Here is a 56543-nt window from a genome sequence, read left to right on the forward strand (position 1 = left end):
TTGGTGACAAGGTCACAATATACCAGCCATAAAGCACTAAAATTTGTAAACCTTGTACAGCTTTCAAAAAGTTCTGATAGCGCCTGTTTTTATGATATTTTACAGCACTATACATGACATAAATGATTCCTAAAAACATCATTCCATACCAAAATGGAGTTAATTGAGGGGCCTCCGTTTTATGACTTGTAAAAAATTCTTGTAGATTCATCTCCTACTCATCCATCCTATTACTTAATTCTTTAATAACACTCAGCTTTCTTGTTGTGGCGACAATACCTAACTTCTTTTCAAGAAAATTATTATTTAACTTCTTTTTTCTGGCAGCTCTTGGTAAATACATATAAAGGCAAGCTTCTCCAACTGCAAATATTTCGTCTGTAAAGTTCATTGCTTGTAGTTCTGCCAATTGCTCCGTTGGAATGTGATTGTTTGTAAAAACGAGATGAATCCGTGACGAATCCAACTCCTCAGAAAAGGGATTTCCTAAAATAGCCCTTTCTAAATCGGACTTTTCTTTTACGATAATGGATAAATTTGCACCAATGTTTTCCAATATCACCTGATGCATGTGTTGGGCTAATTCTTCAGCTGGTAGGCTTGTTTCGCAAATCACATTGCCTGATTGAATATAACTTGAAACATTATCTAAACCAGATTGTTCCAACATTTGAACCAACTCACTCATCTTAGGGATCCGATTTGGTCCTGTTGGCATCACGCCACGAAGGAGGGCAAGATACTGTACTTGACGGTTACTCTTCATTCTCCAATTTCTCCACTAGACTGGCTAAGTTCATAGAATTACTTCCTTTTATCAGCAATTGGTCCGTTGGTTTGAGCGCTTCTTTAACAGCCTTGACTAAGTCAGAAAATTGATCTTTTTCAGCATTTTTTACAAAATAATGGGCTTTCCCAGGCGGGAAAATTTCCTTAGCATAGGCAAATAGAGCAGCCATGTCCTCTCCATAAAGGAAAATTTCTGAGAGAATTTCTGGATTTAGGCTGGTTATCATGGCACCGTGCATTTGTTTAGAATCAGCCCCCAATTCTTTCATATCAGCTAAAACTGCCAGTTTCCGACCTTTTTCATTAAACGGAATCGTTGAAAATGTCTCCAAAATCAATCGCATAGCGGTTGGATTGGCATTGTAAACATCTGAGAGGATATCCGCACCATTTTTAGCTTTCTTCCATTCGGTTCGATTTCGTGTTAATTCAAGCGTGGCAAATGCTTTTTGGATCTTATCTTGTGTTACTCCTTCTTTCAACGCCACATAAGATGCAATCATGGCATTTGTTGCATTGTACTTCCCAGTTACTGGAAGGTCAATAGCGTTATCTAAGAAATTGGTTTCAAAAGTCAAACTATCTTTTCGTTCTTCTAATTTCGTTAGGAAAATATCTTCGTCTGGACCAAAACGGACTACACTTTGCTGGCTCGGTAGAAAATCATTGATAATCTTGTCCGCTGGAATGATTAAAAGACTCCCGTCTTTCATGCCGTTGGCAATTTGCATTTTTCCTTTTGCAATTTCATGACGACTTTTAAAGAATTCTAAATGCGCTTCGCCAATCAGCGTCACAATACCTACTTTTGGCTGAGCAATCGTGGACAGAAGGTGAATATCCCCCATGTGATCTTGTCCCATTTCCAAAACCAATTTTTCGGTGTCATCTGGCATGTGTAAAACCGTATAAGGAAGACCAATTTCATTATTGTAGTTTCCTTGCGTTTTATAAGTCTTGTAAGTTGTTGACAAGAGGTGAGCCAGCATATCTTTGGTCGTCGTCTTACCGTTAGAACCTGTGACCGCAAAGACATCTACCTTCATTTTTTCCAGATAATACTGTGCCAAACGCTGCAACGCTGCCAATACATCATCAACTAAAATAGAAGGATAGTCGTCCAATTCTTTTTCTGACAAGGTTGCCACAGCACCATTTTCAAATGCTGTCGCAATAAAGTCATGCCCGTCACGTGCTCCTTTAAGAGGCAAAAATAAATCCCCTTCTTCAATCAATCGGCTGTCAAATTCTACATTTCTAAATGTACAATTCGGAAATTGATGAACATCATTTTTGGCTTTCAATACAGAAGCTACTTCATAGAACGTTAATTGCATTTTTCTCACCTATATGTCTTAAATTTCTCTAACTCTCTCATTATACCACAGAATAACCTACTTTTACACATACTAGCTAAAGACATACTAAAACAATAGAAAAAAGAACCTTTCGGTTCTTTCAATCTTGTCTCACAATAAATGTTTTTCATGTTTTGTAAACGTTTCTTGGGCTAAAAGGACTAATTTCTCAATCAAATCCGTATAAGAAATGCCCATATTTTCCCAAAGCAGCGGATACATCGACCATTGAGTGAAACCTGGCATCGTATTTAGCTCATTAAGGAGAATCTCGCCCTTATCAGTATAAAAGAAATCGCAACGAGATAAACCAACACCGCCGATAGCATGAAATGCTTTTTCAGCATATTGACGCATAGTGGCAATGACATCTTCTGATAGTTTTGCAGGAATATCCATGGTGATTTTGTTGTCAATGTACTTGGCTTCGTAGTCATAAAAAGCAACATCTTTCACTACCTCACCTGGCAGACTGCTTTTGGCTCCTTTATTTCCAAGCAAACCGACTTCAATTTCACGCGCATTGACACCTTGCTCAATTAAGACACGGCTATCATATTTGAAAGCCAGCTCAAGAGCAGAGCGCAATTCATCTTGATTTTCAGACTTAGAAATGCCGACGCTAGAACCCATATTGGACGGTTTGGTAAAAACTGGATAGGTCAGATTGGTCTCTACTTCTGCAATCTTTTCGTCTATGTTTTCCCCTTCAATCACTGCTACATAGGGAACTTGCGGAATGCCAGCAGAAGCTAATACACGTTTAGTCGTGATTTTATCCATAGCCACACTCGACGAAAGAATATTGCAGCCAACATAAGGCATTTTCAACACTTCAAGAAATCCTTGAATAGACCCATCTTCTCCCATTGGACCATGAAGAACTGGGAACACAACTGCCCCTTCTTCGTAAACGTCACTCGGCTTAATTTTTTGACTCTCAATGACGGTATCATTGGTCATCAATTTTTCATCAGCAGCCGGTTTCTTTGAAAATTCTTGCGTCTTGATGAAATCACCTGCTTGTGTGATGAAATAAGTCTTCACAAAAAATTTATCATAGTCAATCGCACGCATGACACTCTCCGCTGATAAGACAGAGACCTTTCTTTCCGCACTGCGACCACCGTAAAGGAGAATAATTTGTTGTTTTGCCATTTTTATACCTAACCTTCTTATCTTAAAAGAAATCTACAAATTTAATCGCTTTTTAGTATATCATATTTTAGATTGTTTTTGAATAGAAAAAGAGCTTCCATTTTCTGTTAAAGGAAAGCTCTATTTTCTTTTTTACAATTCTGTGCGATTCTCAATAGCCCGAAGCAGCGTCACTTCGTCTGCATATTCAATATCAGAACCAACTGCTAATCCACGAGCCAGGCGCGTGACCTTGATACCAGCTGGTTTTAACACCCGCGAGATATACATGGAAGTCGCTTCACCATCTGCTGTCGCATTGGTTGCCACAATTACCTCTGTTACCTCACTATCCATCAACCGTGTAATGAGACTTTTCAGATTGATGTCATCAGGCCCAACACCATTCATAGGAGAAATCAATCCCTGCAAAACATGGTACAAGCCATGGTATTCTTGAATATTTTCCATAGCAGAAACATCTCGGCTATCTTCTACAACCAAAATAGTAGATTGATCACGTGTCTCATCGGTGCAGATAGCACAAGGATCATCATCTGTTAGATTACCACAAATAGAACAATAGGTCAGCTCACGTTTTGCTGCAAGCAAATTTTTAGCAAATTCATTGACATCATCATCACTCATACCAATCGTATAAAACGCCAAACGCGTTGCTGTTTTTATACCAATTCCTGGTAATTTAGAAAAGCTATCAATCAATTTTGCAATCGGTGTTGGATAAAGCATAGTATCCTTTCTAATTCATTGGATGTTGTTGTTGATACAAGTTAATAATATCACGAGTTATACTATGGCTAACGGTTGACGATAAGTTTGTATTATGCGGGAACACAACTGCCACTGCAATCTGCGGGTTGTTACTTGGCGCATAAGCCACTACATTCGTATTAATGGCTTCCCTTCCACCCGCAAAGGTTTCTGCTGTCCCTGTTTTGGCGCTAATCGGCACTGCTTCACCTTGTGACAAAGTACGCCCTGTAGTAAATCCGCTTGTACCATGAACTACTTGATAAAAACCTTGTCGAATCAAATCCATATTCTCTTTTGAAATATCAACTTTATTCAGCTCTTTGGTTGACTTGGATTCAATCAGCTTTCCAAGCCCGCCCGTCTCATTATTGTCATAAATTCCTTCTACTAAGTGTGGTGCAATACGAGTACCGCCATTAGCCACCGTTGCAGCATATTGCGCCAACTGCATTGGAGTATAGTTATCAAACTGCCCAAAAGCATTGGTTAAGTAGTTCGCAAACGTATATTTCTTAGGTGTGTAACCTTCTGATTCACTTGGTAAATCAATTCCTGTAGATGCTCCCAAACCATATTGAGCAAAAGCTTTACGCAATTTGTCCATAGAGGAATCCAAATTCGTCAAATCAATCGCCATATTGGGCGTATAAGGCGTTCCCATCATATTTAAAGCTAGTTGAACCATATAAGTATTGGATGAATATTCTAGTGCCTCTAAAGCCGTAATTTGACGAGCTCCATATTGTGTGAACCAAGAAGTGATGGCAGAGGAGCCTCCAAAAGAAATTGGTTGATCCGTCATGACTTGATTTCCTGTGATGGCTCCAGATTCCCAGCCAGCTGTTAAAGTAGCTCCTTTCACCACAGAACCCGGTACAAAGTTGTTCATAATCGTTCCAAGAGAGTCTGTTGTTAGTTCTCCTGTATTGGTATCGTGCTTCAGACCAGCCATAGCTAAAATAGCACCTGTTTTAGGATTCATCGCAACAGCATATACGCCTTCAGAATATGTCGCATTTCCGCTCGCTAATTCCGCACTAAAATACTTTCTCAAAATGTCTTCTACACCGTTCTGAAAAGCTAAATCTGTTGTTAATTTTAAATTATTTCCCTTACTACCATTGGAAATATTTTTCACGCTTTCCATATTTCCATTTTTATCAAGATTGATTTCTTTGACTGCGCGTTTTCCTTGAAGTGTAGACTCATATTGTTTTTCCAAATAACTCGTCCCAACACGATCATTAAGGGAATATCCTTTTTTCAAATAAGTATCCACTTCTTCTGCGGGTAGCCCTGCCTTTTCACTTGAAACACTTCCGATAATAGAAGCCAAAGAAGTATCCAACACTTTCCTGTCCCAGCTGGTGGTAATACTGATACCAGACAGTTCTTTCGAGCTAGAGGCGATTGTCGCAATCTGATCAGCTGATAAATTATCCGTACGAATATTTCCCGTTTCAAAATTAGAAATAGCATTCATCTGACTGAACAAATAAATAGCTTTTTTATCTTCATCTGAGTAGTTTAACTTTGCTACATCAACACTCTTAACGGCATTATTATAAATCTTAGACTCTGCCAAACGATTTCCATCTGTACCATATTTTTTATTTTTAGGCAGGTGATTAACGACCTTCTTATAAACCTCGCTGTCTGCCAAATAATAATCTACTTGTTGACGCTCAGTAACATCTGCGTTGGAAATAAAAACCAATGGAAGCAATTTTTGAGCAATTTCTTTAATCTCTGCAGCCGTCATTTTGTTGCTACGTGTGAAAGAGACAACTTGCTTAGTTGTATTCTCAACCAACGGTTTCCCACTCGCATCATAAATCTGACCCCGAACCGAACTGGTTGTCACTTTAGTCTTGCTAGCTGTCGCTAATTTTTTTGTATAAAAATCTCTATGGACAACCTGCATATAGCCCAAACGCACAATTAAACTCATAAACAGTAAAATCACAATTCCAAATAATAAATTCAAGCGTCGTGGAATGGAATGGCTATTAAATGTTCTTTTTTTCTTAGACATGGTATCTCTCATTCTAGTCAAAATGCTATCTTTTATTGTACCATAAATCCACCTAAATGAAGTCGTGGAAAATGGAAAACACTGAGAAAAAACACAAACTAGAAAGAAAAAACTCGCAACACCTTAAAAAGCCCTGCTTGCGCAGAGCTTACAATATTTTATTGGGCTTATTTCCCAAGATAGTATTCGTTTACAAGATTCAATTTATCATCAAATTCAAATACAAGCGGTGGGAAATTAGGAATTTCCACATTCATGATTTCATCATCTGATAATTGTTTGATATGTTTTACAAGGGCACGGATAGAATTACCATGTGCACCTACGAATACATTTTTACCGTCTTTCAAAGCTGGAGCGATTTTATCTTCCCAGAATGGAAGAGCGCGTTCCAAGGTTACTTTCAAGTTTTCTGCATCTGGAATAACAGAGTCATCAAGGTTTGCATAGCGACGGTCAGTATGTGCTGAATATTGATCATCTTTTGCCATAGCAGGTGGCAATACATCATAAGAACGACGCCAAATATGAACTTGTTCGTCACCCCATTTTTCAGCTGCTTCAGCTTTGTTTTGACCTGTCAAACCACCATAGTGACGTTCATTCAAGCGCCATGATTTTTCAACTGGTACCCAAAGTTGATCTGCCGCTTCAAGAGCAAGATTTGTTGTTTTAATAGCACGTGTCAAAACAGATGTGTATGCTTGGTCAAACTCAATACCAGCTTCTTTAATCAATTTACCAGCATCAATAGCTTGTTGCGTTCCCTTTTCAGACAAATCAACATCAGCCCAACCTGTAAAGAGGTTTGCTTTGTTCCATTCAGACTCACCGTGGCGAGCAAAAACTAATTTTACCATTAGAAATTCTCCTTTGATTTTTGAAAACTGTCTCACAGTCACTACTATATTTTACAAAATTTTTTCAAAAAAATCCAGTATCAATGGGAGAATATTTGATTTTTGATAATTTACTTTATTCAAGCGTATACATCAATTCCTTAACTATTTTTCGAGCACTCAGGACAAATTCCGTACATCAAGACTTGTGTCTTTGTAATTTTATAACCTGTTTGTTCTTCAGCTTCGCGCTTCAAATCAGGTATATCTACATCTTCAAAGTCTGCAATTCGACCACATTTTTCACAGACAACATTCAGATGTTCGTGCCCCATAAAATCAAAATAAGTCGTTTTATCATGGCTAATCTTAATTTCTTCTACAAAGCCCTCTTCCACCAAAACTTTGAGATTATTATAAACTGTTGCTAAACTCATATTAGGAAAGTCAGGAAGTAAATCATGATAAATTGCTTCCGCACTTGGGTGTTCATGTGTCCGAATCATATAGGCAATGACTGCCTTTCTAGTCTCTGTAATACGGACTCCCTTTGTTTTCAATCGTTGAATAACGTTTTCATAATCACCTTGATCCGTGAGTTCTAAATAAGGATGTGACTTCATTTCCTACCTGCTCATGATTTTTTCCTTTATTATATCACGAAAATAGAAAAATGCGTATTTAGAATGATTGCAAATAAATGCAAATGATAAAGTTAGTCTCCTTATCTGCCCTTTTACAAGAAAAAAACCTATTGCTCAACGCCGAAACGTTGATACAATAGGCTTTTTAAAATTGCATTATTTAACAGCGTCTTTAAGAGCTTTACCTGCTTTAAATGCTGGTACTTTAGAAGCTGCAATTGTGATTTCTGCACCAGTTTGTGGGTTGCGACCTTTACGAGCTGCACGTTCACGAACTTCAAAGTTACCAAAACCAATCAATTGAACTTTTTCACCAGCTGCAAGGTATTCAGTCACTGCTGCAAATACAGCGTCAACTGCTGCTGCTGAATCTTTCTTAGTCAATTCTGTAGCTTCTGCTACTTTTGCAATCAAATCTTGTTTGTTAGCCATTTAACAAATCCTCCAAAAAATTTTATGAGTTAGCAGTTACTAACTCTAACAAGTATTATCATATCTAAAAATTACTATTAGGTCAAGCACAAAACGAACTTTTTTCTATCTTTCCAAAAATATCCAACTTATTCATAGCGAACAAGAACTGCCCAAGCATTTTCCCCAGTATGTGTTTGGATAATAGAACCCGTTTCTAAAACAGGAATCGGAGCTGTCACAAATTGTTGCAACACCTGTTTCATCTCATTTGCCAACTCAGCAGTCCCTGCATACGAGATTCCAATCTCAGCCACTTTTTTATCTTTTAAGCCTTCAGCTAAATCATTGACCCATTTTTTAAAGGTTTTTACACCACGCCCCTTAACAATCGGTTGTAATTCGTGGTTTTTCATTTGCATAACCACTCGGATATTAAGCAGCGAACTGAGAAGACCAGTCACACGACTAATACGACCGCCTTTTACAAGATTTTCAAGCGTTGAAACACCAATATACAATTCTGTTTTTTCGCGCACTTCTTCGATTTTTGCTAAAATAGCATCAAAGTCTGCACCTTCTTTTGCTAGTTTTGCAGCTTCAACCACTTGAAACTTCAATGCTTGATCCGTAAAGGAGCTATCAATCACTGTTACATCCACATTTGCCAAGGTTGCACCTTGACGTGCAGCTTCGACCGTTCCAGATAAAGCATGCGACATATGAATAGATATGATTTTATCGGCAGTTTCTCCGAGTGTTTCAAAGATTTCTGCAAAAACACCAACTGGTGGTTGACTGGTCTTCGGTAGATTTTTACTTGACTGCATCAGATGAAGAAATTCTCCTTCTTTTAAGTCAGCGTCTGAATAAACAACACCGTCTACCATTACAGACAAAGGGACGATTGTAATCTCTAAATCCTCTACAACTTGCGGTTCAATCGTAATAGATGAATCCGTTACAATTTTGATTTTTGTCATGGTTTTCCTACTTTTATAAATTTTATCTATTTAATTTATTATATCAAAAAAATAACTTTTTGTGGAATAATTTTTCTGGATAAAATATGTAAAAGATGTGTAAGAACCTCTTACTTTTCTAAATAGGCATAATTATTAAATTTTCAGAAAATAATTGACAGTCTTTTATTTTTTTGTTAGCCTAGTGATGTATCTTGCTGAAGCAATTGCTTTTAAGAAAGGGTTGATAAATGAAACAGACAAAATTTTTAGGAATTCTTTGTCTTGCTCTGGTTATGATTTCAATTACAGTTGGTTCTAGCCACTTTTCGTGGTGGCAACTGCTATATGGAGATAAGCAGACCGGTCTGCTATTTTGGGAGTCACGCTTGCCAAGGACAATTAGTATTCTCCTAGCAGGCTCTAGTATGAGCATTGCCGGGCTTCTTATGCAGACTGTTACACAAAATCATTTTGCTGCTCCTAGTACAGTTGGAACGGTCGAGGCTGCGAAATTTGGTATGTTGCTCAGTTTATTTTTCTTTCCGTCAGCCACATTAGCGCAAAAAATGCTATTTGCTTTTGTATCTGCTATTTTTTTTACAATTATTTTTATTAGATTTATCAGAAAATTCTCATTTAAAGAAAAATGGTTGTTACCGCTTGTCGGAATTATTTATAGTGGGGTGATTAGCGCAGCTGGAGAAATCATTGCTTATCGTTTTGATCTTGTCCAAAGCATGACTTCATGGACACAAGGCTCTTTTTCCATGATTCAGAAACATCAATATGAATGGTTGTTTTTAAGTTTAATCATCTTGATTGCGGTATGGAAACTATCAGCCACGTTTACCATTATGAATCTAGGGGAAGACGCCAGTCATAATCTAGGCATTTCCTTTTACCAAATGGAGGGAATGACGTTGTTTCTCATTGCATTGACAACAAGTGTGACGATGATTACAGTCGGCTCTCTTCCATTTATCGGAGTCATTGTTCCAAACATCATTCGGAAATTTTATGGTGACCATATCACGCGCATTAAGGGACTGACCGCATTAACTGGTGCCTGTCTCATCTTAGCCTGTGATATTGTAGCGCGTCTAGTCATTCGTCCCTACGAAGTCTCCGTCAGCTTGATTTTAGGAATTTTGGGTAGTTTGGCTTTCGTGTATCTTTTGTGGCGAGGTGCTGCTCATGAATAAAATGAAGAGTCAAACAAGAAATCTCTTACTTCTATTGCTTTTGTTAGCCAGCTTGAGTGGCTTGTTATATCTCATGCCGATGGACTATCCTTTAACAGGTTTTATTATGAAATTGCGCTTGCAAAAGTTACTAGCCTATCTCTTAGTCGCCATAGCTGGAAGTCTTGCTACAATCAGCTTTCAAACAATCACAGAAAATCGTTTTTTAACACCAAGCATTCTTGGAATGGAATCTCTCTATGTCTTTATGCAGACGATTTATCTTTTCTTTGCTAGCAAATTCATCGGCAATACTGGTCATCCTTTGCTTGAGTTTATCTTAGTCTTACTCATACAGTGTGGCTTCTTTTTCTGCCTGCAACCTGCATTAAAAAAGTTACTTCAGCAAGGATTTGTATTTATTTTATTGATTTGCATGGCACTAGGGACGCTCTTTAGAAGCGCCAGTACATTCTTGCAGGTACTAATGGATCCTAATGAATATGATAAACTGCAAACAAAACTATTTCCTTCCTTTCAACGAATAAATATGGATATTCTATCTGTCGCTGCAATTATCATTGGACTAGCAGGTTTGTATTTGTTAAAGAAGAACGCTATTTTGAATGTCTTTCATTTGGATAAAAAGACAACAACTATTTTAGGTGTAGAAGTTGAAAAAGAGCAAAAAAAGATACTATGGGCAATTGTTTTGCTGACTTCAACGACAACTGCTCTCGTTGGACCTATGATGTTCTTCGGCTTTATGATGTCCAATTTAGCCTATCTGTTAATCAAAGAATACCAACACAAATGGTTATTCTCAGTAGCAATTTTACTCGGTTTTCTTTCTCTAACTACTGGGCAAATGCTGGTAGAGCGTGTCTTTCAGCTCCAAATCAATGTCAGCATGGTCATTGAGCTTGTCGGAGGGTTATTCTTCTTTTATCTTTTAGCTAAGGAGGCAAAACGCTAGAATGCAATTAAAAAACGTTGGCAAATCATTTGGAAATCAAGCAATTTTAGAAGATATTCAACTGAATATTTCACCGAGCAAATTCACCGCCTTTATTGGACCAAATGGTGCTGGAAAATCAACGCTGCTTTCCATTATGAGCCGTTTGCTCAAGAAAGATCACGGTTTTCTCAGTATCAAGGGAAAAGAAATTGAAGCTTGGAACTCAAAAGAGCTCGCCAAAGAATTAACCATTTTAAAACAGAAAATCAATTATCAATCTAAATTAACGGTTGAAGAATTGGTTTCCTTCGGTCGCTTTCCTTATAGTCAGGATCGTTTGACAAAAGAAGATTTCAAAAAAGTAGAGCAAGCACTTGAATATCTGGACATTCTTGATTTAAGAAACCGTTTTATTGATACACTCTCCGGAGGTCAATTGCAGCGCGTTTTTATCGCTATGGTGCTCACTCAAGACACTGATTTTATCCTTTTGGACGAGCCACTAAACAATCTAGATATTAAGCAAAGTATTTCTATGATGAAAATCTTGCGTTCTCTCGTTGATGACTTAGGAAAAACGATTATCATTGTCATTCATGACATCAATATTGCCAGTCAATATGTTGATGAAATTGTCGCCTTTAAAGACGGAAAAGTCTTTTACCAAGGCACAACCAATCAGGTCATGAGAAAAGAAATTTTAGATCCATTGTATGAAATGGACATTACCCTTGGTGAAATCAATGGTAAAAAAGTTTGTATTTATCTATAATATTAATTTTGGAGGATTTCTAATGAAAAAGAATACAAAAACACTACTTCTATCTCTCTTCACAGCTATTGCAGTTGTGCTACTCGCTGCTTGCGGAGCCAATAAACAGACCAATTCAAAAACGACAAATTCTTCATCTGCTTCTAGTGAAGTCACTGTCAAAACAGCAAATGGAGATGTGAAAGTCCCTACCAACCCTAAAAAAATTGTAACGCTAGATTTAGGTGCAGCTGATACCATTCGTGCTTTAGGTAAAGAAAGCAGCATTGTCGGTATGCCAAAGAAAACTCTTCCTACTTACTTAAAAAATTTACCAAGTAGCATTAAAAATGTAGGTAACATGAAAGAACCAGATATGGAAGCTATCGCAGCTTTAAAACCAGACTTGATTATTGCTTCTGGTCGTACAGCTCAATATGTCAAGAAACTCAAGGAGATTGCCCCTACTGTATTATTCCAAACAGACAACAAAGACTACTGGGGTTCTACCAAGAAAAACATCCTTTCTTTAGCAAGTATCTTTGAGGAATACGGAACCAAAAAAGCTAAAAGTGAATTAGCTAAATTAGACAAAGAAATTCAAACTGTTGCTGCTGCCAATGAAAAATCAAATAAAAAGGCTCTGACGATGATGTTAAATGAAGGTGCAATGTCTGCTTTCGGAGCTAAATCACGTTTTTCTTTTCTTTACAGCACTTTGAAGTTCAAACCAACAGATGCTAAAATTAAGGAATCAAGACATGGACAAGAAGTCAGCTTTGAAAGTATCAAACAAATCAATCCAGAAATTATCTTTGTTCTGAACCGCACTCTTGCTATCGGTGGGGACAATTCAGCCAATAAAGACTTACTGAATAACTCACTGATCCAAGAAACAAATGCAGCTAAAAATAAAACTATTGTAAACTTGACATCTGACCTTTGGTACCTCAGCGGAGGCGGACTCGAATCAACAAAATTGATGATTGAAGATGTAAAAAATGTAGCTGGGAAATAATATAAAAGAGCTGAAGAAAACCTTAAATGAATTTTCTCCAGCTCTTTTATCGTCCCCAACTTCTAATCATATTCTACCGCGAAACCATCATTTGTGATGAAATGATGTTCTAAAATTCCCTCATTTCCAAATAAAACTCCGTGGAGAACACCGCCATAGACAGCTCCGCCATCCATACCAATTTTTTGATCCTGCGTTTGCCAAAGGCGACTTGTCCCAGGCATCTCAGAAAAAAGATAAAAAGTCGGAGTATGCCCAAATACAATTATTTTCCCTGTTTGATTGAGACCTTGATGAAAGGGCTCACGTATCCAAACTTTTTGATAATCGCTTGTTTCATGCCAGTCTTTTAAAGTTAAGTCAACTCCAGCGTGTACAAAAATATAGTTATCTGTTTCAACAAAGAAAGGCATCTGATGAATAAAAGACACGAGGTCTGGCGCTTCTTCCAACACGCATTTCTCGTCTTCAACTCCATCAACAGGAGTATCTAAAGGTCGCCCTAAAATGGAATTGATTGTTGTGTCTCCGCCATTGCGACGATAATGAGTATAGCCGCTCTCAGGATTGTCCAACCAAGTTAAAAACATGTATTCGTGATTCCCAGAAATACAAATCGCTCCTTGCTTTTCAACAAGTTCTTTCACACACTCCAAAACAGCGCGGCTATCTTCCCCACGGTCAATCAAATCCCCTAAAAAGATGAGTTGGCTCTCTCCATCCCATTTTTGGAGTAATTCTTTTAGCATTTTTGCTTTTCCATGTACGTCACCAATTACAAAATAATTTGTCATGATTACCTCCTGATAACAACTCATTTAGCACAAGCCAAGAAGTGTTTCATTTTTTCAAGAGCTCTCTAGCCTGCGTGAGGGCTGCTTGGGTCACATTTTCACCCGCCAACATTTTGGCAATTTCTTCGACACGCTCCTCATCTGATAACAAGCGAACAATTGAAACGGTCGAATGTTCATCAGATATTTTCTCAATGAAAAATTGATAATCTGCAATGGCAATCACTTGTGGCAAGTGCGAAATTGCGAGGACTTGTCCGTTTGAGCCAATTTTATGAATCTTTTGAGCAATAGCTTGTGCAACACGTCCAGATACGCCTGTGTCCACTTCATCAAAGACAATGCTAGTCTTGCCTTCCTTACTAGAAAAAGCAGATTTGATTGCCAACATCAAACGAGATAATTCGCCTCCTGAAGCAACCTTAACGAGCGGTTTGTAATCTTCACCGGGATTGGTCGAAATATAAAATTCAACGTGTTCATTTCCTTCACGACTAAATTTTCCTTTGGTAAATTGAACTCGAAAATTCGCCTTTTCCATATAGAGGTCTTGCAGTTCTTGCTGAATCTCTGCTTCTAACTGCTGGGCTAATTCGTGCCGAGCCTGACTAAGACTGCTTGCTAGAGAAACCAAGTCTTTTTCCAGCTTTTTCAGCTCTTTGTCCAAATCATCTGATGAAAGATTTTTCCCAGTAAGTAGAGCATATTCTTTAGAAATCTGCTCAAAATAAGCTAGGACATCATCTACTTGACCGCCGTATTTGCGAGTAATACTATAGATTAAATCTAGGCGATTTTCTACTTCTAAGAGACGGCCACCATCAAAATCCAAGTCTTCTAGAATATCCTCCAAACGCTTTGTCACATCTTCCAACATATAGTAAGATTCAGAAAGGTTGGTCGCAATTTCTTTGTAAGTGGCGTCGTAATCTTCAATAGCTTCCATGTCATTCATGGCAGATCGAACATTTGCTAAACTAGAAAATTCTTCATCATCCAGCATGGCATAAGCATTGGTCAAAGTGTCCGCAATCTGCTTATGATTGAGCAACTTATCACGTTCTTGATTTAAAGCTAAATCTTCACCTGCTTTTAAATTAGCTGCTTCAATCTCTGCAATCTGATATTCCAGCATGTCAATCCGCGCTTTATTTTCTTCTTGATTCTTTTGAATCGTCAAGACCTGCTTGCGCAACTGACGATACTGGTCAAAAATCTGTTGATAATCCGCTTTGAGCTTGAAAAATGCGTCATCTCCAAACTCGTCCAACATGGCAATATGCAGCTGCGGTCGCATGAGTTCTTCTTGGTCGTGCTGACCGTGAATATCCACCAAATGCTGTCCAACGGCTCGCAAGACAGACAAATTAACCATTTGACCATTAATACGACTGACACTACGTCCATTTTGAAAAATTTCCCGCCGAATAATCAGCTCCTCTGTCATATCAAGTCCTTGCTGCTCAAAAATTTCAACCAAAGCCTTACTCTGCTCAATTGCAAAAAGCCCTTCAATCTCTGTTTTTGATGCACCGTGACGAATCACATCTATTGTCGCGCGGCTTCCTAGCATCATGTTCATAGCATCAATGATAATAGACTTTCCGGCCCCTGTTTCACCTGTCAAAACAGTCATGCCTTGCTCAAAATTGAGGGAAATCTCTTCAATAATTGCAAAATTTTTAATGGAAATTTCAAGTAACATAGGCTATCTACCAATTCCTGATTTGTTCCAATACCTGATGAGCCATTTCTTCACTACGGAAAATAAGGAGAATCGTGTCATCATCGGCTAAAATACTAAAAATGTCATTAGAGAAATCTTCTACAATTTGTCGCTTCACAAAAGCTGTGCTTCCAGGAACAAGATTGAGATTGATCATATTTCCCAATAGCTCAAACTTTAAGATATTATTGTCTGCTAACTTCAAACTCGTACTAGCTGATTTCGGTAGTTCATAAATATAAGTGTTATTTTTCAGCGGAATTTTGACAATGCCCAATTCTTTAATATCACGCGAAACAGTTGCCTGTGTTGCTGTAATTCCTGATTTCTTCAGATATTCTACAATTGCTTCTTGTGTCCCAACTTCATAGTCCGACACAAAATGTCTAATTTTTTCTAATCTTTCCTTTTTATTCATCTTTAAATTCCTTATGTGCTGTCTCTACGACCGTTGTAATCATTGCTTTTACTAGGTTTTCAGGATGAGGATTTTTTTCCAAATAGGCTAAAAATTCCACATTCCCATGCCCACCTTGAATAGGGGAGAAATCCAGACCTTGGACAGAAAATCCTGCTTCAACCATAAAGTCCGTTACTTTTTCTAAAACTGCTTGATGCACTTTTTTATCTTTCACAATCCCATTTTTACCAATCTGCTCTCTACCTGCTTCAAACTGAGGTTTGATGAGTGCCACAGCGTTCCCATTTTCAGCCAAAATCTTATACAGAGCTGGCAAAATGAATCGCAGCGAGATAAAGCTGACATCAATGGAGGCAAAGCGAGGTGTCTCCTCAAAATCAGCCGCCTCTGCATAGCGAAAATTGAATTGCTCCATGCTGATGACGCGTTCATCTTGGCGCAACTTCCAAGCCAATTGATTGGTGCCGACATCTACCGCATAGACCTGTCGTGCCCCGTTTTGTAGCATGACATCCGTAAAACCGCCCGTTGATGCCCCAATGTCCAACGTGACCTGATTTTCAACTGAAATTTCAAAAATCTGCAAAGCCTTTTCTAATTTTAAACCACCACGACTAACATATTTGAGCTTTTCACCTTTGAGTTTTAGCTCAATGCCTTCATCAATTTTTTCGCCAGGTTTATCAAAACGCTCACCATTCGCAACAGCAACGACTAAGCCCGCCATCACACCGCGCTTGGCCTGTTCTCTTGTTTCAAAAAGCCCTTGCTTATAAGCTAGAACATCTACTCTTTCTTTCGTCATTGAGTTTTAAACTTTCTATTATCTTTCTGATAGCCGCGCCTGAAAAAGCAAGCTCTGCTTCTACTTCTGCCAATAAATGCTCTGTTTCCTCTAGCTGTTCTTCAAAGAATCGCTTTGCTCCATTCAAGCCCAAAATAGCTGGATAGGTGGCTTTCTCTGCTGCCACATCTTTCTGCGGTGTCTTCCCCAACTCTTCAAAGTTCGCTGTGATATCTAAAATATCATCTCGCACCTGAAAAGCTAAACCAAGTAATTGACCAATTTTTCTTAATTTTTCCTGCTGTGATTCTCCTACTTCAGCAATCAAACCCGCAGCAATAAAGGGATAGGTCAGGAGTTTGCCAGTCTTATTGGCATGAATATTCTGCAGCTCTGCTAAACTGATGTCCTTTCCTTCGCCCTGCATATCAAGGACTTGACCTCCGACCATACCAAAAGTTCCAGCCGCTAATGACAATTCTGCAATCAAATTTACCTTGATTTGACTAGGTAGTGCCGCTTCTGCTATCAAGGCATAAGAATCCAAAAAGAGAGAATCTCCCGCTAAAATAGCCATTGCTTCGCCAAATTTCTTGTGGCTGGTCAAGCGACCACGACGATAATCATCATCGTCCATAGCCGGCAAATCATCATGAATCAAGCTACCTGTATGAATCATTTCAAGTGCTGCTGCCACTTGGAAATGTGCTTCTGTCAGTTCAAGTCCTAGACCTTCTAACAATTCTAAAAGTAAAAGAGGACGAATTCGCTTACCGCCTGCATTAACAGAATAGAGGATTGCTTCTATCAAATCAGCAGACACCACTTTTTGAGCATAAAATCCCTCGATAGTCTGTCCAATTCTAGCTAATTTTTCGTCTTGTTTCATTCCATTTCCGTTTCTGTGCCATCAGCCTGCATAACCTTTACCAGCGTTTTTTCTGCCTGATCTAGTGTTTTTTGCAATTCTTTTGAAAGCTGCATCCCCTTTTGAAACTCAGAAATCGCTTCTTCCAAAGCCACATCTCCGTTTTCTAACTTCTGTACGATAACTTCTAAGTCTGCTAAATTTTCTTCAAATTTCTTTTCTTTCGACATCTTTTACCTCAACTTCTATCTGACCATCTCGCATCAAAATGGTTAATTGATCTTTCTTATTGACTTTCTCAATAGATTCTAACACCTGTTCATCTTTTTTGACAATAGCATAACCCCGAGCCACAATTCGGCTAGTATCCAGCATGAGCAAAGCGTCAGACAGACGCTTGACTTCAGCCACTTTATGGTCATAAACAACTGCCATATTGCTACGCAGAAGCCGTTCCAACTGAGCTACACGCTCTTGATAAATCTGAACCTGCCTTAAGGGAGCCAGAGCCTCCAAACGATGTTGTAAAAGCCTTGCTCGCTGCACTTCCTCGTTATAATATTCGCGAATTTTTTGCTTGAGCTGTAAATTAAGTTGATCTAATTTTTGCAGGTAGCTATCATATAGTCGTTCTGGTTGTCGAAAAATGACAGAATGACTCAGCTTAGCTAATCGCTCACGATTGTAAGTAAGACGATTAGACATGGCAGCTGCTAACCGATTTTGTTGCTGCTGCAAGTGTGCTAGGAAATCCAGCTTTGTTACAGGTGTTGCTAATTCAGCAGCCGCCGTCGGCGTTGCAGCGCGTCTATCTGCAACAAAATCTGCCAAGGTCGTATCCGTTTCATGCCCTACACTCGAAATGATCGGAATGTGCGATTCAAAAATTGCACGGACAACCACTTCCTCATTAAACGCCCAGAGATCTTCAATTGAGCCACCACCTCGACCGATAATGAGCACATCTAAATCTTTTCGCTCATTAGCACGACGAATATTTTCTGCTACTTCAGCAGACGCTCCTTCGCCTTGCACCTTCGTCGGATAAAGAAGTATCTCAACTCCCGGAAAACGACGACTAACAGTTGTTATAATATCGCGAATCACTGCACCACTAGGACTGGTTACTACTCCAATTTTCTTTGGAAATTGCGGTAAAGCTTGCTTAAAGCGCTCCTCAAAAATCCCTTCCTCGCCTAGCTTTTTCTTGAGCTGCTCAAACTGAATCGCCAAAGCTCCGATACCGTCTGGCTCCGCTTTTTCAATGATAATAGAATAAGATCCACTTGGTTCATAGAGTTGAACACGACCGATGACATTAATCTTCATACCCTCTTCCAAGTCAAAACCTAACTTCTTATAAACACCACCCCAAATTGTTGCCTGAATGACAGCTTTTTCATCTTTGAGAGAGAAATATTGGTGATTAGGTCGCCTACGAAAATTAGAAACTTGCCCCATCAGATAAACTCGTTCTAAATAAGGATCTTTATCAAACTTTAATTTTAAGTATTTGGTCAAGGTTGACACGGATAAATACTCAGACATTCCTCTCCTTTCATTTCCTGTAATGCTTCTTTATTCATAATTTTTATTATACCAAACAATCTATAAAAAATCATTTCCAGCCCTCAACGAAAAAGGAAAGACTAGTATCCCATATCTTAAGCAGAGCCTAGCCCAACAAACTTGCCAAAATATACAAAAGATAGATATGCACAGGATAGAAAATGTAGAAAAACAACTTCATACCACGCCCCTTTTCACCATTGTAAAAATACATTGGAATAATCGCAAAAACCATCATCCATTGTACAGACATTGGATCTGTCAGATACACAAATAAAGAGACTCGTGCTAATATCACCATTTGTGCTATGCGGTGTCTGCGGAAAATATAAAAGAGAAGACCAAGGTAAACCATGATATACCCTCCTTCAACCACGAGAATGTTCGGAATAGCCATGATAAAAAAGGAAATAATCTGAACCATAAGAGGTGGTACATTCTCACTCGTTAGATAACTCGATAAAAACAAGACCGGCAGAGCCAGAAGAATCGGCAAAAGAAAAAGCCCTAGCCCTTTCCAAAATGGACGAACTTTCTTTTCCTTCACCCCTTCAACCATCAAATCCCAAGCACAGATAGATATGCCTGCTAGGAAAAAGGCGCCAAAAGCACCAAACATTTCGTAGATATGAGCTAAAAACATAAGAAAAATAGCTAAAATTTTCAAGTTCGTTGCATTCGATACTTTCTTTAAAGATTGTAACATCATAAATTCTTCATTTCATTTTTTTCAACAAGCATAATCTTACCGAAAATTTCCCGTTCTTTCCATTACATAAACTTACATTTTTAGAAAGAAAAGTGACATTTTTGTAAGGCAAAAAAATAAGGTCAAGATAAGAAATCTCAACCTCATTAAATACAATGTTTTTTCATAAGATAGTAGATATGGAAAAGATTATTCTCCCTTTCAACTTATAGCTAAACCTCATGAGCTAAATATTACTTTTATAAATAGATAAGAAAAGTTAAACTTTCCAATTTTTTAAATGCTTTTGCAGACTTTTTCATTATAACATATTTTCATTTTTAGCTAGCTTCTTCATCCACTTAGGGATTTCTTTGCTGATTTCTGTTGGCAAGACTACATAGTTTTCTTTACTTAACTCCTCTGCAATGGCTGAATGCAGATAGACTGCTGCTGCTACACGTTCCAGTAAAGAACTAGTCTTGAACTGCCCTGAAAAGCCTGCAATCATCCCTGCCAGAGTATCTCCCATGCCGCCCGTTGCTTGATAAGGACCGCCTATGTTCAGTTGGAAATAATCTGCATTTCCACTTTGGAAAATAGTCGTTCTGTGCTTTTTCTGAACAACAATGGTTTCACTAGGAAAATTATTAACTGCTTCTTGACTTTTTTCAACCGTCTGCTCAGCTATCTTTAGTCCGCTCAATCGTTCCCACTCTTTTTGATGTGGGGTAAAAATCATCTGCGCTTTCGAAAATGGCAGAGTTTCTTGGCTAAAGAGAGAAATAGCCCCACCGTCCATGATGAAGACTTGACGTTCACTGACCAGTTCCACTATCAACCGCAAAGCGGCTTTTTCAAGTTTACTTTCAGCTAAACCTGGTCCAATTAATACTACATCTGCTTTTTGGACTTGCTCGGACAATAGCTTTTTATCTTGTACATCAAAAGCCATCGCTTCTGGTAAATGAGCGTGAAGAGCTGCGATATTTTCTCTATCCGTCGCAACCATCACTAGACCAGCTCCACTATGAACTGCCGCTAAGGCCGCCATGATAATCGCTCCACCAAAAGGATACGTCCCGCCAATCAACAACAAACGACCGTAATCCCCCTTGTGACTATTGAGCGCACGTGGCTGAACGACCTTTTCCAATAATGTACAATTGACCATTTCCATTATTTTCTCCTTTTGCATACTGCTATTCTCTTTGTCTACTTCTATTCTATATAAAGGTAAAAAGACATGTCTAGGACATTTTTGTCTCAGACTCGTTTACTTTCTAAAATAAAACTCAATACGCAGTAGTTGAGTGGCCTTTATTACGTTGATGCTATCAGCTTTTACAAACCTACTCAACCTTGCAGGGGGGGGCAACAAATTTGATTTCTTACGAAATACCAATTTTTTATACGTAATTTTCACGATTACACTCTTTCTGTGGGAGAATTCGTAGTAATCATGGCTGTCTGTCCCACTCCCATGACATTCTTATCTTTTCAAACTCCGCTTGCAAGCTCGATAAGTTTGCTCCATGAGCATAGTAATGGTCATCGGACCAACCCCTCTTGGTACAGGAGTGATGAGACTCGCGATTTCAGATACTTCATCAAATTTCACATCACCAATCAATTTACCATTTTCATCACGGTTCATGCCAACATCAATCACGACCGCGCCTTCTTTGACAAAATCTTTAGTCACAAAATGCCCACGGCCGATAGCGACAACTAAAATATCAGCTTCTTTTGTAATCTCTGACAAGTGATGTGTCCGTGAATGCGTCAGAGTTACTGTTGCATTTTTAGCAAGTAAAAGCTGTGCCATGGGCTTTCCGACAATGTTACTCCGTCCAATAACAACAGCACGTTTACCTTCTAATTCTACACCGTACTCATGAAACATTTCCATAATGCCAGCAGGTGTGGAGGGAATCATGACAGGATGACCACTCCAAAGGCGTCCCATATTCATTGGGTGAAAGCCATCCACATCTTTATCAGAGTCAATTGCTAACAGTACCGCCTCTTCATCAATATGCTTTGGCAGCGGCAATTGAACTAAAATCCCATGCCAATCTGGATCTTGATTGTACTTTTCAATCAAAATCAGCAGCTCTTCTTGGGTTGTTGTTTCTGGCAGACGCACCACTTCACTTCGCAGTCCTGCAGCCAAAGCTGACCGCTCTTTATTTCTCACATAGATTTGACTAGCTGGGTTATTGCCCACTAAAATCACTACAAGTCCAGGTACCAAGCCTGTTTGGTCTTTTAGTTTACGAACTTTCTCCGCTAATTGTGCTTGTAATTTTTCTGCCAAAGCTTTTCCGTCAATTATTTTTGCCATATAACTCTCATTTCTATTTTCTTCATTCTATTATAGCAGAAATTCATTCATTTGCCCTATAGACTTTTTTATAGAAAGTTATAGAGCGAAACCAACCTTGTCTTTCCCCCTTTTTCTACCATTTTATGAAAATTTACACAAAAAACAGAAAAAAAGGAGCCAAAAAACTTAAAATTACCTTAAACCTTAAAACTATTTTAAGGTAACTGCTTTAACATAGAATACGGTACCGATTTAGTTTAAAAATATATAGAAGGGAAGAAGATTATGCAAATAGCCAAACAGGCTTTGAATTACATCAGTAGAAAAAGAGTTAAAACGGTTCTGATTTTTCTGATACTGACATTTATTTCTACTGCTTTATCCAGTAGTTTTTCGATTATGAAAACGACGGACAATATCGAAAAAAGGATTTATGATGCTTCAAATACTGGCTTTACAATAACTAGCAAAACACTTGAACGACCACTTTCACTAAAAACAGCAGAAAAATTACTTGAGAATAAAGAAATTTCAAAATTCAACTTCAAATACGATGCTTTAGCAAGTTTGACAGATAAAACTGTTGTTAAGAAAAAACAAGGTGTTACAAGAGACAATCAAAACCCTGTCCTCAACAATCTGGTTGCTGCATTAGGAACAAGTGATTCTACTCTAGAAACAACCTTTGCAAGTGGTGTTTTCAAACTTGAACAAGGAAAGCCAATTCGTAAAGGCGATAAATCCAAGATTCTCATCCATGAAAAATTAGCTAAAAAGAACCATTTAAAAGTTGGAGATAAACTAAAACTAAAGGGAGCCTCCTTAAAGGATGAGGATGCTAAACAACTCCATGAAGTAGAGTTTGAAATTGCTGGTATCTTCTCCGGAAAAAAAGAAGAGAAACAAACAGGTTTAAGCTCAGATGCGACAGAAAATACTGTCTATATGGACTATGAATCGAGCCAACACTTACAAGGCTACAAACCAGCTGATTATAAATTATCTGCAGCCGTTTATTTCGTATCAAATCCAAATCAAATTGATAAAGTCATCAATACAGTCAAAAAGTCAAAAATTGATTGGAAGCAAACTGATCTTGTTAAAAATTCTAAGGCTTTTGAAGCAGTTTCTTCTTCTGTTACCAGTTTCAAACAGATTATTAATGTTTTAACTTTCAGTATCATTATTGGAAGTATCATCGTTCTTTCCTTGATTCTCATGTTCTGGTTGAGAGAAAGGATTTATGAAATCGGAGTACTATTATCTCTTGGTATTTCAAAAGCGATGATTATCTCTCAATTCATACTGGAACTGGTTATCATATCAGTATTTAGTATGGCACTAGCTTCTATTAGTGGCTCTTATATTTCCACTATGGTATTCAAAGGGTTTATAAAAGGCGGTCAACAACAAGATAGCTCATCCGCTATTTTTGAAAATATCGTTCCGCACTTACATGCCTCTACTATTCTGATGACTTATGGAATACTGCTCATCATTATTTTACTTGCAGTAGTAGGTTCATCTTCTATTATCCTACATAAAAAACCAAAAGATATTTTAACCGATATAAGTTAAGGAGACAAAACATGACAATTTTAAAAATGGATTCAGTTAGTTACCAATACAATAGCCTACAAGAAAATGTATTGAATCAGATCACAGCTTCATTTGAAGAAGGAAAATTTTATGCTATTATAGGGAAATCTGGTGCAGGAAAATCAACCTTGCTTTCCCTTCTTGCAGGACTTGATACTCCTACAAAAGGAAAAATCCTCTTTGAAGATCAAGACATCGCTCAAAAAGGCTATAACCATCACAGACGGAAACAAATCTCCCTGGTTTTCCAAAATTATAATTTAATCGATTACTTAACTCCGATGGAGAATGTTCGACTCGTAAATTCTCAAGCAAATAAAGATAGCTTACTACAACTTGGACTCAACGAAAAAGAAATCCATCGTAACGTATTACGATTATCAGGTGGCCAGCAGCAACGGGTTGCTATTGCACGCGCTCTTGCATCTACAGCACCAATTATCTTAGCAGATGAACCAACTGGGAACTTAGATGAAGGTACTGCCATGGACATCATTGAAGTCCTAATTAAATCAGCTAAACAAAAAAATAAATGTGTGATTGTTGTAACACACAGTAAAGAGTTAGCTAATAAAGCGGACGTCGTCTTAGAGTTAAGCAATAAGAACTTAGTCGAAGTCACTAAGAATTATAAATAAGACCTCCAAGGAGAAGAAATTATATGTTAACGATAAAGAACGCCCTTGCCTATGTATGGCGCAAAAAAATAAAAACACTGATTATCTTTTTAATCCTGTTAGCCATCTCTACTTTAACACTTGGCAGTATTGCTGTTAAAAATGCAACAGACGCTGCTTCAAAAGAGACTTTCAAAAATATCACTAGCAGTTTCTCAATGCAGATTAACCGCGAAGTGAACCAAGGTACCCCTCGCGGAGCAGGAAATCTTAAAGGCGAAGATATCGAAGCTGTGGAAAAAGTTAAAGGTATCTCTGGCTACATCAAACGAATGAATGTTGTCGCTGACTTAATTGATCACCAATTGGTTGAATCTGGAGAAACCGATTTTGAAAGCGAAGATAGAAAACAAAAATTCGGCCGTGCCATTATGGCAACAGGTATCAACGATTCATCGAAAGATGATAAATTTACCGCAGAAACTTTCAAACTGGTTGAAGGTAGACATATCAACAAAAATGACAAAAATGTTGCTTTAATTCATAAAGATTTTGCAGAAAAGAACAAACTTAAAGTTGGCGATACGATTAATATAAAATCGAATACTTATGACTATGATAACGTTCGCAAAGCTAATAAAACGACTAAAGTGACAGTTATCGGAATTTTTGACGGGAAAAATAAAGGAGGCGTTTCTAGTCCTCAAGAATTGTATGAAAATACCTTTATTACAGACTTAGAAACAACTAAAACTTTACAAGGTTCAACAGATAAAAACGCTATTTATCAAGATGCTACTTTCTTTGTAAACGGTAGCCAAGATATTGATAAAGTGATGGCGAAAGTAAAAGAAATATCATCTATTGATTGGGAAGCCTACACCCTTGTTAAGAGCACAAGCAACTTCCCAGCACTTCAATCTTCTATTAACGGTATTTACGGCGTTACTGGAAACCTCTTAATCGGAACGCTAATCTTTGGAGCGATTGTTCTTACCCTAGTCTTGTTCTTATGGATCAATGGTCGTAGAAAAGAAATGGGAATCATGCTTTCAATGGGAATTAGCAAAACAAAGATTTTCTTCCAATTTATCACAGAAGTTCTCTTTGTAAGTATATTTAGCTTCATTGGTGCTTACTTTGCAGGTAGTGCTGTCAGCAAGGTGATGGGAAATAGCATTTTAAAACAAGTTACCAGTGGTATTGCTGAAAAACTAGCTCGAGAAGGTAAGAGCGCCAATCTTGGAGGCGGGGCTGAAGTGGATGGCTTTAACAAGACCCTCACTAGCCTCAATGTACATGTATCTCCTGATGATATGACCAAAGTGGTCATCTTTGGACTTGCCATCATCATCGTTTCTGTCCTCATTGCTTCAATCACGCTCCTTAGTAAGCAACCAAAAGACTTACTAATGGGAGATAACAGCAAATAAGATATCAATGAGTTCAGACAAAATCGGTCCGTCAGCTAAGTTGACGGACCGATTTATTTTATAGACAGCTGGACTGACTCTCGGATGAAATGACGTGAGGTTCGCTTTGTCGACTTGGTCGATAAAATGAACCGCTTTGGATTGGATCTGTCGACCTAGTCGAAAAGATAAATGACTTTTAGTTTACCACGTCGACCCGGCGGACGAGATGAACTACTTTTAGTTTACCACGTCAACCCGGCGGACGAGATGAAACTATATTGATTTAATTTACCCAATCACTCAGGTATATTATTTATGTCTCATTTTTTCTTTGATTTCACATTGGCAGTCGCAATTGCCACAACTTCCTTTTCCCTTAATGATATGGTACATAGCTGCACCTGCTAAAAATAAAATAATAACAAATACAATAATCGTGGACATGATTTCTCCTATACTGTTTGATGTGCCAGACTATCTAAAGTGATAACCTCTACTTTTTCTTTGTGCGATTTTCTAAAGATGAAGTACAGACCAGCTACCATAACGATAAGTGCAAAAATAGTCAAAACTGAAATTCCTTTTCCATACAGCAAGACTTGCCCGAATTGGTAAATCACAAGACTAACATTATAAGCCAGTAGGGTTTGGAAGGAAATAGCAATCCACGTCCATTTAGCATTGCCCATTTCCCGATGAATAGCACCAATCGCTGCAAAACAAGGAGCGCAGAGCAGATTAAAGACAAGGAATGAGTAGGCGGAAAGTGCCGTATAATGCTGTTGAAGATTGGTCCACAACTCTTTTGTGGTCTCTGTCGCGTCTGTCACTTTATACAAGATTCCAAAAGTAGAAATTACCGTTTCCTTAGCCAATAAGCCCGTAATAGCCGCAACCGTTGCTCGCCAATTGCCAAAGCCAAGAGGGCTAAAGATCCAAGCCAGTCCTTTTCCTAATGCCGCTAGGATACTATCTTCTGTTTCAACCGCCTGCAAGCCAAAGTCATAGGAACTAGCAAACCAAATGAAAATATTGGTCACAAAGATAATCGTTCCAGCACGCTTAATGAAGCTCAAAGCCTTTTGACCAGCATAGCGCAAAACCGTCTTGACTTGTGGCAGGTGGTAACTCGGCAACTCCATGATAAAGGGCGCTACTGCTCCACCGAGACTCGCTGTCTTTTTCAAAGCAATCCCTGATAAGACAATGGCTCCCATTCCAACAAAATAAGCACTTGGTGCAATCCAAGGATTGCCGGGAAAGAAAGCTCCAGCAATCAAAGAAATAATTGGTAATTTGGCGGAGCAAGGCATAAAGGTTGTTGTCATAATCGTAATCCTACGGTCACGTTCATTTTCAATAGTTCTACTCGCCATAACGCCAGGAACACCACATCCCGTAGAAATCAACATAGGAATAAAAGATTTCCCAGATAAACCAAACCGACGAAAGATTCGATCCATCACAAAGGCAATCCGGCTCATATAACCAATGTCTTCCAAGATACCCAAACAGACAAACAAGACGAAAATCTGAGGCACAAAGCCTAGTACAGCTCCGCAGCCTGCGATAATCCCATCAATAATTAAAGATTGAAGCCAGTCGGCTACAGCTAATTGCTCTAGCAATGATTTAACACCATTTGGAATCCATTCTCCAAAGAGGACATCGTTTGTCCAATCGGTTCCCATCGTTCCAATCGTTTGAATGGAAAGAAAATAGACCAGCCACATAACAACTGCAAAAATTGGCAAGGCTAAATAACGATTGGTCACAATACGGTCAATCTTGTCTGACAAACTTAATTTAGTAACATCGGCTTGCAGAGCCATTTTAACGGCTACCTCAATAAACTCATACCGCGCATTGACAACAATACTCTCTGCGTCTTCTGTGTAGATTTCTTCCGTAATCCGAATCGCATCTTCGATCTCTGTTTTTTGAAAATCAGACAATGCCAGCTGTTCAGATAATTCTTTATCGCGTTCAAAAAGCTTAATGGCATAAAAACGAGCTTGTTTTTGAGGTACTGCATTCCCTAAAATGCGGATAATTTCTGACAAAGCCGCTTCAAAATGATTGTCGTAAGCTGGATAAACCTCCTCCTCTGCCTGGTTCATCACTCGCATGGCCTGCTGCATGACTTGGTCAATCCCTGTCTTTTTCAAAGCACTAGTCGCTACGACCGGCACACCCAGTTGGTAGCTTAATTTTTCTGTATCAATCCATTTTCCTTGTTTTTCAACGACATCGCTCATATTTAAAGCCAACACAACCGGAATCCCCGTCTCAATCAATTGCAAGCTCAAGTACAGATTCCGTTCCAAGTTGGTCGCGTCAACCACATCCAAAATAGCATCCGCATTGCCACTTAAAAGATAATTTCTACTAACCATTTCCTCAGAAGTATAAGGCGACAATGAGTAAATTCCTGGTAAGTCTTGAATAACGATTTCTTTATTTTTGCGAAACAGACCACTTTTCTTTTCGACAGTAACTCCAGGCCAATTTCCCACATGCTGGCTACTACCGGTTAGAATGTTAAATAAACTGGTCTTTCCACTATTCGGATTTCCCGCAAGTGCTAATTCTTTCATCCTTTTGCTCCCTTTTCACCTTTCACAACACTAACCAGACTCGCTTCTGACTTTCTCAATGTCAAATCGTAGCCTCTCAACTTAATTTCTAGTGGATCACCTAATGGTGCAACCTTCTGCAACTGAACTTTTGTATTTTTCGTCAATCCCATGTCCATCAGCCTCCGTTTTAAAGCACCCTCTGCATGAATTGCTTCTATATACGCCACATCTCCAACAGCTAACTCAGATAAAGGAAGAGCTGAGCGATTGCTATCTTTCAGAACAACGTCCAACTTTTCCAAAATAGATTTGTCCAAAGCAACCCTAGCAACTCGAACTAAGAGAATGGCTGTATCATTTGTTTTTGAAATGATTTGAATAAAACTGCCTATCTTAATCCCTAAATCTGCTAAATGACGGACGCTCGCTTCCTCCAGATCGATTCCGACAATTTCATATTCTGTTAATAATGTTATCCGAGATAAATCCATACTATCTCCTTTTCTGTTTGTCAAGAAATATGCTTATTATCACCATTAGTATACCACTTTTTTCTAAGAATTTCTGACAATTCTAAGGTAGATAGGCAAAAATTATTGCAAAATAAATACCCCTAAGCAGGTGCCTAGAGGATATCTTATTTAGAGACTAGCAAATTAATACAACAATTCATAAATTTCCATAGCAATCAAATCAATGCTATCAAAAGTATAGGTTTCACGCGCTGCAACATCGCGAAGAGTGAATACTGAGCCATTTTCTTCATCATAGCTATAAGCTACTTCTGCTACAACAACCCCGTCACGTTCAAAATTACGTTTCAAATTGCCACCATCTTTTGTCATAGCATCTAAACGATTGATAATTCTTACTAAATGTGATTCCATTTTCCTTCTCCTATTCATTTATACGTTACTATTTTACCACAAATGAAAGATGAAATACCAGTAAAAGCCCTGTTTTTGATAAATTTAACACAAAATGAAACGCTTCAGTACAAAAATCTGTCTTTTAACACTTTATTCTTGCAATGTTTTAGAATACTGATATAATAAGACTAAGAAGTTTGACTATTATTGACCAATTGGTATCAGTCAAACAAATTTTAAAAGAAAGAGGTAGCACATGCTTTGTCAAAACTGTAAAATAAATGAATCAACCATTCACCTTTACACAAATGTGAATGGAAAACAACACCAAGTTGACCTCTGTCAAAATTGTTATCAAATCATGAAAACAGACCCAAATAATGCTCTATTTCGTGGAATGACCAATATGAATAACCAAAACAACTTAGATCCTTTTGATGACTTCTTTAGTAATCTCGGAAATTTTCAAAATCATCAAGAACCACAAACCCCTCCGACTCAATCTGGAGGCGGTTACGGCAATGGAGGTTACGGTTCCAATCAAGGTGGAGGTGCACGCCAGCAAGCTCCGCAACAGCCTAAAGGCCTCCTAGAAGAATTTGGTATCAATGTAACCGAATTTGCTCGGCGCGGTGAAATTGACCCTGTCATCGGTCGTGATGAGGAAATCGTCCGCGTCATTGAAATTCTTAACCGTCGGACGAAGAACAACCCTGTCCTCATCGGAGAGCCCGGTGTCGGTAAAACAGCAGTTGTCGAAGGTTTGGCCCAGAAGATTGTGGACGGTGATGTTCCACATAAACTCCAAGGAAAAGAAGTCATCCGTTTAGATGTAGTCAGCCTAGTGCAAGGAACTGGTATCCGTGGTCAATTTGAAGAACGAATGCAAAAACTCATGGAAGAAATCCGTTCTCGTCAGGATGTGATTTTATTCATTGATGAAATCCATGAAATCGTTGGAGCTGGTGCAGCTGGAGATGGCAATATGGATGCTGGCAACATCTTAAAACCCGCTCTTGCTCGCGGTGAGCTTCAATTAGTTGGTGCCACAACTCTCAATGAGTATCGCATTATCGAAAAAGATGCAGCACTGGAACGCCGGATGCAGCCAGTAAAAGTGGATGAACCAACGGTTGAAGAAACCATTACTATTTTAAAGGGCATTCAAAAAAAATACGAAGACTATCATCACGTTAAATATACAGATGATGCCATTGAAGCGGCAGCTGTCTTATCCAATCGTTATATCCAAGATCGTTTCTTGCCAGATAAGGCTATTGACTTGCTGGACGAAGCAGGTTCTAAGATGAATCTGACACTTAATTTTGTTGATCCCAAAGTTATTGATCAACGCTTGGTAAAAGCTGAAAATCTCAAGGCACAAGCTACTCGTGATGAAGATTTTGAAAAAGCTGCCTATTTCCGTGACCAAATTGCCAAATACAAAGAAATGCAGCAAAATAAAATGGCAGACCAAGATACACCTATTATCAGTGAAAAAACCATTGAGCATATCATTGAGCAAAAAACAAATATCCCAGTTGGTGACCTAAAAGAAAAGGAACAATCGCAACTGATTAGTCTAGCTGATGATTTGAAAGCTCATGTCATCGGTCAAGATAATGCCGTTGATAAAATTGCCAAAGCCATTCGCCGTAATCGTGTCGGACTTGGCTCTCCTAATCGACCAATTGGTTCCTTCCTCTTTGTCGGACCAACCGGTGTCGGTAAAACAGAACTTTCTAAACAATTAGCGATTGAGCTCTTTGGTTCAGCTGACAGCATGATTCGCTTTGATATGAGTGAATATATGGAAAAACACAGCGTAGCCAAACTCGTTGGAGCACCTCCAGGCTATGTTGGCTACGAAGAAGCCGGACAATTGACAGAGCGCGTACGCCGCAATCCTTACTCTCTCATTTTACTTGACGAAGTAGAAAAAGCGCACCCAGATGTCATGCACATGTTCCTGCAAGTTCTTGACGACGGACGTCTGACAGACGGACAAGGGCGCACAGTTAGCTTTAAAGATACGATTATCATTATGACTTCAAACGCTGGTACTGGCAAAGTCGAAGCAAATGTTGGCTTTGGAGCAGCGCGTGAAGGACGGACTAACTCTGTTCTCGGTGAATTAGGCAACTTCTTCAGTCCAGAATTTATGAACCGCTTTGACGGTATTATCGAATTCAAGTCCCTTGATAAGGAAAATCTCCTAAAAATCGTAGACTTGATGCTTGAAGATGTGAATAAACGCTTAGCTGTAAATGGTATTCACCTAGACGTAACAGACAAAGTCAAGGAAAAATTAGTTAATCTTGGTTACGATCCGAAAATGGGAGCTCGTCCGCTTCGTCGGACAATCCAAGATCACATCGAGGATGCTATCACCGACTACTATCTTGAACATCCAAGCGAAAAAGAGCTCAAAGCTGTCATGACGAGCAATAGCAAGATTGTTATCAAGTCGTCCAAAAAGTCTGAAAACGAAGCCGGCAAAGAAATCCAAACACCAGCAGATGACAATTAATTAGACATGAAAGTCGCTCCTTAGAAGTCTAGGGAGTGACTTTTTAATTACTGAACACTGTATCTCAAAATTGTCTTTAGTTTCTCCGGAGCGGTGCGATTTTTATTGTTCAAATAAATTTCACGATGATATGCTGTACAGCGTTTTAACCCATTTTCTTGACAGAAAGCATCCATTTTCGCGAAGGTCTGTGGCTCATCGTCAAATGGTCCTACATGAAGCATTGCAACGCTGCTTCCTTCACTTATTCGTTCAAAGCGAATCTCATTATAAAACGGATTTGGTTTTTTCACTTTTACTTTTGCGAGAGCTGTTTCAACTATTTCATTTGTAATAAACTCTGGCTGGGCAATCATAATCGTATAAACTAAGTCGTCTTTTACCAAAGTCTTCTCTGATTCTGTTTGCTGCCAAATCCCTTCCAAAGGGTAAACGGTAAAATCAGTAAATTCCTGATGGTGAGCAGTTTTTTTATACTCCATTTTAATCGCATAAGCGAGGGAATAAAGAGCAGAAACCCTTTCTGAAAAGTCAGCTTTATTTGGATTTCCTTGACCATTTAACATGATAAATGACTGCACAGGATGTTCAATGACCACAGGAGTTTTTGGAACTTGATAAAGTTTTTTATCTAATTTTCTCCATTCATATTTCATTTGTTTGCTCCTTTCATTTTTCTATCATGAGTATAACAAAAGAAACTTGTCGCTTGATGTCAACTTTTATATAAAAGTAAAATTTGTTTGAAGATTTTTCTTCTGTTTTTTTCAAAATAATCAGAAAATTTCGATTTTTCTATTGTTTTTTTGGAATAAGATGTTATAATAGACAACAAGAAAAATAAAAAAGGAGTTACGTTATGTTGATGATAGCTATTATTATCATTATTTATAGTATTTTATCAAGGCGTAGCTACCGTTTTAAAATGGGATAATCATCTCCGTTTTTACATGACTCCGCCTTATTCTCATTTGAGATAGGGCGGATTTTATTTTTCAAAAATAAAGGAGTTTTTTATGACAAAAGAAAACACAACCGCATCACTTACCCCTAAATCATTTTTGCATAAAGTTCTAAACGGAACCGCAATTGGTGTTATCGTAGCCTTGCTGCCTAACTGTATCTTTGCCATTATTTTCTCTTTAGACTTTTTCAAAAATAATGCTTTCTTTGCAACTTGGAATGTGGCTAACGTTCTTTTCCAAGCCACTTTATCTGCCGTAATTGGAACGCTGGTTGCCTTGGAATTTAATTTCAAAGGAATGAAAGCTGCGCTTCTAGCAGCCATTGCTTTTGTTAGTTCTGGTGCTTCTAGCAAACTAGCTGGAGCAACGGAGTTATTAGGATATCTCCAAAAGCAAAAAGCCCCTGCTGAAATTACCGCAACTGCAAACAAAATGGTTACTGGATTCTACACGACTGGTACAGGGGACATTATCAATGTCATGCTAATTTGTGCCCTCAGCGTCCTCGTATTGCTCTGGCTAGAAGGAAAATTTGAATCCTTTAATTTTGTTCTTCTTCCAATCGTTGGATCGCTTCTTGCGACTGTGGGGCTATTCACACTTCCTTATGTCAAAATGATTTCTAGCTTAATCGGGCAAGGAATCATCTACTTTACGGATCTTCAGCCTTACCTAATGAGTGTTCTCATCTGTGTTACTTTTGCTATCTTAATCGTGGCTCCAATCTCAACTGTTGCAATCGGTCTTGCCATTGGACTAAATGGACTCGCTGCTGGTGCTTCTGCTATGGGGGTCGGAACAACTTGTATCGTCCTTGTTGTTCATTCATTCTTTGTCAATAAACCTGGTGTAACTGCTGCTGTTGCCCTTGGTTCAATGAAAATGATGATGACCAATGTCTTTGAACATCCAATCTCTTATGTTCCTATCATTGCAACTTCTGCTGTAACTGGGCTATTGGTTCCCCTCTTCACCATTACTGGGACACCTGCATCAGCAGGTTTTGGACTCGTTGGTCTGACTGGACTCTTCGCTTCTGTTACAGGCGGACTTTCCATGGGACTGGCAATCTTAGCTTGGCTTGTCATCCCAACAGTTGTTGCCATTCTTTTCCGTCTTCTCTTTGAAAAAGTGCTCAATTTATACACAGCAGATATTTTCAAATTTGAACCTTAAAATGCTTGAAAGCCTTGACAGCGCTTTATTTCTGCATTATGATATTAGTAGCATATAAGAAAGAGTGGAAATGATATGACAGTCGCAACTTTTGGAGAAAAGCAAGAAGGCGTGCAATATGTGAATCGCTATGGCGTTTATGCAGTTATTCCAGATGAAAAGCAAGAAAAGATAATTTTAGTTCAGGCTCCCAACGGCGCTTGGTTCTTGCCCGGAGGCGAGATTGAGCAAGACGAAGATCACTTGACTGCCTTAAAACGTGAACTGATTGAAGAGCTTGGTTTTACCGCTCAAATCGGTCAATATTACGGACAAGCAGATGAATATTTTTATTCTCGCCACCGCGATACCTATTTTTATAACCCTGCTTACATTTATGAAGTAAGCCAATATAAGCAATCGCAAGCACCTTTAGAAGATTTTAATCAGCTCGCCTGGTTTCCAATCGAAGAAGCTATTTCCAAGTTAAAACGTGGCAGTCATAAATGGGGAATTGAAATGTGGAAAAAGAATCATAAAGTATGAGAAATTGTTCACATTTTTTATGAAAAAGTGCTATAATAGGAATAGAATATAGGAGGAAGTCAGATGAAGCTTATTAACACGACAAACAGCCATGCACGCCTTGTACAAAGTCAATTAGAAAGTACAGATGCTACACTAGTTGAGACTTTTTCCGCTGGAAATACAGACGTCGTCTTTACGCAAGCACCTTTTCATTATGAAATTCTGATTTCAAATAAACACCGCGCCATTCGCGAACAAGAAGTTGAAAAAATTCGAGAATTTTTTCTGAAACGAAAAATTGATACAAAATCGATTGACGCTTCTCGAATTAAGACACTCTATTCAACGAACCTCATTGAAATATCCATCCCAACTAAATAAGCCTTGACGGGCTTATTTTTTTTGTTTAAAAAAGAGTGAATTCGCAACTAAGTGCTCAATCCACTCCCGTTTTATTTCTGTCTGACATAATTCATCATGTCGTATGGTAATGTATTGGCGGTTTCTTTGAGAGAATAATTTTCTAAATTATTGACATTTTGACGGAGAAATTTTGCATAACTAGCTGAAATCAGCTTTTCGTGTTCGTATTCAAAAATAATCTTCCGCTCCAAATAATAACCTCGCAGCATTTCCTTGATATTATTCGGTTTGATACGCGTGATAACCCGCTCAATAAAAGCACCGCTTTCAATAATTGCTGTCTCACGGATACGCGAATCTTGCAAGAAATTGATAAGCGCAGTATTATAAACACCCTTCAGATTTTCTAAACTCCCGATAATTACTTCTGTATTGGCTAGATACAGTTCGGCAATCTCTTCTCTTTCAGCCTTACTAGGCTTTGCTCTATCTTGATTGAGCCAATTACGGAAAGTAGAGCCAAACGTAACAATCTCATGTAGCAATAAGCGAGTCATTCTGAAAAAGCTAATCAAAAAATAAATGAAGCGCGAAGCAAGATTGCGGTTGATTCTTTGCTCCATATTCCATAAATAACGTTGGTAAATGGAATAGGCACGGTTACTCATTTTTCTTTCTTCGTAGGCTTGTTCCAAACCGTCACTTTCAATACTCAGCATCAGCAATTGTAAATCTGTCAAATCTTTTTGAACAGATTTGCCTTCCTGCTCCAGAATAAGATGCTCGATTCGTCCATGATAATTATCAATAGCCGCATAAAGCGGAGCTTTGACTTTGGTATGCTTCAAATCTTCTTCTAATTCTTGGACAACGTCATTTAAAATAGCAATATGCATGAGGTAGTCTGATGATTCTTCCTTATTTTCTGATAAACGAGGCAACACTACCAGTCCTGTCAAAAAACTAAGCAATGTAACTCCAGCCACCAAGAAAAGCAAAAGAGGATATTCCTGCTCTAAAGCTGTTGGAATCAAGAGAATGGTTGCAATGGATACGGTTCCTTTTACGCCTGAAAAAGTTAACAGAGCAATATCTCTCCAATATTTCGACATTTTCTTTTTCAAACATAGGCTTCTCCAGAAATAAAAGCCATAAATCATGACAAAACGAATGACAAATAGCACAATCGTCAGCAAAAGAATCGTCAGAAGGAGCCAGAGATTATCATAAACTGGGCTTTTCAAAATGGGTTCAGCTATCGTTTCCAACTCAATTCCTAAAATGACAAAGACCGATCCATTCAGCATAAATGTGACAGTTTGCCAAATCGTATCTGTCACGGTATCAACTTGAGCCTCTAATAAAGTAATCCTTTTAAAACGACTAGCCTTAAAAATCCCTGCCACGACAACTGCAATAATCCCTGATACATGGAGTTCTTCGGCTAAAAAGAATGTCAGCAACGGTAAACTTAATTCTAACAACAACTCTCCTGCTGTGTCTGAGGCTCGCACCGTATACAGCAGCTTTTGCAACTGACGATTTAAAAAAGCAGTTAGACCACCCACAATAAAACCGCCAATGATTGAAAGGATAAGTGAGGTGCTGGCTTCCTGAGCTGAAAATTTCCCTGTTGTCCAAGCCGTCAGGGCAAATTGAAAGGCAACCAACCCGCTCGCATCATTTAGCAAGCCCTCCCCTTTCAAAATATTTTCTACACGTTTTGGAAAGGTAAAGCGCTCAGATAAGGACGCAAAAGCCACTAAATCAGTCGGACCCAAGGCGGCTCCAACCGCGATACACGCTGCAAGAGGAAGGGACACCCATAGCCAATGTGACAAAAAGCCAAGACTCAGAGTTGATAGAAAAATAACTGGAAAAATCAGATAAACAACAATCTTCCAGTGCTTAAGAATACTGGTAATATCGCTTTCTTCTGCTTCTCGAAACAGTAGCGGCCCAATGATTAAAGCTAGAAACAGCTCCGTCTCTAAATGAAACGTTCCAACTGGAATGAAAAAGCCCAAGCCAATCCCTAATAGAATTTGTATGAGTGGCGTCGGCAAGCTTGGAAATAGCTTGTTGGTGGCATTTGAAACAATCAGAACAGATAAAAAGATAATAATATAAAGGAGTAAATCCACATTTTCCTCCTTTATTTTTGTTTACAGCATTTTTCAAAAAGCATCTTCTGCTCGGAGATTTTTTGCTCAATTTTCGATAAATCACGATGTTCAATCATTTTTTGACAGCGCTCCATTTCAAGATTGACTAATTTTTTCTTAATCCGAAGCATTTTTTTGCTCATCTGCACATCATTTACTTGCTTTGCTAAGATTTCTCCATTGGTTGAATCTAGATATTGACTACGCAAGCAGTTCAATTTTTCATGTAGATATTGCTTATCCATTTTTCTCTCCACTTAAGTCATTTTTAATTTCTCAATCATCACTAAAAAGGGGGGCTGATTGATTTGGTTGATTGTTTTATAAAGGGCGACAGTAAATTCCTGCTGCGGCAATTGACTGACAAAGTCTAAAACTGCATCTCGCTCCACATCACCACCTTCATGCCCATAATAAATCATGATTGCAATCCGACCGCTAGTTACTAAACGCTGACATAATTTTTCTAAGGCCTGTATCGTTGTATGTGGTTGCGTAATCACTGTTTTATCTGCCGACGGAAGATAGCCTAGATTAAAAATAGCCGCTTTAATACTTTCAACGTATTGATCCACATTTTCGTGACCTGTCAAAAACAGTTCAACATTGTCCAATTTAGCTTCTGCCAAGCGCTTGGTGGTTTGCTCAATGGCTTGCTCTTGAATATCAAAAGCATAGACTTTTTTAGCCAATCGTGCCAAGAAAAGCGTGTCGTGCCCATTGCCCATAGTGGCATCAACGACGATGTCTTCTTTGGTTACGATTTCTGATAAAAAAGCATGTGCCATTTGTAATGGTCTTAACATATAAATCGCTGCTCCTTTGCCTTACACCCTTGAACACTGCCACGATGGTTCATTTCTTGCTCAATCGCATTTAGCACTTCCCATTTATTGAGACTCCACATAGGGCCAATTAACATATCTCGTGGCGCATCCCCTGTAATTCGATGAATGACGATATGTTTAGGGATTATTTCTAATTGATCACAGACAATAGAAACATACTCATCTTGGCTAAGCAGCTGCAAGCGTCCTTCATGATAATCTCGTTGCATGCGTGTGTTGGTCATTAAATGCAAAAGATGTAATTTAATCCCTTGAATGTCATTGTCTGTCACACAGCGGCGAACATTTTCTATCATCATTTCATGAGTTTCACCAGGCAAGCCATTGATTAAGTGGGAGACAATCTCGATTTTTGGAAATTTCCGCAGACGTTGAACCGTTTCAACATGTAATTCATAGGAATGTGCGCGGTTAATCAATTGCGAAGTAGCTTCATAAGTCGTCTGCAAGCCCAGCTCTACCGTCACATGCATGCGTTCAGACAATTCTGCTAAATAGTCAATCGTTTCATCAGGTAGACAGTCTGGCCTAGTTCCGATATTGATACCGACAACCCCTGGCTCATTGATAGCTTGCTCATATCGCTCACGAATGACCTCCACCTTATCATGGGTATTGGTAAAATTTTGAAAATAAACTAGATATTTCTTGACTTCAGGCCATTTGCGGTGCATGAAATCAATTTCCTTGTAAAATTGCTCACGAATCGGTGCTTCTGGTGCTACAATGGCATCACCTGAACCAGATACCGTACAAAAAGTACAGCCACCATGAGCTACCGTTCCGTCTCGATTAGGGCAATCAAATCCCGCATCGATCGGAACTTTAAAGGTCTTCTCTCCAAATAGTTTTCGATAATAAGCATTTAACGAATTATATGGTTTCATAACTTCCATTGTACCACAAAATAAAACAGAACTCGCGCTCGGAGTTCCATTTACACTTTATTCATGTCAATTGGCTTCCATTGGTGCTTTTTCAAATCCACACAGCCATTCGTTTTAAAAGTCACTCCTTCAGCCCAGAGGAGATGTCGCTGATCTTCCCATGCTGGTGCTAAGCGTCCTGCTGCATTGACCACACGGTGGCAAGGAAATTTTCCATAAAATTCTGCTTGAGACAGCACGCGCCCCACTAAACGAGCATTTCTTTCTCGCCCTATCAAATGTGCAATTTGTCCATAGGTAGCCACTTCTCCTACAGGAATCTGCTCAACTATTGACAAAATTTGAAGAATCAGACGTTTATCTAAAACTTTTACCACCCTGCCTCCTCTAAACTGTCTGCTAATAATCTATTTTTGCTTTCCTGCAAAACGCCATTGGAAGCGCACCTTATCATAGTATGGAAATTCAATATATAAAATCCCCACTCCTAATAAAGGGCTTCCTAAAACATCTGTCGGATGATGCACACCCAGATAAACACGTGACATTGCAATGAGAAGAATCATCGTAATCAATAAACCTTGCAATAAACGTTTTGTCTGTACGGTTTGCACTCGTTGGCTAACAATAATCAACAAAGTACCAAAGATTAAAGTCGAAGCCAAGGCATGTCCGCTTGGAAAAGAAAAACCACTTTCTACCACTAAATGTTGAAGTACAGGACGTGGACGTTGATAAACGCCCTTTAATAACTTGACCAACAATCCTGTTAACACCAGATTGCCTCCCAACAGCAAAGCCTCACTCCACCATTTTTTATAAAGGAAAATCCCAAGTAAAAGAGCAACCCAAGTTACAATAACAGGAGTATTGATCAGACTGGTCAAGCTAGAAAAAAACACGGTCAATGCATGTGGCAAATTGCCACGCAAAGTCGTTTGAAGTAGACTATCAATTCCTTTTAATTGACCTGAATGAAACTTAACAACGTATCCTAGAATTACAAAAAGCAAAAGGGCAAAAGAGCCCTTGGTTAAAAAAGTTTGTTTATTTTTCATATTTGATTAAAATCGGTTTTAAAAGCAAATGAATGAGCCAGAAGGCAACTGCAAAAACCACACCTTCTAATAGATTAAATGGAATGACCATTGCAAATAGATAGTTTGCCACGCCCAGAATCTTTGAAATATCAAAATTAGCAAATGTTGCATAGAGTGGAATAGCATAGGTATAGTTGAGAATCAGCATTGCCAAGGTCAATCCGAGCGTCCCCACCACAGAAGCGATTAGAAAACGAACGGTTGTCTGCTCTTTTTTCCAAATCAAGGCAAAAGCAATTACGAAAACAGCAACCGCAATGATATTCATCGGCAAGCCAATATAAGTATTGACGCCTTGATTGTTCAGCAGCAGTTTGAGAGCTGAACGAACCAATAAAATACTCAAAGCACCACCTAAATCCAGCACCACTAATCCCAGTAGGATTGGTAAAATACTGAAATCTAGCTTTAAAAAGCTAGCCCCCGGTAAAATCGGGAAATCAAAGAACATCAGCAAAAATGAAATTGCTGAAAGAATGGCAACAACAGCCATTTTGCGTGTATGTGTCATAACAGGTTCCTCCAATTTATAAAAATTAGAGAAGCTGGAAGGCTTGCTGAAGAATGGTTTCTCCAAATCAACGGAACCTTTGAAATAGTATAAGAAAATCTCCTTAAATAAAATTTAAAAGCTGTAATTTTAGACCTTCTTCATTGCCTTTCGTCTTCTCCCATCCAGACTGTACTGTCGGTTGTGGAATTACACCACATCAGCTTACGCTCGCGGACTTAAAACAGCTATCCAGTTGGCAAAAATTTTGTTTTTAAATGAAGTGGCACTACAAAGATATACCATGAAACTCCAACGCTATATAAAAACAAAAGATTGTCAACGGCTGTAAATTACCGCCGGTCGGGAATTTCACCCTGCCCTGAAGACCCTTTAATCATAACAAAAAAAGCCTGCTAGAGCAAGCATTTTATCCGATGTCGTCCATTCTTTTAAGAAATCCTATTTTAATTTGTCATGTGCATAGTGATGTACTAGCTCCAAACCTGCAAAACTCTGTTGCCGCAAGGCTTCATACACCAGCATACAGACTGTATTTGACAAATTCAAACTTCTGACATGTTCATCATTCATCGGAATCCGCAGGGCTTTTTCAGAATGAGCACGCATAAAATCTTCTGGCAATCCCTTATCCTCACGCCCAAACATGAAATAGTGATTTCCAGCAGTTGCAAAATTTTCTTCTGCATAAACTTTCTCCGCAAACTTAGAAATCAAATACAATTGTCCGTCCATTTTACTCATGAACTCTTCTAAATTGTCATAATAAGTGATGTCCAGCTTATCCCAATAATCCAAGCCAGCTCGTTTCATCTTACGGTCATCAATCGGAAATCCCATTGGTAAAATGATATGAAGAGGAGAATTGGTCGCCGCACAAGTCCGTGCGATATTTCCTGTATTTTGAGGAATTTGTGGTTCAAAAAGAACAATGTGATTTTGAAATGTTGTCATATCTTATAGCCTTCTCATCTATCTTAGTGAACTGTGATTGCTACCAAGCAAAAAAATAGCCACGCTGCCCGGAGTCAAGCTCAGCAGACAGCATGGTTTAAGGCTCATTAACTTACATCACAACAGGTTTGAGGTAAATCAATGAGGGTACTTTCTTAGTATATCACTTTCTTAGCATATGTCAACAAAAAAAGCTTTATTTTTTTATATTTTCTAGATTTATATGACGAATTTTCAAGTTTTATCTTTTTATTTTCAATTACTAGACTCTTCTGAATAAAATATCTCTTTTTCTTTCTTCAAAACGATGAAATTTTTGCAAAAAAAGGGTATGATAGAGGGGGATACTTGGGAGGTATAACATGAAAATTATTGTCGTTGGTGGCGGTAAAGTAGGCTCTGCACTTTGTCGTTCACTTGTGGCTGAAAAACACGATGTGATTCTCATTGAGCAAAACGAAGCCGTACTGAATCGCATCACCAAGCGTTATGATATTATGGGCATTGTTGGTAACGGTGCCAATTTTAAAATTTTAGAGCAAGCTGATGTAGAGCATTGCGATATTTTCATTGCCATGACAGAGCATGACGAAGTCAATATGGTATCAGCTGTGTTGGCAAAAAGAATGGGAGCAAAAGAAACGATTGTCCGAGTGCGCAATCCAGAGTATTCTAATTCTTATTTTAAAGAAAAAAATATCCTTGGTTTCTCTCTCATAGTCAATCCTGAATTACTAGCAGCACGCTATATTGCAAATATCATTGAATTTCCAAATGCGCTCTCTGTTGAGCGATTTGCCAATGGACGCGTCAGCTTAATGGAATTTAAAGTTAAGCAAAATAGTGACCTTTGTCAGATGACCATGTCTCAATTTCGCAAAAAATTTGGCAATGTCTTGATTTGTGCCATTAACCGCAATGGACAATTGCTCATTCCAGACGGTGAAATTACCATTTTGCAGAATGATATTATCTATGTCACCGGAAATCGGGTAGAAGTCATTCTTTTCCATAATTTCGTGCGACCCAAAGTCATTAAAAGTTTAATGCTCATTGGTGCAGGAAAAATCGCCTACTATCTACTTAATATTTTAAAAAATAGCAAAATCAAACTAAAAGTGATTGAAATCAATCCAAAGCATGCTGAATGGTTTAGTCAAGAATTTCCACATTTACATATCGTTCAAGGTGACGGTACTGCAAAAGATATTCTTCTGGAAGAAAGTGCGCAGCACTATGACGCTGTTGCCGCTTTGACTGGTGTCGATGAGGAAAATATCATTTCATCTATGTTCCTTGAAAGCATGGGTGTGCAAAAAAATATCACGAAAGTCAATCGGACTAGCTTGCTTGAAATCATTGATAGTCAGGAATTTTCAAGCATTGTAACACCAAAGAGAATTGCTGTTGACACGATTATGCACTTTGTCCGCGGACGTATGAATGCTCAATATTCTGATTTACAGGCCATGCACCACCTTGCCAATGGACAACTTGAAACTCTGCAATTTCAAATAAAGGAAGAAAATAAAATGACTGGAAGACCACTTTCCAGCCTCAAACTGAAAAAAGGTGTCTTGATTGCTGCCATTATCCGAAATGGAAAACCTATTTTCCCAATGGGGGAAGACCACATTCAAATCGGTGACCAAATCATCGTCACAACTCTGATCCAAAATATCACACAAATATATGATTTGTTAGAGAGGTAAGCCATGAATAGAAGTATGATTCGTTTCCTCCTCTCAAAATTGTTAATCATTGAAGCAGGGTTACTGCTAATTCCACTCATTGTAGCGTTTATCTATCATGAACCCAATCAAAACCTGCTCTCAATTTGCACCACAATTGGTATTCTCTTAGCAGTCGGATTTTTAGGTATCTCTTTTAAACCTAAAAATCATCACATTTATGCCAAAGAAGGGGTCCTGATTGTCGCCTTATGCTGGATACTTTGGTCCTTTTTTGGAGCTCTTCCTTTTGTTTTTTCGGGACAAATTCCTCATCTCATTGATGCTTTCTTCGAGATCAGTTCAGGCTTTACAACAACTGGAGCTTCAATCTTACCAGACGTTTCTGTTTTGTCGCATTCCCTCCTCTTTTGGCGCAGTTTTACCCACTTAATCGGAGGTATGGGAGTACTTGTCTTTGCTCTTGCTATTATGGAAAATAATAAAAATAGCCATTTGGAAGTGATGCGAGCAGAAGTTCCTGGTCCTGTTTTTGGGAAAGTTGTCTCTAAATTAAAGGACACTGCACAAATTCTCTATTTGCTGTATTTAGCACTTTTTGCTATTTTTGTAGTGATTTATTATCTGGCAGGAATGCCTTTATTTGATAGTTTTATCATTGCCATGGGAACAGCGGGAACAGGAGGTTTCGCAGTTTACAATGATGGTATTGCTCACTATAACAGCTCTCTCATTACGTATCTAGTCAGTTTTGGAGTACTTATCTTTGGAGTGAATTTCAATCTCTATTACTTTTTACTATTGAGGAAATTTAAAGCATTCTTTGGCGATGAAGAATTGCGAACTTATCTCATTATTGTAACATCTGCAACTGTATTCATCTGTCTCAATGTTTTCCATATTTATCAAAATCTTTCCCAGACCTTAGAAGTTTCTCTTTTTCAAGTATCTAACATTATCACCACTACCGGTTTTGGGCTTGGTGACATTACATCTTGGCCACTCTTTTCTCAATTCATCCTTCTCATTCTCATGTGCATAGGAGGGTCCGCTGGTTCAACCGCCGGCGGTTTAAAGGTGGTTCGTTGCTTAATGCTGGTTCGCATTGCTAAAAATCAAGTATTGTCCACCCTATCACCAAAGCGGGTATTGACTCTGCACGTCAATCATAGTGTCATTGACAAAGACACCCAGCATAAAATCTTAAAATATCTTGTTCTGTATACGATGATTATCATCTTTCTCATTTTTATCGTCAGTTTAGACAATAATAACTTGATGACAGTCGTCAGTGCTGTTCTTAGCTGTTTCAACAACATTGGACCAATGTTAGGAACAACTGATAGCTTTGCAATCTTTGGTCCTATGTCCAAACTTCTACTCTCTCTTGCCATGATCGCAGGGCGTTTAGAAATTTACCCAATGATCCTGCTCTTTATGCCACAGACATGGTCAAAACGATAGCATATCGCCTGAAACTCACTGGTCATAGAACTAACATCTCAGACTGTAGACAAATCACCATTTTGGTAGGTTTGTCTTTTTTTTTAGTGGAAATGCTTCTTTGCTAATTTTTTATTTTCTTTTATCAGCTAAGTCATAAATAAAATCCGTAAGAAACCTAAATTTCCTACGGATCTCGTTTGTATATTCTTTTATAAATACAAGATTTTGTAAGTTAACAGTCTCACAATGTTAAAATTCAAGAGCAAATATTTTGACATCATTAAATTCATAATGACAAGATAATTAAAAATAAAAGCGATGTCAAATAAGAAATAATTTTATTCTGTAGCTTCACCAGCTTTGTTTATTAAACTACAAAAGCTCAAGGAGTACAGAACAATGCCTTTAGAAGTAATTACTAAAGAAGTATTTAAACAACATTATCAAAAAGCGAAACGAAAATCTTTTATCCAATCAGTAGAAATGTCTATTCTATTGAAAAAAGAGGGTATAATGTTGAGTTCATTGGCTTCTTTACTAACAATCAATTACAAGTATCAGCATTATTATTTAGTGCAAAAATGGCAGGTGGTCTATACCTAGAAATCAACTCTGGACCTGTTGTTACTAATTATGAGTTCTTACCTAAATTTTTTGAAGAATTAAAAATCTATGCAAGAAAGTTAAAGGCTATGGAGCTTGTTGTAAAACCTTATGATATTTATCAAGTCTTCAATAGTAAAGGTGAGCCTATTAGTACAGAAAAGAAGGAACTTGTATCTATGCTCACCAACCTGAATTACCAATTTGATGGCTTACAAAAGGACTATCCTGGAGGTGAAGGTGATTGGCATTTTGTAAAAGACCTAAATGACTTAACAGAAGAAACGTTGTTAAAATCTTTTACTAAACAAAGAAAATCATTAGTAAAAAAGCTAAAACATTTGGTATAGAACTGCATAAACTTAAACGTAATGAGCTTTATAAATTTAAGCAGATTACTTCATCAACTTCTGAACGTCGCAACTATAATGATAAGACTTTAGATTATTATGAAAAATTTTATGATAGCTTTGGAAACAATGCAGAATTTATCATAGCTAGCATAAATTTCAAAAATTATTTGGAGCGTCTGCAAAGTAATCAGGATGAATTATCCAAAAAAATAAAACAACTACAAGCTTATCTAGAAAAAAACAATCACTCTCCTGAAAAAAAGTTGAATCAAATTCGAGAATTATCTAGTCAATTCGAAACGTTTGAAATACGAAAAAACGAAGCATACCAACTATTCAAAAAGCATGAAGACGAAAGTACAATATTAGCTGGCAGTCTTTTTATATACACTCCCCAAGAAACGGCCTATCTCTTTTCTGGATCCTATCCTGAATTTAACAAATTCTACGCACCTGCTCTTTTGCAAGATTATGTAATGCGAGAATCAATCAAGCGAGGTATTCCCTGTTACAACCTTTTGGGTATTACTGGTCATTTTGATGGTTCTGACAGTGTACTTCGTTTTAAATAAAATTTCAATGGTTATGTCCTGAGAAAAATGGGAACTTTTAGATATTATCCTTCCCCGTTTAAACATATAACTATTCAAATAATTAAAAAAATTTTAAATAGATAAATCCTAAAATACCTTCCATGGTTTTGCTACACTTGCTTAAAAAACCATGCAAACCAATATAAAATCTTCATTAGGTGTGTAATCCTAGTGAGATCTTTGTGATTAGTAATTTATTGTGTTCATCTCAAAAAGCAACAATAATTCTTACTCATTCTCCGCTGAGATTGGTTTACTATCTACTTCTTATCAGATAAGCTATGATGATTCTATTTAAACACAAAAAAGAATGTTAGAGACAAACTAACATTCCATAATTTTTCACTCTGATTATATTATAGAGAAAGCATTTTTGCACTATTTAAAAGTTTACCGTATAGGAACTAAATGAAACAACAATTTAGTGCGTAGTCTCATCTTCGAAACATACTACATGTTATCTTTCACTGCGATTGCTACCATTCTAGCTTTGGCACGCACCTGACCCGCTACTGTCATCTCCATTGCCACAATGGCTTTTCTTTGGCCTAGTTCTTCAAGTCGAGAGATGACCGTAATTTCCTCATCAATGGGCGTTGGACTTTTATAATCTATTTCCAAGCGAGCTGTGATAAATCGTCCAATGACCGTTTCTTCTGTCAAATCTAAGCCCTTATTTTGATGAGCAAACCAGGCTGCTGAAGCGGTACCATGACAGTCAAAAATCATGGCAATCATACCGCCAAATAGATTAGCTGGAACACCACCGGTATACTGTTGAGCTGGTGTTATCTTGCTAATGCAGCTAGTTCCGTTTAGACTAGGATAAGTTTTTAAATGCAAGCCTGACTCATTCTTAGGACCGCATCCCCAACAATGCCGGAATCGCTCACCATAAGTATCTTGAATGGCAATATTTCTTGTTTCCAAAATCATTTGCTCTCCTTTTTAAGATTAAATTTACAAGCGTTTTCATGATTATTATATCAGTCTTTAAATGAAGAGTAAATACGAAGTAGATTCAAGATATTTTAATCGTTCGTCTAAGCTGAATTTATAGAAAAGATAGTTAGATTTCACACAGCGAATGCCTTTAAAACTTTTCAATTTTCATTGAGTATGAGATGAACCGGCAACAAAAGGCCAGCGAGAAATACAAAAAACGAGCAATTTTGATTTTCTGTTAGTTAGAATGTCAAAATTGTTCGTTTTTCTTATTTGTACTATTAAGTTATAGTATTTTATAAAGAATCTCTGGTTGCCCCTTTTATAGAGTAAGCGTCTCAACCTCTTTCTTTGTCTTCTGCATAGTTACGCTTCAAGCTAAATACATCCGGCACAGGATCATCTCCTCCTTCTGCCCAAGGATGACAACGCAAAATACGTGCTGTTCCCATTAAGACACCTTTAGCACCGTACTTTTCAATCGCTTGAATCATATAATTTGAACAAGTCGGCTGATAGCGACAAGAAGGTGGAAAGGCTGGCGAGATAAACTTTTGATAAAAACGCACTGGTGCGATAAAAATTTTTTTCATCATTTTTTCTTCGTCACAGCTAGGTTATGTAACTGGCTGACCTCTTTTTTATTGAGACGGCGAGCTTCACCCGGACGAAGTCCCGTTAAATTCAAATGACCGAATTGCGTACGAGAAAGTTTATCTACTTGCAAACCAACCGCTTCAAACATCTTTTTCACTTGATGATTTCGTCCTTCATGAATGGTCAACTGGACAACCGAACGATTCTTAACCGGGTCTACTTTCAGAATTTCGTAAACCGCTGTTTTGGTTTTTTTGCCGTCAACTTCCACACCTTTTGTCAAGGGACGGAGAACTTCTTTATCAGCCACCCCCTTGACACGAGCTACATAGACCTTATCAATTTCATTTCTAGGATGAATCATCTCATCTGTAAAATCGCCATCATTTGTCAAAATCAAAGCACCCGACGTATCCCAATCAAGTCGACCAACTGGATAGATTCTCTCTGTGACATTTGGCAACAAATCAACCACCGTTGGACGACCTTTGTCATCTGTCACGCTAGAAATGACACCGCGAGGCTTGTTTAAGAGATAATACACTTTTTCTTCATTGTAAATCGGCTGACCACTAACCTCAACACGATCACCTGACTTGATCGTCGTTGCCAACTCACGAACAACTTGTCCATTCACAGTGACAAGCCCTTGTTTTATCAACTCTTCTGCCTTTCTACGGCTTGCAATCCCAGAATGGGCAATATATTTATTGATTCTCATCCTCTATCCTTTCGGTAAATAGCTGACTTTCTTCTGCTATTAACTCTGTTTCTTCTACTATTGGCAATTCTTCTAAGCTATTGATTCCCATATAATCCAAAAAATAATCCGTTGTCACATAAAGATTTGGGCGCCCTAGCACTTCTTTTTTTCCATTTTCACGAATCAAGTCAAATATCTGCAACTTTGAAATCGCACCACTAGAATTGACTCCACGAATCTCATCCACTTCCACTCTCGTAATGGGCTGCTTATAAGCAATAATGGATAAGGTTTCCAAGGCAGCCCTTGATAAACTTTGATTGATTGGTGCTTTTGAATATTCCCGCAACAATTCAGCAAACTCTTGCTTGGTAACAATTTTATAAGTATTCGACGTCTCTAACAAGGCAAGACTCGAATCTTCATCTTTTTGATACTTTTCTGCCAATTTCTCCAAGCTCTGTGTCACACCTGTCGGAGGTATAGAGAGGAGCTCTGCTATTTGACGGACCCGCAAGCCGTCTTCGCCCGCTACAAAGAGCAGGGCTTCAATCTCTGCTAACTTACTCATTTCTTTTTCCTATTAGATAAATATTCCCAAAATTTTCTTCTTGCATTACTTGGATTTCTTGGACTTTTACTAGTTCCAATGTCGCTAAAAATAAGGTAATCACTTCATTCATATCTTTTGTTTCTGAAAAAATGGCTTGCAGAGCAATTTTTTCTTGAGAATAACAACGCTCACGTATCACATCCATCATGTCTTCGATTTTATATTCATCTTTAACAATCGTTGTATGACTTTGAGCAAATTCTTCTCTTTTTTGCGTCATCAATTTAGAAAAAGCCAAAAACAAATCAATCGTTGTCTTATCATGGAGCAATGTTGCATCTTCATACACCAATTCAATTTTAGGTTTAGAATAATAAAGAGCTCGTTCTTCATGTTGCTCCGCCATTTTCTCACCTAACAATTTGAATTTCCGATATTCCTCAATTTGAGAAAGCAAATCTTGCTCCAAATCTTCTTCAGCTTCTAAGCTATCAGCTACTTTTGGCAAGAGTTTTCGGCTTTTAATCAACATGAGCTGACTTGCCATAACCATGTATTCTCCCGTCACTTCTAACTTCATTGCTTGAAGAGTCGCCACATAAGCCAAATATTGCTCAATGACCTCTGTAATCGGCACATCATAGATATCCATTTGATATCTTGACACCAAATGAAGCAATAAGTCCAATGGGCCTTCAAAATCTTTAATTTTTATGTCCATTATCTGTATTTTTCTAATGTCATCATTGTTTTCAAGCCTAAATTGCGCGCAATTTCATACAATTCAACACCTTGCTCTCGCTGACGTAAAATATATTGCTCTCGCAAACTCTGAGCTGATAAAGTAGCTTGATTTTTTTCAATCAAAAAAGCTTCTAATTGACGAAAGCCCCATTGGCGCGAATAGCTTTTCCCATTCTTTTCTAACAAATAAGTTCCTTCCAGAGTTGTTTCCAGTTCTCCAATCAACTGGTCTGGAATGGGCACAATACGCTTTTGACCTGCTTTCTCAATGCGAATAATCTGAAAATCCAGATTGACATCTGCTACTTTCAACTGTAAAATTTCGCTTGGTAAAAGCCCCATTTCTAAAATGAGAAGCGCAATCAAGCGACCGTTGTATTGATTTGTATCTGCATAAAAATCAGACAAATCCAAAATTTCCGCATCGTGTTCTTTCGGAATACCAACTTTTGGCAACTCCAAACGATAAAAGTCTGAAATCAACCGTTGCTTGTATAAATAATGCAAAAATTGATTGATAGCAGATAGTTTTCGTTTCTGAACAGATGGTTTGAAGTCAGCAATAGAAGCTTGGTAAATCCGCAGATTGGTCTCTGTAATTTTTGCATGGGTCACATCTATGAATTGCTCTAAATCATAAAAATAAGCTGTTTTTGAATTCTCAGATAAATTTTTTCCTTCTAAAAAGGTTGTTATTTCTTCTTTCATTTTGGATGAATCTCGTATTCATTCGCAAAACTATGCAAAAGGGCATTGACCGCTTTTAAGATAGATTTGCGTGTAATAATTCCTTGAAATGTATTGTCCTGATCAACGACTGGCAAGAAGGACTCGTCTACTAACTTATGCAATACTTCTGTCAATGTAAAATCTGGACCAACTGTCAGGTCATCTTTTTTTGCCATGTGAACAATATCCGTTGTCATAAATTCCTCATCAGGAATTTCATGCTGCATTTGGTAAGACAAGATATCTGTCAGCGAAATAGTTCCAACAAACTTCTTTTGATCTGTCACCACGGGTACTCGTGAGTAGGTCATCTGACTCAACAACAAAATAGCATGATCAGCATTGTGAGTATCAATCAAAACAGCTAAGTTTTCTGCCGGTGTTAAAAAAGTATCTTCTTGCTGTAAGAGAAAATCTTCAAATTCCTTAGCAATCATCGAACAAACTCCTTTGATAGGCGAGAATAAAGTTCATGGCTACGCGTGTAATAGTCTACTTTAAACATATCATCTGTAATTTCTACTTTAGCATACAGTCGCTCATTGATGACACCGCGCGGTTGACTGATAGAGCCGGGATTTAAAAAGAGTGTTTTTCCTTCCATCCACGCATCTGGAATATGCAAATGCCCATACAAACAAATATCTGCGTTTACCTCTTGTGCCCAGAGAGCCAATTTTTGAAAACCAAAATTAATCTGTTGAAGGTGACCATGAGTTTGTGCGATAATCGTTCCGTTTAAGTCCGTCACTAAACGGTCTGGATAACCACCATAGAAATCCATGTTCCCAGCCACAACGTAAATTCCTTGCCACACTTCATCATCACTAGGCAACTCAGAATCACCGTTATGAAAAATAGCATCTACTTCCCCAAGATAACGATGTTTTATCTCTTCCACAATGGCACGATTGCCATGAGAATCACTCATTACGATGATTGTTTGTTTTTCCATGCTGGAAATACCTCCACTAATTTTTGAACTGCTTGAGCTCGATGTGATTGAGCGTTTTTTTCTTCCATTGTTAATTCAGCAGATGTTTTACCTGTTTCGCCTACTAAAAATAAAGGATCATAGCCAAATCCATTTTCGCCTTTCGGCTCAAAATTGATATAGCCCGACCAATCAGCCTCTACGACCAGACTTTCTTTGTCAGGACTTGCCACTACCAGAGTGGTATGAAACTGTGCAGAGCGGTCTTTCAAGTCGAAAACCATTGCTAATTCATGCAGCAATTTTGCATTGTTTTCTAAGTCTGTTGCATTATTTCCAGCAAAGCGAGCAGACCAAACTCCAGGCAAACCGCCTAGTGCATCTACTTTTAAGCCTGAGTCATCCGCCAATACCATTTTGCAAGTCAGCTTAGAAATGGTCTCTGCTTTCAAACGAGCATTTTCTTCAAAAGTCATTCCAGTTTCTGCTACCTCTGGCAAATCAGGGTAGTCATTCAAGTTTTCAATTTTGTAACCTAATTTTTCAAATATTTTACGAAATTCAGCAGTTTTTCCTTCATTGCGAGTAGCGACTAAAATCGTATCTCCGACTGTCAAACCTGACAAGTCTTTCTGAGAAAAGAAATCATTCAGCTGAACCCCATTTTTAGGCAAATGCACTAAAACTAACTGTCCCTTTTCCGTAATCAGAATAGCACCTTTATGAAATTGTGCCTGAAACTGTGAATCTTGGTTCTCGTTAATCATTTGCAAGACAAATTGAACAAAAGACATCATGGAGTTATATTGAATCACTGCAACAGAAAAAGACTGCTCTTCAACTACTAATTGACGGAGCTCTTCTTCCATGCGACTGAGTTCTTCCGAATCAACATCCTTAAAATGGAAAGTTCCGCCACGAGAAGACCATTCTCCAACATACCAATCTTGGGTATCTTTATACTCATAAATTTTGCTACTCATAAGGTCACATGCTCCACATTTATTTCTTTGTTTAACCACGTTTCTGCAATTTCAGCAAAACTTTTTGCATTTGCTGTGGTAAAAAAGCGGTGTTGAGGAAGTTCTCCTTCTCTGCTGTGATTGATTTCAAAATAATTAAGCAAGACAGAAATGTCCCGCACACACTCTGCTCCACTATCAATCAATTTCACAGTTGGTCCCATTACATTTTGAATGATTGGTTTTAGCAAAGGATAATGCGTACAGCCTAGCACTAAAGTATCTACCTTGCCTTTTAACGGCATCAAGCTCTCATAGACCACTTTTTTCGTAATGCTAGACGACAGCTCGTTAGATTCTACCAGTGGTACAAACTTGGGACAAGAAAGACTTGTCACCTCCACTTCTGGTAAGAGACGCTCGATTTTTTGCCGATAAATATCTGATTGAATCGTCATTGGCGTTCCAATAATGCCAATCGTCCCATGTTGAGAAGCTTTAATTGCTGCGCTAGCTCCCGGTAAAATCACTCCCAAAACTGGAATATCCAATTTTTCTTTGATTTCTTCCCAAACCACAGCAGTAGCTGTATTGCAGGCAAGAACAATCATTTTGACATTTTGGGTTAAAAGAAATTGCACTAATTGCCATGTATACTCGCGAATCTGATCTGCTGGTCTTGGTCCATAAGGCGCACGCGCAGAATCACCGATATAAATCACTTCCTCATGTGGAAGCTGCCGCATCAGCTCGCGAACAACTGTCAAACCGCCCACACCTGAGTCTAAAAAACCAATTGGTCGATTATCCATAAGTTCTTCTTTCTAAAGAAGGGACTGGGTGCAAGTCCCAAATCCCCATTCATTTATCTCTTTAAAAATCAAATTTTATACTGTTTTAACAGCTTATTTTTTCTTTTTAGCATTTTCAAGTGCTGCTTTTTGTTGATTTTTAATTTGACGATACACTTGTTGTACCTTTGCTTCATTTGGCTTTTGTCCATTTGCAGATAGCATTGTACGAACCGCATCAATATTCAAACGTGGATTGTCTGCAAATTCTTTTTCAATTTGTTTGCGGACAAGGTACATTCCAGCGAGCATACCACCAAAGAAAGCCAGAATAATCAACAAAATAGCTAATAGTAAATTCATAAATATGTAATCCTCTTTTCCCTTTTTACATCTTCTTATTATATCAAAAATTGTCTATTTTTCAAAATCAAAGCCATACAAAGTTGCGAAGTAATCCTCCGGTATTTCAGCACGCCGAATCATTCGTACACCTCCGTCTTCTTCCAGCAAAATCTCAGCTGAACGAAGTTTGGCATTATACTGATAGCCCATTGAAAAACCATGTGCTCCTGTATCGTGAATCACCAAAGTATCTCCAATATTGGTAATCGGCAGTTCGCGCTGAATGGCAAATTTATCATTGTTTTCGCAAAGACTGCCGACCACATCCACTATTTCTGTCGGTCCATCTGGATGATCCATATTTGTAATATGGTGATAAGCACCATACATGGCGGGACGCAGCAGGTTCACTGCTGAAGCATCTACACCAATGTAAGTGCGGTAAGTCTTCTTTTTATGCAATACTTTCGTCACCAATAATCCATGAGGGGCCAGCATAAAACGTCCCAGTTCCGTAAAAATTTTAACCTTTCCTAAACCTGCAGGTGTTAAAATTTCCTCATAAACTCGGCGAACTCCTTGCCCAATCGCTAAAACGTCATTTGCTTTTTCTTCTGGACGGTAAGGAACGCCTACTCCGCCTGAAAGATTGATAAAATCCAAGTCCACATTGGTCTCAGCTACGACCTCAACGGCTAATTCAAATAGCTGACGGGCTAATTCAGGATAATAATGATTCGTAACAGTGTTAGAAGCCAATAAGGCATGAATCCCAAATTTTTTAACGCCCAACTTTTTTAAATCTTTAAATGCTTGGATGAGTTGTTCTTTGGTCATCCCGAATTTGGCTTCTTCTGGAGAATCCATAATATCTGTTCCCAACTCAAATACACTGCCTGGGTTATAGCGGCAAGAAATGATTTCTGGAATGCTCGCCACTTCCTGTAAAAATGCAACATCTTCATAAGCATCAAAATTGATAGTAGCTCCCAATTCACGCGCAAATTGCATTTCTTTTGCAGGCGTGTCATTGGACGAAAACATCATGTCATTTCCTGAAAAGCCTACTTTTTGGCTCATCAAAAGTTCTACATAGCTGGCGCAATCTACTCCACAGCCTTCATCTTTCAAGATTTTCAAAATAGCCGGATTCGGAGTTGCCTTTACTGCAAAATACTCTTTAAATCCTTGATTCCAAGAAAAGGCTTCCTGAAGCGCGCGAGCTGTCTCACGAATTCCTTTCTCATCATACAAATGAAATGGAGTTGGAAATTGAGCAGTGATTTCAGCTAACTTTTCGCGACTGAGAAATGGTTCTTTCATAGCAAGCCTCATACTTTCTTTTCATTTGCTTTATTATATCATAAAAAAAGAAGCTGAAACCAGTCCAACTTCTAATTCTTACTTTTAATTATCTCTTCCAAAAATACGAAGAATACTGAGGAACAGATTGATAAAATCAAGGTAAAGGCTTAAGGCGAGTGAAACTGCCCAACCAGCCGCTACATTTCCGCCTGATTGCTCATAGACATAGCGGATTCTTTGATTATCCCAAGCAATCAATCCAGAGAAGATAATCACACTAATAATGCTAATGATGAAATCTAGTCCAGAACTTCTAAGGAAAATATTCACCAAACTAGCGATGATAACTCCAATCAGACCTGCAATAAAGGCTCTACCCAAGCCAGAAAGATCTTTTTTGGTAAATTTCCCAATCAATGCCATAGCAAAAAACATCGCTGAAGAAGTAACGAAGGCTGCTAAAACCGTTGCCTGTGTGTAAAGAGCCAATACTAAACTAATCGTAAAGCCATTTAAAGCCGAATAAACTAGAAAAGTTGGCAATGCAGCTGGATTGTTTTTGACAGACATCCCTGAAGCTACCCAGACAAGAACCAACTCAGCAAAAATAGCTAAGTAAAAAATCCAACTATTCGCCATTATTACTGAATAAATCACATCTTGAAATATTGTTAACATCAAAGCCGAGACAAGAGCAGAAATGCCAATCCCCATACCGACTAATGAATAAACTTTAGCGTAAAAACTATTGATACCACTATTTTCTTGAATAACTGTATTGTTCATAAGCTCTCTCCTTTATTATGATATGTTACGATTTTAACATTTTTCGATGAAAAAGTCTTCTTTTAGCGATTCTTTTCCGAACTGGCGCCATGGCTTCCTTGATTGCCCAGTATTTATCCACCATAGTGACAATATAGCCTTCTTTATACCGTGGCGGCGCCAATGTTGCTCCCCACATGTGTTTGAGAATGATGTCTTCTTCTACTTTATTTAAATTGGTTACTTTCCGTGCATTTCGCACTGCTAAGCGAGGGTGTACCCAAGCATGGCTTTTATTAAATTTCGTTTCCCGCCAATCATAATAAAACATATCGTGCAGAAGTCCACCACGTGCGGTACTTTTTGCATCCCAACCTAATTTTTTCGCAATTTTATAACTCGTATAACTAACATGAATCGAATGCTCCAAGCGATTGGAATAAATATGGTGTGTTATGGTTTTTAATTTCTGGACGCGTGGTTGAGCAATCAATTGTCCAACATGCTCCATATACTCTTTGTCTTCTTTATAAAGCATAGAACCACCTCCATGTGCTTCTAATTATAAATATATTTCTAAATTTTAGCTTAAAGCAAAGATGAGAATACCTGCTGCCACGGCGACATTTAAACTCTCAGCTTGTCCTTTCATCGAAATATGAATGAGGTAATCAGCTGCTTCTGCCATTTCAGAACTAATGCCCTGTCCTTCATTTCCCAACACAAGAACAAAATCCGACAGTGGTGCTAACTCCCGATAATCTATCGAATCTTTTGAAAGCGTTGTTGCCAATATCGGCAATTGTGCCTGTTTAGCAAGGTCAAGAAAATCTGCTGTTTTTACTCGGTAAACAGGCAAATGAAAGTGACTGCCTTGCATGGAGCGTAGAGTTTTCAGATTGTAAATATCTGCTGAATGCTGCGAAATAAACACCCCGTCATAACCAGCCGCATCAGCTGTTCGGATAATCGTGCCCACATTCCCTGGATCCTGCACATCTTCTAAAAAAAGATATTTCCCTTTGAGAACGGAAGGAAGCATCTGTTTTTCAAAAGCAATTTCTGCCACGATGCCCTGCGGTGTTTTGGAATCAGCCAAATCCGCCAAAATTTCTGCCGTCACTACATAAACTTGAGGAAAATCCTGCACTCTATCGGCAAATTCTTCTAAAACAAAAATATGCTGAATGTTAGCTTGTGCATTGACTGCTTCTTCAAATAAATGCCAGCCCTCAATTAAGTATGAGTCTTTCCGATATTTTTTTTGAAGTAATTTTTTAGTATTTTTTACCACATTATTCGCTTTTGAGGTTATAATATTCATAGAACTATTATATCACAAAAAGGAGGTTCACATGCA

62 protein-coding genes, 1 pseudogene and 1 riboswitch (2 of these 64 only partly in view) are annotated in these 56543 nt (G+C 38.3%); of the genes and pseudogenes, 15 read left to right on the forward strand and 48 right to left on the reverse strand.

What is annotated here, in order from left to right:
* From EL087_RS06290 to EL087_RS06335, 10 genes are all read right to left on the reverse strand, one after another.
* Positions 1-211, reverse strand: partial view of a TIGR02206 family membrane protein gene (locus tag EL087_RS06290; RefSeq protein WP_003041305.1) — the start only. The gene continues 488 nt to the left of window position 1, outside the view; the window shows 211 of its 699 coding nt (coding positions 1-211); its start codon is at positions 209-211; its stop codon lies beyond the left edge, outside the window.
* A 3-nt stretch (positions 212-214) separates the two neighbouring features.
* On the reverse strand, positions 215-766 hold the full coding sequence (locus tag EL087_RS06295) for a DUF1697 domain-containing protein (RefSeq protein ID WP_126407532.1): 552 nt from the start codon (positions 764-766) through the stop codon (positions 215-217).
* Positions 756-2126: a UDP-N-acetylmuramoyl-tripeptide--D-alanyl-D-alanine ligase gene (locus tag EL087_RS06300; RefSeq protein WP_126407534.1), complete on the reverse strand. Its 1371-nt coding sequence runs from the start codon at positions 2124-2126 to the stop codon at positions 756-758. Before EL087_RS06300 ends, EL087_RS06295 begins: the two co-directional genes overlap by 11 nt.
* A 132-nt stretch (positions 2127-2258) precedes the next feature.
* Positions 2259-3305: a D-alanine--D-alanine ligase gene (locus tag EL087_RS06305; protein ID WP_126407536.1), complete on the reverse strand. Its 1047-nt coding sequence runs from the start codon at positions 3303-3305 to the stop codon at positions 2259-2261.
* Between the two features lie 132 nt (positions 3306-3437).
* Complete coding sequence (recR, locus tag EL087_RS06310; RefSeq protein WP_003030149.1) at positions 3438-4034, reverse strand: recombination mediator RecR; 597 nt, start codon at positions 4032-4034, stop codon at positions 3438-3440.
* A gap of 10 nt (positions 4035-4044) precedes the next feature.
* A complete protein-coding gene (gene pbp2b / locus EL087_RS06315; protein WP_126407538.1) occupies positions 4045-6105 on the reverse strand; it encodes a penicillin-binding protein PBP2B in 2061 nt (686 codons plus the stop codon).
* Positions 6106-6260: 155 nt separating this feature from the next.
* A complete protein-coding gene (locus tag EL087_RS06320; RefSeq protein ID WP_106083766.1) occupies positions 6261-6953 on the reverse strand; it encodes a phosphoglycerate mutase in 693 nt (230 codons plus the stop codon).
* Between the two features lie 140 nt (positions 6954-7093).
* Positions 7094-7555, reverse strand: coding sequence for a peroxide-responsive transcriptional repressor PerR (gene perR, locus EL087_RS06325; RefSeq protein WP_003030152.1), 462 nt, complete (start codon positions 7553-7555; stop codon positions 7094-7096).
* Between the two features lie 177 nt (positions 7556-7732).
* Positions 7733-8008, reverse strand: a complete 276-nt coding sequence (locus EL087_RS06330; RefSeq protein ID WP_003023726.1) for an HU family DNA-binding protein — start codon at positions 8006-8008, stop codon at positions 7733-7735.
* 128 nt (positions 8009-8136) lie between these two features.
* Complete coding sequence (locus tag EL087_RS06335; RefSeq protein ID WP_003030154.1) at positions 8137-8970, reverse strand: DegV family protein; 834 nt, start codon at positions 8968-8970, stop codon at positions 8137-8139.
* Positions 8971-9200: 230 nt separating this feature from the next.
* On the opposite strand from EL087_RS06335, the gene EL087_RS06340 reads away from it, so the two are divergent.
* From EL087_RS06340 to EL087_RS06355, 4 genes are read left to right on the forward strand one after another with little or no spacing between them, the layout of a single operon-like run.
* Positions 9201-10154: an ABC transporter permease gene (locus EL087_RS06340; RefSeq protein WP_003030155.1), complete on the forward strand. Its 954-nt coding sequence runs from the start codon at positions 9201-9203 to the stop codon at positions 10152-10154.
* Positions 10147-11109, forward strand: coding sequence for an iron chelate uptake ABC transporter family permease subunit (locus EL087_RS06345; protein ID WP_126407540.1), 963 nt, complete (start codon positions 10147-10149; stop codon positions 11107-11109). The genes EL087_RS06340 and EL087_RS06345 overlap by 8 nt, the downstream gene beginning before the upstream one ends.
* Position 11110: 1 nt before the next feature.
* A complete protein-coding gene (locus tag EL087_RS06350; protein WP_003023720.1) occupies positions 11111-11863 on the forward strand; it encodes an ABC transporter ATP-binding protein in 753 nt (250 codons plus the stop codon).
* Between the two features lie 22 nt (positions 11864-11885).
* Positions 11886-12860: a siderophore ABC transporter substrate-binding protein gene (locus EL087_RS06355; RefSeq protein ID WP_126407542.1), complete on the forward strand. Its 975-nt coding sequence runs from the start codon at positions 11886-11888 to the stop codon at positions 12858-12860.
* 62 nt (positions 12861-12922) lie between these two features.
* Here EL087_RS06355 and EL087_RS06360 read toward each other — a convergent pair whose 3' ends face one another.
* From EL087_RS06360 to EL087_RS06405, 10 genes are all read right to left on the reverse strand, one after another.
* Complete coding sequence (locus tag EL087_RS06360; RefSeq protein WP_126407544.1) at positions 12923-13654, reverse strand: metallophosphoesterase; 732 nt, start codon at positions 13652-13654, stop codon at positions 12923-12925.
* A 46-nt stretch (positions 13655-13700) separates the two neighbouring features.
* Complete coding sequence (recN, locus tag EL087_RS06365; RefSeq protein WP_126407546.1) at positions 13701-15359, reverse strand: DNA repair protein RecN; 1659 nt, start codon at positions 15357-15359, stop codon at positions 13701-13703.
* Between the two features lie 7 nt (positions 15360-15366).
* A complete protein-coding gene (locus EL087_RS06370; protein WP_003030168.1) occupies positions 15367-15798 on the reverse strand; it encodes an arginine repressor in 432 nt (143 codons plus the stop codon).
* A complete protein-coding gene (locus EL087_RS06375) occupies positions 15791-16606 on the reverse strand; it encodes a TlyA family RNA methyltransferase (protein ID WP_126407548.1) in 816 nt (271 codons plus the stop codon). The genes EL087_RS06370 and EL087_RS06375 overlap by 8 nt, the downstream gene beginning before the upstream one ends.
* Positions 16572-17474, reverse strand: a complete 903-nt coding sequence (locus EL087_RS06380; RefSeq protein WP_126407550.1) for a polyprenyl synthetase family protein — start codon at positions 17472-17474, stop codon at positions 16572-16574. Before EL087_RS06380 ends, EL087_RS06375 begins: the two co-directional genes overlap by 35 nt.
* Entirely contained in the window at positions 17471-17683 is a 213-nt protein-coding gene (locus tag EL087_RS06385) for an exodeoxyribonuclease VII small subunit (RefSeq protein WP_003030175.1), read from the reverse strand. Before EL087_RS06385 ends, EL087_RS06380 begins: the two co-directional genes overlap by 4 nt.
* Complete coding sequence (xseA, locus tag EL087_RS06390) at positions 17661-19001, reverse strand: exodeoxyribonuclease VII large subunit (RefSeq protein ID WP_126407552.1); 1341 nt, start codon at positions 18999-19001, stop codon at positions 17661-17663. Before xseA ends, EL087_RS06385 begins: the two co-directional genes overlap by 23 nt.
* 127 nt (positions 19002-19128) lie before the next feature.
* The gene (locus EL087_RS06395; RefSeq protein ID WP_126407554.1) at positions 19129-19731 is read right to left on the reverse strand and encodes a TraX family protein; all 603 of its coding nucleotides are present in this window, start codon (positions 19729-19731) and stop codon (positions 19129-19131) included.
* A 301-nt stretch (positions 19732-20032) separates the two neighbouring features.
* On the reverse strand, positions 20033-20890 hold the full coding sequence (locus tag EL087_RS06400) for an NAD(P)H-hydrate dehydratase (protein WP_126407556.1): 858 nt from the start codon (positions 20888-20890) through the stop codon (positions 20033-20035).
* Between the two features lie 312 nt (positions 20891-21202).
* Positions 21203-22057: a bifunctional methylenetetrahydrofolate dehydrogenase/methenyltetrahydrofolate cyclohydrolase gene (locus EL087_RS06405; RefSeq protein WP_126407558.1), complete on the reverse strand. Its 855-nt coding sequence runs from the start codon at positions 22055-22057 to the stop codon at positions 21203-21205.
* 267 nt (positions 22058-22324) lie between these two features.
* On the opposite strand from EL087_RS06405, the gene EL087_RS06410 reads away from it, so the two are divergent.
* The 3 genes from EL087_RS06410 to EL087_RS06420 are packed head-to-tail and all read left to right on the forward strand — an operon-like array spanning position 22325 to position 25688.
* Entirely contained in the window at positions 22325-23617 is a 1293-nt protein-coding gene (locus EL087_RS06410) for an ABC transporter permease (protein ID WP_003041129.1), read from the forward strand.
* An 11-nt stretch (positions 23618-23628) separates the two neighbouring features.
* A complete protein-coding gene (locus EL087_RS06415) occupies positions 23629-24276 on the forward strand; it encodes an ABC transporter ATP-binding protein (protein ID WP_003030192.1) in 648 nt (215 codons plus the stop codon).
* A gap of 23 nt (positions 24277-24299) precedes the next feature.
* Complete coding sequence (locus EL087_RS06420) at positions 24300-25688, forward strand: ABC transporter permease (RefSeq protein WP_003068202.1); 1389 nt, start codon at positions 24300-24302, stop codon at positions 25686-25688.
* Between the two features lie 291 nt (positions 25689-25979).
* Here EL087_RS06420 and EL087_RS06425 read toward each other — a convergent pair whose 3' ends face one another.
* The 4 genes from EL087_RS06425 to EL087_RS06440 all read right to left on the reverse strand — a co-directional run bounded on the left by EL087_RS06425 (position 25980) and on the right by EL087_RS06440 (position 29136).
* Entirely contained in the window at positions 25980-26114 is a 135-nt protein-coding gene (locus tag EL087_RS06425) for a FeoB-associated Cys-rich membrane protein (RefSeq protein ID WP_126407561.1), read from the reverse strand.
* 8 nt (positions 26115-26122) lie between these two features.
* On the reverse strand, positions 26123-28267 hold the full coding sequence (gene feoB, locus EL087_RS06430; protein ID WP_126407562.1) for a ferrous iron transport protein B: 2145 nt from the start codon (positions 28265-28267) through the stop codon (positions 26123-26125).
* Positions 28264-28740 carry a FeoA family protein gene (locus EL087_RS06435; protein ID WP_126407565.1) on the reverse strand — a complete coding sequence of 159 codons (477 nt, stop codon included), beginning with the start codon at positions 28738-28740 and terminating at the stop codon, positions 28264-28266. Before EL087_RS06435 ends, feoB begins: the two co-directional genes overlap by 4 nt.
* A 165-nt stretch (positions 28741-28905) precedes the next feature.
* A complete protein-coding gene (locus tag EL087_RS06440) occupies positions 28906-29136 on the reverse strand; it encodes a DUF1797 family protein (protein WP_003023686.1) in 231 nt (76 codons plus the stop codon).
* A 238-nt stretch (positions 29137-29374) separates the two neighbouring features.
* On the opposite strand from EL087_RS06440, the gene EL087_RS06445 reads away from it, so the two are divergent.
* Positions 29375-31648 (forward strand): ATP-dependent Clp protease ATP-binding subunit, encoded by a 2274-nt coding sequence (locus tag EL087_RS06445; RefSeq protein ID WP_126407567.1) that lies wholly within the window; start codon positions 29375-29377, stop codon positions 31646-31648.
* 47 nt (positions 31649-31695) lie between these two features.
* Here EL087_RS06445 and EL087_RS06450 read toward each other — a convergent pair whose 3' ends face one another.
* Positions 31696-32304, reverse strand: a complete 609-nt coding sequence (locus tag EL087_RS06450) for a GyrI-like domain-containing protein (RefSeq protein ID WP_126407569.1) — start codon at positions 32302-32304, stop codon at positions 31696-31698.
* 360 nt (positions 32305-32664) lie between these two features.
* Between EL087_RS06450 and EL087_RS06455 the strand changes: the two genes are divergently transcribed.
* The 3 genes from EL087_RS06455 to EL087_RS06465 all read left to right on the forward strand — a co-directional run bounded on the left by EL087_RS06455 (position 32665) and on the right by EL087_RS06465 (position 34677).
* Positions 32665-33789 (forward strand): PTS sugar transporter subunit IIC, encoded by a 1125-nt coding sequence (locus EL087_RS06455; protein WP_126407571.1) that lies wholly within the window; start codon positions 32665-32667, stop codon positions 33787-33789.
* 75 nt (positions 33790-33864) lie between these two features.
* Positions 33865-34314 carry an NUDIX hydrolase gene (locus tag EL087_RS06460; protein ID WP_126407573.1) on the forward strand — a complete coding sequence of 150 codons (450 nt, stop codon included), beginning with the start codon at positions 33865-33867 and terminating at the stop codon, positions 34312-34314.
* Positions 34315-34377: 63 nt separating this feature from the next.
* Positions 34378-34677 carry a DUF1827 family protein gene (locus EL087_RS06465; protein WP_003023675.1) on the forward strand — a complete coding sequence of 100 codons (300 nt, stop codon included), beginning with the start codon at positions 34378-34380 and terminating at the stop codon, positions 34675-34677.
* 71 nt (positions 34678-34748) lie between these two features.
* On the opposite strand, the gene EL087_RS06470 is transcribed toward EL087_RS06465, so the two are convergent.
* From EL087_RS06470 to EL087_RS06505, 8 genes are all read right to left on the reverse strand, one after another.
* Positions 34749-36803: a cation:proton antiporter gene (locus EL087_RS06470; protein ID WP_126407575.1), complete on the reverse strand. Its 2055-nt coding sequence runs from the start codon at positions 36801-36803 to the stop codon at positions 34749-34751.
* A gap of 11 nt (positions 36804-36814) precedes the next feature.
* Positions 36815-37069 carry a hypothetical protein gene (locus tag EL087_RS06475; RefSeq protein ID WP_003041513.1) on the reverse strand — a complete coding sequence of 85 codons (255 nt, stop codon included), beginning with the start codon at positions 37067-37069 and terminating at the stop codon, positions 36815-36817.
* A gap of 12 nt (positions 37070-37081) precedes the next feature.
* Positions 37082-37630: a class I SAM-dependent methyltransferase gene (locus EL087_RS06480; protein WP_126407577.1), complete on the reverse strand. Its 549-nt coding sequence runs from the start codon at positions 37628-37630 to the stop codon at positions 37082-37084.
* Positions 37624-38568, reverse strand: coding sequence for a TIGR01212 family radical SAM protein (locus tag EL087_RS06485; protein WP_126407579.1), 945 nt, complete (start codon positions 38566-38568; stop codon positions 37624-37626). The genes EL087_RS06480 and EL087_RS06485 overlap by 7 nt, the downstream gene beginning before the upstream one ends.
* A 41-nt stretch (positions 38569-38609) precedes the next feature.
* Entirely contained in the window at positions 38610-38936 is a 327-nt protein-coding gene (locus EL087_RS06490; protein WP_003030222.1) for an MGMT family protein, read from the reverse strand.
* A 30-nt stretch (positions 38937-38966) separates the two neighbouring features.
* Positions 38967-39617 (reverse strand): phosphatase PAP2 family protein, encoded by a 651-nt coding sequence (locus EL087_RS06495; protein ID WP_003030223.1) that lies wholly within the window; start codon positions 39615-39617, stop codon positions 38967-38969.
* Entirely contained in the window at positions 39607-40170 is a 564-nt protein-coding gene (locus tag EL087_RS06500) for an ECF transporter S component (RefSeq protein ID WP_126407581.1), read from the reverse strand. The genes EL087_RS06495 and EL087_RS06500 overlap by 11 nt, the downstream gene beginning before the upstream one ends.
* Positions 40171-40318: 148 nt before the next feature.
* Positions 40319-40543: riboswitch (FMN riboswitch) on the reverse strand.
* Positions 40544-40611: 68 nt separating this feature from the next.
* Complete coding sequence (locus EL087_RS06505; RefSeq protein WP_003041332.1) at positions 40612-41124, reverse strand: tRNA (cytidine(34)-2'-O)-methyltransferase; 513 nt, start codon at positions 41122-41124, stop codon at positions 40612-40614.
* Positions 41125-41486: 362 nt separating this feature from the next.
* Between EL087_RS06505 and trkA the strand changes: the two genes are divergently transcribed.
* From trkA to EL087_RS06520, 3 genes and pseudogenes are all read left to right on the forward strand, one after another.
* On the forward strand, positions 41487-42836 hold the full coding sequence (gene trkA / locus EL087_RS06510) for a Trk system potassium transporter TrkA (RefSeq protein ID WP_126407583.1): 1350 nt from the start codon (positions 41487-41489) through the stop codon (positions 42834-42836).
* Between the two features lie 3 nt (positions 42837-42839).
* The gene (locus EL087_RS06515) at positions 42840-44279 is read left to right on the forward strand and encodes a TrkH family potassium uptake protein (RefSeq protein WP_126407585.1); all 1440 of its coding nucleotides are present in this window, start codon (positions 42840-42842) and stop codon (positions 44277-44279) included.
* A 381-nt stretch (positions 44280-44660) separates the two neighbouring features.
* Positions 44661-45894: pseudogene (locus EL087_RS06520) on the forward strand (aminoacyltransferase).
* A 366-nt stretch (positions 45895-46260) separates the two neighbouring features.
* On the opposite strand, the gene EL087_RS06525 reads toward EL087_RS06520, so the two are convergent.
* The 15 genes from EL087_RS06525 to EL087_RS06595 all read right to left on the reverse strand — a co-directional run bounded on the left by EL087_RS06525 (position 46261) and on the right by EL087_RS06595 (position 56507).
* Positions 46261-46746 (reverse strand): acyl-CoA thioesterase, encoded by a 486-nt coding sequence (locus EL087_RS06525; RefSeq protein WP_022526607.1) that lies wholly within the window; start codon positions 46744-46746, stop codon positions 46261-46263.
* A gap of 347 nt (positions 46747-47093) precedes the next feature.
* The gene (yidD, locus tag EL087_RS06530; RefSeq protein WP_126408159.1) at positions 47094-47348 is read right to left on the reverse strand and encodes a membrane protein insertion efficiency factor YidD; all 255 of its coding nucleotides are present in this window, start codon (positions 47346-47348) and stop codon (positions 47094-47096) included.
* Entirely contained in the window at positions 47348-48073 is a 726-nt protein-coding gene (locus EL087_RS06535) for a pseudouridine synthase (protein ID WP_126407587.1), read from the reverse strand. The genes yidD and EL087_RS06535 overlap by 1 nt, the downstream gene beginning before the upstream one ends.
* Positions 48060-48626 (reverse strand): SMC-Scp complex subunit ScpB, encoded by a 567-nt coding sequence (gene scpB / locus EL087_RS06540; protein WP_049513982.1) that lies wholly within the window; start codon positions 48624-48626, stop codon positions 48060-48062. Before scpB ends, EL087_RS06535 begins: the two co-directional genes overlap by 14 nt.
* Positions 48619-49329, reverse strand: coding sequence for a segregation/condensation protein A (locus tag EL087_RS06545; RefSeq protein WP_003029967.1), 711 nt, complete (start codon positions 49327-49329; stop codon positions 48619-48621). Before EL087_RS06545 ends, scpB begins: the two co-directional genes overlap by 8 nt.
* On the reverse strand, positions 49329-50060 hold the full coding sequence (gene xerD, locus EL087_RS06550) for a site-specific tyrosine recombinase XerD (RefSeq protein ID WP_003029966.1): 732 nt from the start codon (positions 50058-50060) through the stop codon (positions 49329-49331). The genes EL087_RS06545 and xerD overlap by 1 nt, the downstream gene beginning before the upstream one ends.
* Positions 50057-50518 (reverse strand): cyclic-di-AMP-binding protein CbpB, encoded by a 462-nt coding sequence (gene cbpB, locus EL087_RS06555; RefSeq protein ID WP_003023640.1) that lies wholly within the window; start codon positions 50516-50518, stop codon positions 50057-50059. Before cbpB ends, xerD begins: the two co-directional genes overlap by 4 nt.
* Positions 50515-51036, reverse strand: a complete 522-nt coding sequence (locus EL087_RS06560; RefSeq protein ID WP_126407589.1) for a metallophosphoesterase — start codon at positions 51034-51036, stop codon at positions 50515-50517. The genes cbpB and EL087_RS06560 overlap by 4 nt, the downstream gene beginning before the upstream one ends.
* On the reverse strand, positions 51012-51998 hold the full coding sequence (locus EL087_RS06565) for a nucleoside-triphosphate diphosphatase (protein ID WP_126407591.1): 987 nt from the start codon (positions 51996-51998) through the stop codon (positions 51012-51014). Before EL087_RS06565 ends, EL087_RS06560 begins: the two co-directional genes overlap by 25 nt.
* Positions 51995-52789, reverse strand: a complete 795-nt coding sequence (racE, locus tag EL087_RS06570; RefSeq protein ID WP_126407593.1) for a glutamate racemase — start codon at positions 52787-52789, stop codon at positions 51995-51997. Before racE ends, EL087_RS06565 begins: the two co-directional genes overlap by 4 nt.
* A 93-nt stretch (positions 52790-52882) precedes the next feature.
* Entirely contained in the window at positions 52883-53131 is a 249-nt protein-coding gene (locus EL087_RS06575) for a YneF family protein (protein ID WP_003023631.1), read from the reverse strand.
* A 54-nt stretch (positions 53132-53185) separates the two neighbouring features.
* Positions 53186-54436, reverse strand: a complete 1251-nt coding sequence (locus EL087_RS06580; RefSeq protein ID WP_126407595.1) for a diaminopimelate decarboxylase — start codon at positions 54434-54436, stop codon at positions 53186-53188.
* 84 nt (positions 54437-54520) lie between these two features.
* Positions 54521-55204: a Bax inhibitor-1/YccA family protein gene (locus EL087_RS06585; RefSeq protein WP_126407597.1), complete on the reverse strand. Its 684-nt coding sequence runs from the start codon at positions 55202-55204 to the stop codon at positions 54521-54523.
* 25 nt (positions 55205-55229) lie between these two features.
* Complete coding sequence (locus EL087_RS06590; RefSeq protein ID WP_126407599.1) at positions 55230-55721, reverse strand: HDIG domain-containing metalloprotein; 492 nt, start codon at positions 55719-55721, stop codon at positions 55230-55232.
* Positions 55722-55766: 45 nt separating this feature from the next.
* Positions 55767-56507, reverse strand: coding sequence for a TrmH family RNA methyltransferase (locus EL087_RS06595; protein ID WP_126407601.1), 741 nt, complete (start codon positions 56505-56507; stop codon positions 55767-55769).
* Between the two features lie 31 nt (positions 56508-56538).
* On the opposite strand from EL087_RS06595, the gene EL087_RS06600 reads away from it, so the two are divergent.
* Positions 56539-56543 carry the 5' end (the start) of an acylphosphatase gene (locus EL087_RS06600; RefSeq protein ID WP_003038610.1) on the forward strand. The gene runs 274 nt beyond the window's last position, so only the first 5 of its 279 coding nucleotides appear in the window; it begins with the start codon at positions 56539-56541; its stop codon lies beyond the right edge, outside the window.

The organism is Streptococcus milleri (genome assembly GCF_900636525.1).
In the GTDB taxonomy this organism is placed as follows: domain Bacteria; phylum Bacillota; class Bacilli; order Lactobacillales; family Streptococcaceae; genus Streptococcus; species Streptococcus hominis.

Bases quoted from the DNA above. Each gene is read 5' to 3' on its own strand.
- EL087_RS06295 (WP_126407532.1), bottom strand. From the start codon at position 766: ATGAAGAGTAACCGTCAAGTACAGTATCTTGCCCTCCTTCGTGGCGTG.
- EL087_RS06300 (WP_126407534.1), bottom strand. From the start codon at position 2,126: ATGCAATTAACGTTCTATGAAGTAGCTTCTGTATTGAAAGCCAAAAAT.
- EL087_RS06305 (WP_126407536.1), bottom strand. From the start codon at position 3,305: ATGGCAAAACAACAAATTATTCTCCTTTACGGTGGTCGCAGTGCGGAA.
- recR (WP_003030149.1), bottom strand. From the start codon at position 4,034: ATGCTTTATCCAACACCGATTGCAAAATTGATTGATAGCTTTTCTAAA.
- pbp2b (WP_126407538.1), bottom strand. From the start codon at position 6,105: ATGAGAGATACCATGTCTAAGAAAAAAAGAACATTTAATAGCCATTCC.
- EL087_RS06320 (WP_106083766.1), bottom strand. From the start codon at position 6,953: ATGGTAAAATTAGTTTTTGCTCGCCACGGTGAGTCTGAATGGAACAAA.
- perR (WP_003030152.1), bottom strand. From the start codon at position 7,555: ATGAAGTCACATCCTTATTTAGAACTCACGGATCAAGGTGATTATGAA.
- EL087_RS06330 (WP_003023726.1), bottom strand. From the start codon at position 8,008: ATGGCTAACAAACAAGATTTGATTGCAAAAGTAGCAGAAGCTACAGAA.
- EL087_RS06335 (WP_003030154.1), bottom strand. From the start codon at position 8,970: ATGACAAAAATCAAAATTGTAACGGATTCATCTATTACGATTGAACCG.
- EL087_RS06340 (WP_003030155.1), top strand. From the start codon at position 9,201: ATGAAACAGACAAAATTTTTAGGAATTCTTTGTCTTGCTCTGGTTATG.
- EL087_RS06345 (WP_126407540.1), top strand. From the start codon at position 10,147: ATGAATAAAATGAAGAGTCAAACAAGAAATCTCTTACTTCTATTGCTT.
- EL087_RS06350 (WP_003023720.1), top strand. From the start codon at position 11,111: ATGCAATTAAAAAACGTTGGCAAATCATTTGGAAATCAAGCAATTTTA.
- EL087_RS06355 (WP_126407542.1), top strand. From the start codon at position 11,886: ATGAAAAAGAATACAAAAACACTACTTCTATCTCTCTTCACAGCTATT.
- EL087_RS06360 (WP_126407544.1), bottom strand. From the start codon at position 13,654: ATGACAAATTATTTTGTAATTGGTGACGTACATGGAAAAGCAAAAATG.
- recN (WP_126407546.1), bottom strand. From the start codon at position 15,359: ATGTTACTTGAAATTTCCATTAAAAATTTTGCAATTATTGAAGAGATT.
- EL087_RS06370 (WP_003030168.1), bottom strand. From the start codon at position 15,798: ATGAATAAAAAGGAAAGATTAGAAAAAATTAGACATTTTGTGTCGGAC.
- EL087_RS06375 (WP_126407548.1), bottom strand. From the start codon at position 16,606: ATGACGAAAGAAAGAGTAGATGTTCTAGCTTATAAGCAAGGGCTTTTT.
- EL087_RS06380 (WP_126407550.1), bottom strand. From the start codon at position 17,474: ATGAAACAAGACGAAAAATTAGCTAGAATTGGACAGACTATCGAGGGA.
- EL087_RS06385 (WP_003030175.1), bottom strand. From the start codon at position 17,683: ATGTCGAAAGAAAAGAAATTTGAAGAAAATTTAGCAGACTTAGAAGTT.
- xseA (WP_126407552.1), bottom strand. From the start codon at position 19,001: ATGTCTGAGTATTTATCCGTGTCAACCTTGACCAAATACTTAAAATTA.
- EL087_RS06395 (WP_126407554.1), bottom strand. From the start codon at position 19,731: ATGATGTTACAATCTTTAAAGAAAGTATCGAATGCAACGAACTTGAAA.
- EL087_RS06400 (WP_126407556.1), bottom strand. From the start codon at position 20,890: ATGGAAATGGTCAATTGTACATTATTGGAAAAGGTCGTTCAGCCACGT.
- EL087_RS06405 (WP_126407558.1), bottom strand. From the start codon at position 22,057: ATGGCAAAAATAATTGACGGAAAAGCTTTGGCAGAAAAATTACAAGCA.
- EL087_RS06410 (WP_003041129.1), top strand. From the start codon at position 22,325: ATGCAAATAGCCAAACAGGCTTTGAATTACATCAGTAGAAAAAGAGTT.
- EL087_RS06415 (WP_003030192.1), top strand. From the start codon at position 23,629: ATGACAATTTTAAAAATGGATTCAGTTAGTTACCAATACAATAGCCTA.
- EL087_RS06420 (WP_003068202.1), top strand. From the start codon at position 24,300: ATGTTAACGATAAAGAACGCCCTTGCCTATGTATGGCGCAAAAAAATA.
- EL087_RS06425 (WP_126407561.1), bottom strand. From the start codon at position 26,114: ATGTCCACGATTATTGTATTTGTTATTATTTTATTTTTAGCAGGTGCA.
- feoB (WP_126407562.1), bottom strand. From the start codon at position 28,267: ATGAAAGAATTAGCACTTGCGGGAAATCCGAATAGTGGAAAGACCAGT.
- EL087_RS06435 (WP_126407565.1), bottom strand. From the start codon at position 28,740: ATGGATTTATCTCGGATAACATTATTAACAGAATATGAAATTGTCGGA.
- EL087_RS06440 (WP_003023686.1), bottom strand. From the start codon at position 29,136: ATGGAATCACATTTAGTAAGAATTATCAATCGTTTAGATGCTATGACA.
- EL087_RS06445 (WP_126407567.1), top strand. From the start codon at position 29,375: ATGCTTTGTCAAAACTGTAAAATAAATGAATCAACCATTCACCTTTAC.
- EL087_RS06450 (WP_126407569.1), bottom strand. From the start codon at position 32,304: ATGAAATATGAATGGAGAAAATTAGATAAAAAACTTTATCAAGTTCCA.
- EL087_RS06455 (WP_126407571.1), top strand. From the start codon at position 32,665: ATGACAAAAGAAAACACAACCGCATCACTTACCCCTAAATCATTTTTG.
- EL087_RS06460 (WP_126407573.1), top strand. From the start codon at position 33,865: ATGACAGTCGCAACTTTTGGAGAAAAGCAAGAAGGCGTGCAATATGTG.
- EL087_RS06465 (WP_003023675.1), top strand. From the start codon at position 34,378: ATGAAGCTTATTAACACGACAAACAGCCATGCACGCCTTGTACAAAGT.
- EL087_RS06475 (WP_003041513.1), bottom strand. From the start codon at position 37,069: ATGGATAAGCAATATCTACATGAAAAATTGAACTGCTTGCGTAGTCAA.
- EL087_RS06480 (WP_126407577.1), bottom strand. From the start codon at position 37,630: ATGTTAAGACCATTACAAATGGCACATGCTTTTTTATCAGAAATCGTA.
- EL087_RS06485 (WP_126407579.1), bottom strand. From the start codon at position 38,568: ATGGAAGTTATGAAACCATATAATTCGTTAAATGCTTATTATCGAAAA.
- EL087_RS06495 (WP_003030223.1), bottom strand. From the start codon at position 39,617: ATGAAAAATAAACAAACTTTTTTAACCAAGGGCTCTTTTGCCCTTTTG.
- EL087_RS06500 (WP_126407581.1), bottom strand. From the start codon at position 40,170: ATGACACATACACGCAAAATGGCTGTTGTTGCCATTCTTTCAGCAATT.
- EL087_RS06505 (WP_003041332.1), bottom strand. From the start codon at position 41,124: ATGACAACATTTCAAAATCACATTGTTCTTTTTGAACCACAAATTCCT.
- trkA (WP_126407583.1), top strand. From the start codon at position 41,487: ATGAAAATTATTGTCGTTGGTGGCGGTAAAGTAGGCTCTGCACTTTGT.
- EL087_RS06515 (WP_126407585.1), top strand. From the start codon at position 42,840: ATGAATAGAAGTATGATTCGTTTCCTCCTCTCAAAATTGTTAATCATT.
- EL087_RS06525 (WP_022526607.1), bottom strand. From the start codon at position 46,746: ATGATTTTGGAAACAAGAAATATTGCCATTCAAGATACTTATGGTGAG.
- yidD (WP_126408159.1), bottom strand. From the start codon at position 47,348: ATGAAAAAAATTTTTATCGCACCAGTGCGTTTTTATCAAAAGTTTATC.
- EL087_RS06535 (WP_126407587.1), bottom strand. From the start codon at position 48,073: ATGAGAATCAATAAATATATTGCCCATTCTGGGATTGCAAGCCGTAGA.
- scpB (WP_049513982.1), bottom strand. From the start codon at position 48,626: ATGAGTAAGTTAGCAGAGATTGAAGCCCTGCTCTTTGTAGCGGGCGAA.
- EL087_RS06545 (WP_003029967.1), bottom strand. From the start codon at position 49,329: ATGGACATAAAAATTAAAGATTTTGAAGGCCCATTGGACTTATTGCTT.
- xerD (WP_003029966.1), bottom strand. From the start codon at position 50,060: ATGAAAGAAGAAATAACAACCTTTTTAGAAGGAAAAAATTTATCTGAG.
- cbpB (WP_003023640.1), bottom strand. From the start codon at position 50,518: ATGATTGCTAAGGAATTTGAAGATTTTCTCTTACAGCAAGAAGATACT.
- EL087_RS06560 (WP_126407589.1), bottom strand. From the start codon at position 51,036: ATGGAAAAACAAACAATCATCGTAATGAGTGATTCTCATGGCAATCGT.
- EL087_RS06565 (WP_126407591.1), bottom strand. From the start codon at position 51,998: ATGAGTAGCAAAATTTATGAGTATAAAGATACCCAAGATTGGTATGTT.
- racE (WP_126407593.1), bottom strand. From the start codon at position 52,789: ATGGATAATCGACCAATTGGTTTTTTAGACTCAGGTGTGGGCGGTTTG.
- EL087_RS06575 (WP_003023631.1), bottom strand. From the start codon at position 53,131: ATGAATTTACTATTAGCTATTTTGTTGATTATTCTGGCTTTCTTTGGT.
- EL087_RS06580 (WP_126407595.1), bottom strand. From the start codon at position 54,436: ATGAAAGAACCATTTCTCAGTCGCGAAAAGTTAGCTGAAATCACTGCT.
- EL087_RS06585 (WP_126407597.1), bottom strand. From the start codon at position 55,204: ATGAACAATACAGTTATTCAAGAAAATAGTGGTATCAATAGTTTTTAC.
- EL087_RS06590 (WP_126407599.1), bottom strand. From the start codon at position 55,721: ATGCTTTATAAAGAAGACAAAGAGTATATGGAGCATGTTGGACAATTG.
- EL087_RS06595 (WP_126407601.1), bottom strand. From the start codon at position 56,507: ATGAATATTATAACCTCAAAAGCGAATAATGTGGTAAAAAATACTAAA.